A 57,671-nucleotide genomic window follows, 5' to 3' on the forward strand; every position below is an offset into this window, starting at 1 on the left:
TCTTCCTTTATGCAGTCCCAGGTAACCGCAGTGATCGCGTTATCCTTCACTGTCATGCTCACCTGGTCTTTGAAGCCATTCTCATCAAATTCCGGTGATTCATAGGTATAAGTTCCTTCTTTTAAGGCGGAAGGAGTTTCAGCTGTTTCTTCCGTTGTCTCCGGTACCGTTACCGGTTCCTCACCCCTTGCCTGTAAAAGAGCCTGATCCACCGCCTGCTTAATGGCATCGCTGCTGAGAGTTGCTCCCGATACAGCATCTACCTGCGTAGATTGCTTTGCAAGAATGGAATCCGTCAATCCTGGTAACACCAGATTAAGAAGTGTTTCCTTTTCTCCATTTACAGTAATTGAATCAATGGTTTTTCCTGATACTGTTACATCTGCGGTGACAATCCCGCCGTAGCCTTTCGCAGTACCTGTATAGGTACCCGGAACATAGATCTCCGGTCTGATACTATTGTCAATCGCCTTATAAAGCGGGTCTGTACCAAAAACAGTAGCGCAAGCCAGTATAATCATAGCTCCCAGCCCAATATATCCATTTCTTTTAGCATTCGCGTTACTTTTATTCATATATCCTCCTGTCTTATAAAGTTTGATTATATTTTAACATACCTCACAGGACTACGGCAATCACTTTATAAAATTTTAATTATATTTGGATAGATTCAAGATTATATGTTATAATGAAACAGAATTTTTGCCATTCTGTTTCTTCATAGATAGAAAAATAAGTAAAGGAACTTTCGATATGGAAATGAAAAAACATAAGAAAGAAGTCATACTGATTGTTACAATTTTGGCGATATCATTTCTACTGCTCATCGTGAACCGGTTTATTTTTTCAAAGCCTGCCAGATATCTGGAAATCACGGTAGACGGGAACCATTATGAAACGCTGGATTTAAATCAGGATACTGAGATTTTAGTAAAGGGTTACCAGGGAGGAACTAACCGCATTGTGATTCAGAACGGTAAAGTACACGTTTCTGATGCTTCCTGTCCCGACAAAATCTGTATTCACCAGGGCACGATTGAACAGACGGGCGAAAGCATTGTTTGTCTGCCCAATCGTATGATTGCACAAATTATGGGAAAATAATCGCTTATTCGGTTCTTTTTTCACCAAAAAAGAATAACGCCACCGTTCCGGGTCCTGTATGGGAACCAATTACACAACCAATGCTGTTAATTGTTACCGGTTCTTTCAGCATGGGAAACCGTTCCTTTATAAGAGCAGCCACTTCTTTTGCATCTGCTTCACAGGCAGAATGAGCAATCAGGCATTTTCCGTTATAACGGGAACCATTCAGGGCATGTAATTCCATCGTTTTTACCATTTCCTGAATGGCTCTTTTTTTTGTACGTATTTTCTGCCTTGGAATTAAATGTCCTGTATCATCAATATTCATAAGGGGGCAGATATTTAAAACAGTTCCCAGCATGGCGGAGGTGGCAGATATTCTTCCTCCCCGTTTAAAACTGGTTAAATCGGTTGAAAAGAACCAATGATGGACGGAAAGCCTGTGATTCATCACCCATTCTGCTGCTGCCTCCAGCGTGACTCCCTGATCCCGCAGATCTGCAGCCGCATCCGTTAAAAGTCCATAACCGGAAGAGGCTCCAAGAGTGTCCAGTATAAGAATGGTTCTGTCCGGGTATCTCAGCCGCATCTCAGTTCCCGCAACGCAGGCGGAATTATAAGTACCAGAAATTCCTGATGACAAGGTCAGATGCAGGATATCCTTTCCTTCCTTTAATATCGGCTCAAAGAAATTACAGTATTCCTCTACATTTACCTGCGAGGTATAAGGTGCTGCCCCTTTTGCAATCCGGTCATAAAATTCATCAAATGGAATACTCTCTCCTAAATCGTCGGGATAAGTAACTCCGTCGATTGTGTAATGAAAACAAACGTATGGAATTTTCCGGGTAACAAAAAATTCTTTTTTCATATCTGCCGTAGAACAACAGGTTAAAACAAATTTATTCATACTGTCCCCTCCTGCCTTAACTGGCGTTTCTATCGTGTTTTTCCCTGGACGGGAATCTTTACCATAAATTCTGTTCCTGCATCAATTGTTGATTCCACCGTAATGGTACCGTGATAAAAGTTAACAATATGTTTTACGATGGAAAGTCCAAGACCTGTCCCGCCCTGTTTTTTACTTCTTCCTTTATCAACCCGGTAGAAACGTTCAAATATACGGCCAAGCGATTCTTTAGGGATTCCCATTCCATTATCCTTTACTCTGATAATCACATTGCGGTCCTCTTCTTTGACTGTAATCCATACCTCTCCACCCGGTTTATTATATTTTACAGCATTACTTACCAGATTACCAATTAATTCCTTCATCTGCTGACCGTTGGCGTAGATGCAGACGGGCCTGCAGTCCATATGCATCAGAACTTCATGAGAGGCCGCAAGAGGCTCCAGGGATTCAATAATGTCTTCCACCAGTATGGAGAGCCGTACATCGCTTTTTAAAACCTCAGCTTCTTTTGTTTCAAGACGGGATATCATAAGAATATCATTGATCAGATTATTCATATTTCCTGCCTCTTTTTTGATTCGTTTTATGAAATCCGCCTTCTGGTCTTCATCCTGTATGATTCCGCTTTCCAGAAGCTCCGCGTAGCCCTGTACCGAAGTAATGGGAGTTTTTAACTCATGAGAGGCATTGCTGAAAAATTCCTGACGGATCTGCTTTTCCCGCTCAATCTGATTCAAATACTCCTTTACATTCCTGGACATCCGCGTTGTGGTTTCCGCTATGATATTAATCTCCGGATATTGATACGTTTCAAAAGAAAGATCGGTGTAATCCCCGTTTACCTTCAGCATTTCCTGGGAAATCTCCTTAAGCGGCCGGGTAATCGACTCAGCAAAACTGTCTGCGGAAAACGCGGAATACATAATTGCTGCAAGAAAGCTCAGCCACACAGCAGGAAGCAGAAGCAGAAGGTTTTCTTTCATTCCGGTATACGGAACCGCCATCCGGAGAATGTAATCTGCTTTGGAGGACCGGATTGCTACATAAAGCATACTTTCCTTCAGCGTATTGGAATAACGTCTGGAAGTTCCTTCTCCTTCCTCCATTGCCTCCTTTACCTCTTCCCTGCCGGCATGATTATCCAAAGAAGTAACCGGTACTTCTCCAGTATCGGCCACTACAGTTCCATCTAAACAGATGACAGTGAAACGGCTATGGTTTTCACTTAACGTGGGTTTTAAGTCCCCAATCTCCTTTTCTAAATTTCCGGAATAATCAAGAACCTCATCCATAGCCTTTAACGTGTATTTCATATCTTTTTTTGAATTTTTAAGAAGTGCGCTGCTGGAGGCAATATAAAATATGGAACTGCTGAGCACCAGCACCACCAGGATAATCTGAATAAATTTTACAAAAATAGCCTGTTTCATAGTACCTCCAAATTATACAGCAAGTATTTGTATTATATTTCCGTTTTAATTAAACGATACCCCACTCCCCGGACCGTCTTAATACAGGAACCGCCATTCTCTCCCAGCTTCTGACGTAATGTCCGGATATGCATATCCAGGGTTCTGGTCTCTCCGTCATAATCATATCCCCAGATATGATTAAGCAGTTCATCTCTGGTAACAACCTTATTATGATTCTCCATCAGATACTGCAGTAAGTCAAACTCTTTTAATGTAAGCTCAATTTTAACCCCGTCACAGGTAACTTCTCTGGTCTTCTTGTTTAAATGCAGACAATACTGCTCCAGTTCATCATCCGGAGACTGATTTTTGCTGCTGCGGCGTAAAAGACTGCGGATTCGTGCTGCCAGCTCCATAACCCCAAATGGCTTTGTCATGTAGTCATCTGCACCGCCATCCAGACCGGCCACCTTATCAAACTCCCGGTCTTTCGCAGTCAGGACAAGAATTGGAATGTCTTTTAATAAATCATTTTTTCGGATTCTGCGAATAGCCGACATTCCATCCATGCCGGGAAGCATCAGGTCAAAGACAGCCAGTGCCGGTTTATCTGTTTCCATATGTTTTAAGGCATCCTCTGCCATCTCATAAGAAGAAACCTCATATCCGAAGCCTTCCAGGGCAATTTTTATTAAATCCCTGATATTATCATCATCTTCCACTACATAGATTCTTTCCATACTTCTCCTTCCTGTCTCTTAAAAATGTAATTTTTACATTTCTTCTTTTACATAACCTGCAATGTTATGGGCATGATCAGAAATTCTCTCCAGGTTGCTTAATGCATCTAAAAAGACAACTCCATTTTCCGGTTTACATGACTGAGCAGACAGACGCTCAATATGGCGTTCTCTTAACTCTTCCTCCAGAATATCTACGTTCTCCTCACATTGAACAACTGCACGCACTTCTGACATATCAGAGGTTTCTCTGGCTTTAATGGCATGTTCCAAAGATGCCCGGACAGCCTTAAGCATCTCTTTCATTTCGCTTTCCGCTTCTTTGGAAAAGATGATATTGCGGTTTGCTTTCTCCGCTGCCAGTTCCGACAAGTTTTCACAATGGTCACTGACCCGTTCGAAATCGCTGACTGTATAAAAAAGATTTTTAACCAGAATATGCTGTTCTTCATTTAAGGATTGATTGTTAATTTTAATTAAGTAATCAGTCAGTAATTTCTCATATTGATCGATTTTCTGCTCCAGTTTTTCCACCTGTTTAATTTCTGATAAATCACTGCTTAGAAGAGCATCTGCCGCCACATCAAAATTCTCGAGCGCAGCGTAACCCATATTAACAACTTCATGGTTTACATTTTCAATGGCAAATGAAGGTGTTTCCAAAATTCGTTCATCTAAGTGACGCTTCATCTCATTTTCAGAATCAGGCACTTCTTCTTTATCCTGAGTCCTTACTAAAAAACCGGAGGCCTTTACCAGCAATCCTGCAAATGGGAACAGTAAAACGGTATTGGTAACATTAAATATGGTATGAAAAATGGATATTTCCACGCTGGTGATTCTGGATGAGGCCAGAATCGGATTCAATTTAAAATAAACAAACATAATAACGCCAAATATAAGAGCCCCCGCCGTATTAAACATCATATGAATAGCCGCCGCACGCTTTGCTGTCCGGTTGGCTCCCAGGCTGGAAAGAAGTGCAGTTACACAAGTTCCGATATTCTGGCCAAGTGTAATAAATATGGCAGACTGCCAGTTTACAATTCCGTTCAATGCAAGCGTCTGTAAGATTCCCACTGAAGCAGAGGAACTCTGTATAATGCCGGTTACAACAAGTCCGGCAAGAATTCCAAGGAACGGATTCTTACCAAGAACCGAAAAAGCCTGTCCAAAAACCGGAGCAGACCGGTAAGGAGAAATCGAAGCAGACATAAAAGACAGTCCGATAAATAAGACACCAAATCCAACCAGGATCTCACCAATCTGTTTTTTCTTTTCATTTTTTGAGAACAGGCTGAATAATGCGCCCACACCCACTAACGCAGGAGCAAAGAATTCGGGCTTTAGCATCTCACCCCATTCACTCATGGAAACGATCCAGCTGGTAACAGTTGTACCGATGTTGGCACCCATAATAATACCGACTGCCTGTTGAAGATTCATAATTCCCGCATTAACAAATCCAACCACCATAACCGTAGTGGCCGAACTGCTCTGTATAATAGCCGTAATTCCTGTCCCTAACAGAACTCCCATCAGCCGATTGCTTGTTAATGCTCCAAGTAACTGCTGCATCTTATGTCCAGCAGATTTTTGCAGTCCATCAGCCATGGCATCCATTCCATAAAGGAACATTCCCAACCCTCCGATAAACTTAAATAACATTTGTATATCTGTTATTGACATATCATCCTCCCGTATTTCATGATAAATCATGTTATGTAAGCATCATATCAAATCTATGTAAAGTATTATACATAGGATTGTAAAATTTATGTAAATTTTTATCTCAATGTAAAATTTCCTTATAAACGCGGAGAACATTGCCGTAAAAAACAGCTTCAATTTCATCCTCGCGAAAGCCCTCTTTTTTCATGCATGCTTCTAACAGCGGAAGATCCTCCGGGGATTTCATCTCCAGTTCTCCACCAATTCCGTCAAAATCCGAACCGAGACCGATACAGCCGATGCCTCCAATCTGCTTTAAATGCTTTATATGCGAAACCATATCCTCAATCCTGCTTAAGGACTGCTCTCCTTTCTTCCAGTCATGAAGAAAATCAGCGCAGAAATTGATTCCAGTGACTCCTCCCCGCTCAGCAAGCAGCCGGATCATCTCATCTGTTAAATTTCTTGGGTTTGAAGCAATGGTTCTGGCATTAGAATGGCTGGCTACAAAAGGCTTTTTCGTGTAACGGAATATATCATAAATTCCTGCATCGGATAAATGGGACACATCAATGATCATACCCAGACGTTCCATCTCCTCTGCAAAAACAATCCCTGTTTCCGTCAGCCCGTGCTCTGTTTCCGGTTCAAAAAAAGCCTCTTCCTTCTCAATTCTGATTCTGTTGGGATAAGCGAGTTCATTGATATGATTCCAGGTAAGAGTCATCATACGGACCCCCAGGCGGTAAAAATTACGCAGAAAAGCAATTTCCCCCTGACAAACACCACCCTCTTCAATCGTTAACATGGCAGACATTCTTCCTTCTATGCGATTCTTTTCAATGTCTTCATATGTCTTTACTATTCCGATTAAATCCCCATATTCCTCCAGTTCCGTGTAAAACAAATCAAGCAGCTTCATACAGTATTCAAATGGTCTTTCATGCTTTGTAAGTTCTGTAAACAGGGCAAAATTCTGCAGACAGTAATTACCTTTTTTCATTCTCTCCAGGTCGATATGACAGTCATTTTTTAAAATAGAATAGTCTTTACCCTCCTGTCTTCTGTAGTAAAGCTCCGCTATTGTATCACAATGCATATCTGCAACATTCATTTTCCTGTCCTTTCCTATTACAAAGATTCTCAGACGCCCGAAAAGGAGCAGCCCGAACACAGCTGCTCCTTTGGTACTTATGAAAATAGTATCACTCCTATGACAGATTTGCAAGAAAATATTCTGTTGCTATTCGCTGCGAAGTGCATCAATAGGGCTTAAGTTCGCTGCACGGCTGGCGGGCATGTATCCGAATATAAGCCCGATGCCCACTGATACACTAAAGGAAACAATAACCGCTGCAGGCGTAGGGGTTGCCGGTATCCCTATGGCAGCTCCAACTATTGTTGTAGCCACAGAGCCTAATGCCATTCCCACCAATCCGCCAAGAGAACTGGTAACCGCTGCTTCAATAACAAATTGCTGCATGATGTGTATTTTCTTTGCTCCCAAAGCCTTTCTGATTCCAATTTCCCTTGTCCGCTCGGTTACTGACACCAGCATAATATTCATGACTCCCACACCTGCCACCAATAAAGAGATTCCGGCAATTCCGCCCAGGACCATGGACATCATGGCGATCATGGAATCCAAAGATTCCAGCATCTCACTCATGGCAGTGACGCGAAATAAACTGTCATCTTTATAAATGCTCATCAAAAACGTTTCCAGAGTCTCCTTGGCTTTCGCCGTGTAATCCGTATCGGCTGTGGCAAACACATAGTTGCTGATGCGGGCTGTATTGTTCATTTTCGCAGCACTGCTGTAAGGAAGATACAAAATATCATCCGTTCCTCCCCCTTCCAGCTCATCCTCATCCTGCCTGGAAATCACACCCACAATCCGGTAGGAATTCCCATTCATTTTAATTGTTTTGTCTATGGCATTATCCACGCTTCCATATAATTTCCAGGCAACGTAATACCCTGCCACACATACTTTTTGTCTGGAAGCAATATCGGAATAGGAAATAAAACGTCCTGCATCAAGATTCTGATCTTTCATGTCTAAATATTCTTCACTGACTCCTGTTATTGTTGTATCCTCCAGTGATTCTGTCCCATATTTCAAAGTGGCACTGACAGACACACTTGGCGTCATATGAGAAAATAAATCTCTGTTATCATTATAAAACTGGTACATATCATCTACATCTGCATATCTGGTTGCCAAATTGGTTAAACGGACCGTCATCTGATTGGTACCCATACTGGTAAAGCTGTCCTTCATATATGACATCTGACCATTTACAAGACTGACCAGAATAATCACCGATGCAACACCTATAATAATACCCAGCATAGTAAGGAAGGATCGCATTTTATTACCCCAGATACTCTTAAGGGCCATTTTAAAGGATTGCAGAATATTCATTTACGTCTCCATCGAAATTTATCTTACCATCATGCACCCTGATCACACGCCGTGCTTCTAACGCAATGGTGCTGTCATGAGTAATCATCACAATGGTATTGCCTTCGTCATTTAGTTCCTTTAAGAAATCAAGTACATCCCGGCTGGTTTTGGAATCCAGGGCACCTGTTGGTTCATCTGCCAGAATCAGAGACGGATTTCCGGTCAGAGCTCTGGCTATGGACACTCTTTGCTGCTGACCGCCGGACAGCTGGTTGGGGAGATTTTTCCACTTCTCTGCCAGACCCACCCGTTCTAAGGAGGCCATGGCACGCTCTTTTCGCTCCTCTGTACCAGCTCCTGCATAAAGAAGCGGCAGTTCCACATTCTCCAGAAGATTTAATCTTGGGAGCAGATTATACTGCTGAAAAATAAATCCAATCATTTTATTTCTGATCTGTGCCAGCTGATTGTCCGTCATCCCTCCCACATCTTCTCCGCCCAAGAGATATTGACCATCGCTTGGAACATCCAGTGCGCCGATAATGTTCATCAGAGTTGACTTTCCGCTTCCTGATTTTCCCACAATGGCAACGAATTCTCCACGAAATATTGTCATGGTTACTCCGTCGTTTGCTCGCACCTCTTCCTCCCCCATCTGGTAAACCTTGTAGATCTCTTTTAATTCAATCAAGGGTTCTGCCACATTTCATTCCTCCTTATTTTTACCGGGACTGGCCCCCCTGGCCGGTGCTTCTGTTATTGCTGCTACCGTTACTGTATCCGCTGCCACTTCGTCCCGCACGTTCTGCAGAACCGTCCATTCCACCAGGAGGACCTCCAAACCCACCTTTCACATCGGCAGTTTTACTGGTACTTACCGTACTCTGCGCAACATAAACCTCCTGATTTTCTTCAAGACCTGAAGTAATCTCTACATAATCATCATTGATTAATCCTGTTTCTACTTCCGCCTCTTTAAATCCGGCCGGAATATTCCCTTTTGCTTCCTTTACCGTATCATCCTTTACATATACATAATTCCCCCGCAACAGTGCATCTGCCGGAATTGTCAGTACACCAGAAGCCTCATTAAGGACAATGACTCCGTCTACATTCATGCCAGGCAGAAGTTCATCCATACCATCATTTAGTGTAATGGTAACCGGGTAATTTGTCACTCCATCGGTTGTCGTGCTCTTCAGACTTACATTCGTGACTGTACCGGAAAAACTCTTGCCGCTTACTGCGTCCGCAGTAATTGTTACCTTCTGCCCTACTGCCACTGATTTAACATCCAATTCATCCACACTCATTTCAAAAGTATAATTTGACATATCATAAATCGTTGCAAGCGTGGTACTTCCGCTGGTACTTTTTGTGATCTTATCTCCCACCTTTATGCTTTTTGTAATCACTTTACCTGATATGGGAGCCGTAATCGTATAGTTATCATAGGTTTCCTGAGTGTTCTCCAGGGAGCTCTTTGCGGATTCCAGAGAGGATTGGGCTTTATCCAGGGCGTCCTTATAAGTACGAATAAGCGCAGCAGCACTTTTATTTTCCATAGTAAAAACAGGTGTTCCCTTCGTCACATAGTCTCCCTCGTGAACAAGAACTGTACCTACTTGAACTCCTGATGAAAGGTCCGCTTTCATAGTTGTTTCAAGCTTTGGTTCAAAGATGGCCTCCATGCTGCATGCAAATTCACCAACGGAGCCGGTTGCCGAAGTTTCCTTCGTCAGTCCTCCCGGATTTGGAACCTCAATGGTTACATAACGGACAATCCGGCCTCCTGTCAGTGTCACATCCATATTTCCCACAGAAATCACAGAACCATTCACCTGTTCCCCCGAATCCACCAGTGTCAGAACGGCAGTACTGCCTGCTGCTATCTGGGCTGCCTCTCCAGAGAGAAACGGAAGCTTGATTTTCATAATGCTGTCATCCGTTATAGAGGCTAGTTCCGATTTATCATTGACCTTATCGCCCTCTTTTATAGAAAGGGTGCTGATGTACCCGGTTTCTGTAGACTTATATGTATTCCCACTATAATCCTTTAAAGCATCATTATAATTATCCAATGCAACCTGATAACTTTCCTGCGATCTTTCTAAAGAATTATTGGCAGAGGTCAGCTGGCTCTCTGCAGAAGAGCTGTCGATCCGGTATAAGACCTGGTCTTTTTCCACCTCGTCACCCTCTTCAAAATTCGCCTCAACGACTTCACCCTCTGCTAATGAGGTAATATCATACGTATCCTTTGGAGAAATGGTTCCGGAAGAAGACAGTTTAGAAGAGATGTCTCTTTTCGTGACTACAGCTGTTTTTATCTTTTGAGCTTTTGCATTTGCTTCCTTACTTTTTTTAAACGAAAAAGCAAAGAAAATACATGCAAATACAATGAGAATCAGAAGCAAAATAATTAAAATCTTCTTTTTAAATAATTTCTGGATAATCTTTTTCATTCCGGCCTCTCCCGTTAATCTTCTATATAGTCAATGACAGTTCTTGTTTCATCTCCGCTATTGTCGGTGGAAAGCGTATAAACAAGATTGACGGTATCTCCGACTCTCAAATCCCCATAAGAAGAAAATGCGAACTGCATCTCGGTGCTGGTCAGTGTATACGTATTCCCATCATCAAGAATAATTGCACTGGGATTCATTAAATCAGTGGAATTGTAAATGATATTTGTGATTTCCCCAAATGCCGCAGATCGTCCGCTTTCATTTTCAGTTCCAACAGTATAAAGCCATACAGTTTTGGATAAAGAATGGTAATAAACGAGAACACCATCGGAACTTTCTAACGCAACAGTAATGGCATCACTGGAATTGCTCACTGCATCACCGTCCAGATAAACATTGGCTGCACTGAGTTTAAAGGGCAGATATGAATTTAAACGGCTCTTGCTTCTTACTACTTTTGGTCCTTTTAAGCTGTTATCAACCATGGTAAAAGGATTGATTTCTCCGTCTTCGGTCAATTCACAATCTAAAATCTTTCCATACATGGTACCGGATGTATTATCTGCTTTCAGCAGATTATAAAACAGGTTGACACAGTCTTCTTTTTTCAATACTTCCTGAGCATCTCTGTTAATATTTTCATCTAACTCAAGAAAATGATATTTGGAAAGTCTGGAGCCCGACTGATCACCAGTAAAATCAGAATTCTTATATCCAAGTAATGCAAGAACCCCTTTCACCGCATCCTGAAGCGTTATATATTCATCCGGTTTAAACATACCTCCCAGATAACCACTCATCCAGCCCTGTTCTGCGGCAATCCTGATCTGAGCCGAATATTCAAAATCCCTTGATACATCTGCAAATACGGAAGTATTGCTTAAGTTGCTCACTGTACTACGGTAGGAAGAAGCATTTACCAGCATGGAGGCAAATTCTCCCCGGGTGACAGTCATATCAGTATTGGTTATATTCATAATGCCCGATATACCGATGACTTTTTTTCTTAAATCAAAATTGGCTGATGCCTCCGCATTCATCGGTGCAACTGCCGTTGCAGCCAGAATAACTGCAAGCGATGCCGCTGTTCTTCGTGCATTCATTAAGGTTTTCCTCTCCTTCATAAGATTTTTTAATATCTTAACAAATCGTTGTGATGGCTTTGTGATGGCAGGCTGAAATTAAACTGAAAATAAACTGCATTGCTTAAAATACTTTAAAAGGCTATAATAAAAACAAAGGAGAACTTACCTATGAAGTTGTTAATTGTGGAAGACGAACTCAGACTGGCAGAGGCTATAGGACAGATTATGAAAGAGCAGCATTATCAGACTGATCTTGTTTATGACGGAAAAGACGGCTTACGTTTCGCACTGTCAGGAGATTATGATGTGATTATTCTGGATGTCATGCTCCCAGGTGAGAATGGGTTTCAGATTGTTGAGAAGCTTCGGGAAGCCAGAATACAAACTCCCATTCTCATGCTTACTGCGCGTGACAGTGTAAGTGATAAAGTAACCGGACTGGATAAAGGTGCCGATGATTATATGACAAAACCATTTGTTCCAGAGGAACTTCTGGCGCGTATCCGTGCACTCTCCCGCAGACAGGGGGAAGTGATTGTGGAAGAAATGACATTTGCAGATCTTAAATTAAATCTGTCAGCCAACGATTTATCCTGCGGTACCAAATCCATTCATTTAAGTTATAAAGAATTTGAAGTATTAAGAATCCTTATGAGCAGCCTTGGAAAAATCACTTCAAAAGATACGCTTATTAACCGTGTATGGGGATCCGGCTCTGATGCAGAGGATAATAATGTAGAAGCATATATTTCTTTTTTACGTAAAAAATTCCATTACCTGGGATCAAAAGCAGAAATCACGACAGTGCGAAAAGTAGGCTACCGTCTGGAGGAAGGAAGATGATTAAAAAGTTAAGAACCCGGTTCATACTTATTAATATGGGCTTTGTTATCAGCATACTGGCTGCAGTTTTAGGGGTCTTTTACATGGCAAACAGGCAGCGGATTGTACGGAATACCTCCATAGCTCTCTTCCAGTCCATGAATCATGAACGTTTTAAAATACCACCGGACAAAGTAGAATTTGGAAGAAGACCAAAACAGAATCCAATCCCCCTTACACCTGTATTTGTTATAACACTAAATGAAGATCAAACCATTGAGAACATAGATGAAAATAATATTACGGTTACCAATGAGCTGGCCTCATCCTTGATCAGACTGGTCAATGCCTCTGGTTCCAGAGAAGGTATTTTAAAGGATTATTCCCTCCGTTATCTGAAAATCTCATCAAGGAACGGTACTAAAATCGGTTTTGCGGATCAAAGCTATGAACGGAATTCTTTAGAGACTTTACTGTTCAACTGTCTCCTGATTTTTTTATGTACCGTCATTTTATTTTTCCTCTTAAGCCTGTTTCTTTCCCGCCTCGCTCTGAAACCTGCAGAGCAGGCATGGGATCAGCAGAACCAGTTTATTACAGATGCTTCACACGAATTAAAGACTCCCATCACTGTTATTCTTGCAAATCTGCAGATTCTTTTGTCCCATAAGGAACGCACTATAAAAGAGCAGGAAAAATGGATCATCAATACAAAAGAAGAGGCAGATCGGATGAAACAGCTTGTGGAAGAACTGCTTTTCCTCGCACGATCGGATGCACAAACCATGGAATCCGTTACATCTTTAAGACAGACACTGAATTTTAGTGAACTGGTCTTAAACTGTGTACTGCTCTTTGAATCCGTTGCTTATGAAAATAAGGTTGCTCTTGAGAATGAATTAGAATCTGATATTGTTTTAGAAGGCATTGAAGTTCAGTTAAAGCAGTTAATCACCATTCTTCTGGACAATGCCTGTAAATATGCCGGAAAGAGTGGTACTGTTTCAGTTGTATTAAAAAAAACAGCCGGACACGCTGTTTTTATCATCACAAACTCGGGAAACCCCATTTTACCAGAAGAACAAAAGCATGTATTTAAACGCTTTTACCGGACCGATCAGTCCAGAGCCAGAAAAGAAGGCGGATACGGACTGGGCCTTTCTATTGCACAAACCATCGTTGACCGTCATAGGGGCAGTATCAGCGTTACCAGCAGCGCAGAAAACGGAACCACATTTACCATCACTTTACCTGCTCTGCTTCATTCTTCATAAATAAAAAGAATAAGGGATAAACCGTTATGATTCATCCCTTATTCCTTTTATTTTGTAACAGTAATTCCCTGTTCCTCAATCCGTTTTCTGATATTGAGCATCTTCTGGTCGGTTAATGCAATCACATCTGCACATTCCCGCAGTTCCTCACTGATCTCCTGGGAATATACCTGCATCTCTTTCTTGTATTTCAGCTGATGATCCAGACTTGCCCAGAAATCCATCGCCATCGTCCGTATCTGAACCTCCACCCGTATCCATTTTTTCTGATCAGAGAAAAATACCGGAATCTCAACGATCATATGATAACTGCGGTATCCATTGCTTTTCGGTTGGCGGATATAGTCCTTTATGGCAATGATATGAACATCATCCTGACGGGCAAGCATATCTGCCACTGCATAGATATCATCAAGAAACGAACAGATCACCCGGATTCCTGCCACATCATCCAGATTCTCCATCATGGATTCTAAGGAAACCGGAAGGCCTCTGCGCGTTAACTTCTCCACAATACTGACCGGTTTCTTCACTCTGGACTTTACCAGTTCAATGGGATTTCTGGAGTTTCTCACTGATAATTCATCATTTAAAACTTCCAGCTTTGTCTTGACCTCCCGAATGGCACAGGTATACATCATCATTGATTCCTGAAACTGATAAGCCTGATTGATCAGGGGGTCCGGAACTGAAACAAGATTGGGAACTTTCACAATCGACTGGTTCAGTTCACTGTTGGGGTTCATATTTATATTCATTCTTATACCTCAAAAAACAGCTAAGACTATACTGCCTCCACTGCATCAACTGCATCTTTCAGCCAGGGGGCTTCTACATATTCCACTGTACCCGCATCAACAGCTCCCGCAATCTTCGAATCAATGGGGATCTTAGCCAATACACCTACTCCGTATTTTTTTGCTACTTCATCAATATGACTTTCTCCAAATACAGAAATCTGCTTTCCGCAGTCCGGACATGTAAAATAGCTCATATTCTCCACAAGTCCCAGAATCGGAATATTCATCTTCTTCGCCATATTCACTGCCTTTCCAACAATCATGGAAACCAGCTCCTGAGGAGAGGTTACAATGATAATGCCGTCAAGAGGCAGAGACTGAAATACGGTTAACGGCACATCTCCTGTTCCCGGAGGCATGTCCACAAACATATAATCAATATTCTCCCAGAGAGTTTCCTGCCAGAACTGCTTTACAGCACCTGCAATGACGGGGCCTCTCCAGATAACCGGATCTGTCTCATGATCCAGAATTAAATTGGCAGACATTACTTCGATCCCTGTCGCACTGACAGCCGGAATCATCAGTCCGTTCGGCGTCATTCCAACGCCATTATCCGATAAACCAAATGCCTTCGGAATGGAAGGTCCTGTAATATCCGCATCCAGAATAGCTGTCTTATATCCCTTTCCATTCATACCTGCTGCCATAAGGGAAGTGACCAGGGACTTACCTACACCGCCCTTCCCGCTTACTACTCCAATTACTTTTTTCACAATACTGGAAGGATTTAACGGCTCCAGAAAACTCGTCTGTTCTTCCTCCCTGCTCCCGCAACTTTCTCCGCAAGTATTGCAATTATGTGTACAGCTGCTATCGCTCATCATTCATTCCTCCTGTAAAAACTGATATTATAGCATATACCTTAGATTATATTACGAAATCCGACTTATGTCTATGTATTTTACGAAACCGTATTTAATGAAAAACCCCGGAGTACGAATGAACACTCCGGGGTTTTGCTTATTATTTTGTTCGAATCAGATTCGCACTCCGTATCGTCCGAAAAACACCTATGGAATCCATGGTCTTAATCAGTGTAAAGAAAATCATGGAATCAATGGGCCACATCACCAGATTTTTAAGTGCTCTTGCCGGGAGCAATACCATAAATCCTTTCCCGTAAAGTAGGGAAAGACAAAGGGTATTTAAAAAAACATTGCAGATCAGCATGACCACCAGCTTGGATATAAGAATTCTTTTTAAGGTAACAGGCTTCCTGTAATACATAATACCATATAGAATTCCTGCCAGGGCAGTGACCAGGGTGAAACCAGGAAAAAAGGCGCCGGTGGGTTTTAATAAATACTTCAGCACATCGAGGCTTCCGGAAAACAGTCCGCCCACTACCGGACCGAATAAGTAGGAAATGATTCCATTGGGAACAGATGAAAATGTGATCTTAATGTAACTTCCCAGCTGAATGGAAAACACATCCAGGATGATGGCAACTGCGGCAAACATGGCTGCGGCAGTGATTGTCCTTACAGATCTCATTTCTCTGTAAGAATCGGTGAACAAAGTAACGAATTTTTTCATAAAAAAATACCTCCTTTGCAGACCTCAGACTACGACCGGAGATAAGATACCTATCTTCTGGTGCAGCGGGATGCGACTCGTGTACCGCAAGAAAATCTTTTCGTCCTGCTGACAACTCCCTGTTCAGCGGGCACTTAACGCACACAAGTCTACTCTGCGACTTTTATTTAGTTTTGTATCGCCATCAGTATAACACAGATTTTACAGAAAGCAAATGTTTTTTTCAGCGCATACCTTGTGGTTTTATTATCCGGTGTACGGATAACGCTATGAGACTTCCAAGCACTGCTCCTGCCAGAACATCGGTAGGAAAATGAACAAAAAGATACAATCTAGATAAAGCGATCAAACCAGCCAGGAACAGGAATGGTACCCCCAGCCTTCTGTTGTATAGCCAGATACTGAGTGCTCCTTCCAAAGAAGCCAGTGTGTGACCGGAAGGAAAGGAATAGTCTTTCGGATTCTGGATCAAAAGTACGACGTGGGTATCAATCCAGCATGGTCTGGGTCTTTGAATCAGATTTTTTAATATCATATTACCCAGAAGTCCCCCTGCTGCCAGACTAAGTAAAACACAGATCCCTATTTTTCTGGTTTTGGGCATGCATGTTAAGACCACTCCTGTTAGAATCCAGATAAACCCATGATCACCCAGGCTTGTGATGTGCGTCATCACCTGATCAAGCCACGGATTATGAAGAGACTGCAGTGCATATAGGATTACAAATTCTATTTGATAAAGCATTGTTATAAACTCCTTTTTTATTTTATTAAAAATCATTTGACAATGACGACATTTGCGTATAGGATTAACCATAGTTGAATTTTCGACAGGAAATACAGGAGGCTTTGTCATGAAACACATCAGACAATTCGGCATTATACTATTAATTTCACTTACTGGGGAAGTCATACATTTGTTAGTACCTCTTCCCGTACCAGCAAGTATCTATGGACTTATTCTAATGTTAATTGGTTTAAATACCAGGCTCATTCCCTTAGAAGCAGTTGAGGATGTCAGTAATTTCTTACTGGAGATCATGCCCATGCTGTTTATCCCGCCAGCCGTCGGACTTTTAGATTCGTGGGGTGCCCTTCGGCCTATTCTTTTACCATTTCTCTTAATCACTTTTATATCCACGTTTATAGTTATGGTAATGACGGGAAAAGTAACCCAGTTTTTTATAGAATCTGACAAAAAGAAGGAAGGCAATGATCATGAATCATATAATCAGTGATTTTTTATTCTTCGGGTCTGTGATAAGCCTTGTGAGCTATGAATTGGGAATCCAGATTAAAAAACGCCTGAAACTGGCTATTTTTAATCCGCTTCTAATCTCTATCATTCTTGTTATGGCTTTTCTATCCGTTTTTAAGATACATTACACAGTTTATAATGAGAGCGCAAAATACATCAGTTATCTTTTAACTCCTGCAACCATATGCCTGGCTGTCCCGCTCTACCGTCAGCTGAACCTGTTAAAAAAACACAGGAAGGCAATTATTGCAGGAACACTTACCGGTGTACTAACAACCATGAGTACCGTTTTTCTTCTGGCGCTGGTTTTTGGCTTAAATCATCAGGAATATGTGACTTTTTTACCCAAATCCATCACGACTGCCATTGCTATGGGGATCTCTGAAGAAATGAAAGGGATTGTGACTATCACGGTTGCCAGTATAATTATAACCGGTATCTTAGGCAGTATTATTGCAGAAACCGTCTGCCATGTATTTAAAATAACCAATCCGGTTGCAGTAGGCATTGCCATCGGTTCCGCCGCACATGCAGTAGGCACTACAAAAGCAATGGAGATAGGAGAAATTGAAGGTGCCATGAGCAGTCTGGCAATTGCCACTTCCGGGCTCTGCACCGTTATATTTGCATCTGTTTTTGCAAACTTTATATAAACATACATCAAAACAGATGTGAAAAAATAACCGCAGATTTTGGTCTGCGGTTATCCTGCTTTTTATGATATTAATTAATATCCCATTGCTGCAATAAAACTGGCGGCAAATACCACATAACATATAACAGCAAGAATTGTCTGGATTGCAGTCATGATTAAATTAGCTCTGCAGAAATTCTTACGGTTTTCATTACCACTTCCAAATCCCCACACAAACATCATGATCAGATTCACACATGGGATAATCATGACAATGAGAGTGATGAGCCATTCTCCCAAACTCATAACACTTTTGTTAGGATCAGAGACAGAATATGCATTCTGAACTCCCTGGTTGCTTTCATTGTTGTAGTTTTCCATACTTTTTCTCCTTAGTAAATTCATACTATTTTTGTTACAATCAGCATTATAACATAAAATATTCAATATTGGTAGAATTTTCCGTTATGTAATTGAAAAATACTATGAATCTCAAAGTAGGCGGAAGAATGTGTAAATGATGCTTACTTAGGTACATGGAACAATATACCACCTGAAAAACCAGAGCCACTGCTTGCCTATGTTTGTCGTATTGTGCGTAATCTTTCTATAAAGAAATATTACAGTAATACTGCATTGAAACGAAACAGCTATTATGATATTGCATTTGAGGAATTAGCAGACTGTATCCCTTCACAAAATAGTGTCTACAGCGATTATGACTCAAAAGAACTTGCTATAGTCATCAATGATTTTCTTGACACATTAAATAAGGATAATCGTGTCATGTTTGTGCGCAGATACTGGTTTTCTGATTCCTTAATCGAACTTGCAAACATGTACGGCATTACTGAACACAATGTTTCTGTCCGCCTCTCACGAATACGTGGGAGAATGAAAAAATATCTAATAAAGAGAGGTGTTATATTATGAATAAAGAAATATTCTCTAAAGCAATTGGGGAGATAGATACAAAATATATCAATGAAGCTCTTAGGTATACGAAATCTAAGCAGAAAATACTTTTCTATAATAAACCTATAGGTAAAACTATAATTGCTGCAGTATTCTTCATCTGCTTATTATTAGGACTGAATATAATATACCCATTTAACAAAACATCCGTTATGGCTTATGCCTATGAAACAAACAAAAAAATAAACAGTACCGGAACAGTTTTATCAACAGGAAAAGTAAATGCTGATGGCTCTATGACCGGTACTCCTTTAAGTTTCTATATACAAGGGAATGATATAAAAACAATACGTTATTCTGTTAAAAACCAATGGATTGATTTTATTGACTGGACCCAAAAAAGAGAAGAATTCGGAGTTGCAAAAAACTTCACCGTAAATTATGGTTCTGATCAGCACGATTATTATTATTTGGTAGTAAATTGGGAACCTAATGAACTTTGGGAAGCTTTAAGTAATAAAAATATATCGATTAAGGATCTGCCGCAAGAATTACTTGAGGACACAATTGTGCTGGAGATTTCATATCGTAATGATAAAACAGAAACAAAAGCAATCAAAATCAAACTACAGGATAATGGTGATTTTGTAGCTTCTTTTGATAATTATAGAATTACAGAACAGGATGATTTTGTAAATCGACCAGATAGTGAACCCATTGACAGAAGTATACTCTATAAGCAGGGAACAAAAGAATCCAAATCTTATAAAGAGGCTCTAACAACAGAAGAATTGGAAGCAGCAAGAACTACTGCACTAAATTATTACGAAAATACTGCATGGACTGTTAAAGAAATTAACGTAGCCGAAAATACAAATAGACAATATTCTAATGAAAACATCGAAGCAGAATATGATGTTGGGGATATTATTATATTTGATGTAACTGCAATTAAGAATAACGAAAATGAAAATAGGATGATTAGCGTGGCAAGGAAAAATAAAAATAATTGGACCGTTATAAATGAAGGCTTTTAATAACAGCCTGATAGAATAGAATCACATAAGTAGTCCGACTTCGCTAAGCTGGACTACTTATGATTACCATGACCATATAACCACAGACACTGAACTTTACTTTTTCAAGTCAGATATAAATGAAGAATACGAAAAAGCAGGGACCTGCGTTCTATGATGTACGGTTCCATATGGGGAAAATACAATCTCATACGTACCAGATATACTGTCAGCGATACGGTCACAGTTATCACCAATAGGAGCATGGCTGCCTTTTTATTTCCTCTCCTGAAATAGCTTATCCGTATCTCATTGATCAGGAGAAGAAAAAGAAGCGGTGCAGAAGGATTCATTCTCATTCCGCCGATAAAATCTCCTTTAGCGAACCGAAGCATCGCCCGGGTACTTCCGCATGCAGGACAGGGAATTCCAAATAATCCCCTCAACGGACAGATCCCTCCGGTTATGGAATACATCAGGATACAGTAAATGATAAACAGCCCAAGCGTGCACCAGGCTGCAAGGTGGAAAAACTTTTGTTTTTTTTTCATATCGTCCCCTTATAATACACTGATTATTTTTTTCAGACCATATGCTTCTTCTGTTCGAAATGCATTCTCCAACGCAATTAAATTTGCATCGGAATGTTCTAATTCTCTGGAAAACCAATGAACCAGACGGACAAACTCATCAAAAGTAAGACTGCCTGCATGTTTGATATAAATTGCCTGTGCCAGTTCTTCTATTAATATGGTACAGATAACAGCCATTTTCAATTTTACATATGGATTTCCATCATAAACAGCCCCGCAAAAATAAGTATAAACAAAATAAATAAGAAGCTGTTCCAGCCACTGATTCCACTCACTCTTTCTTTCCGGTATTTTATCTAAGTATCCGCGAAAGTTTTCTCTTGCATATCCGTAGTGATCCGGTCCCTGTTCAAAAAGCAGAGTCTTTAACTCTCCAATGTAAGAAGGCCAATTCTGATTTATTACTTCCATCTTATCCAGAAGAGAGAACCAGCTTTTCATTATTTCAAAACGCTCCCGGTCAGTTGCAGCATACTCCCGCCGTTTTAAGGAGACAAATTCTTCACAGCCGGTCTGCCTGTATCGGTTGATTAAAGCTTCGGTCTGGCACAGCTTCCCTTCCCGAATCCTTCTTTGCAGATCATGTCCCAGTCCCAGAATCATGGCAGCCCGAAGGGAAATCTCCCTGCTGCGGTTCTGCAAAAGCGCAAATATCTCCTTTCTCACTTCCACCAGTTTAAAGAAAAGCTGGGAATCAAACTCCGGATATGTCTCCTCCTGTCCGTCTTCCTTTGTGAGAAAATGAACCGGTTCTTCTAAACTAAGAATCAGCTTTGCCGCTTCTTCACAAGACATTGACAGGGACAGTTCCCGGACGCCTTCGTATTCTTCCGTATGTCTTGGATATTCCCTGCAGGTTCTGCAGAGCATGGAAGGTCCTGCCTCTGTGTAAATATCGCAGAGATTGTTTCCATTTAAAAAAGCGCATCTGCCCCTCTTTTGTTTAAAACAGCTTTTCTTCCAGTCAACTCCATATAAAAGCTTTTTACCCAGTCCATCTGTCTGTGCTCTATACTTTTGCATGGAAGCACTGTCTATCATAATTTTCCAGCCTGCACAGCAGGTATCACTGCACCGATTAGCACTGCATAGAAATCTGCGGTAATAGTGAGGTATTGTAAACTGCATGTTCTTACTCCAATCCTTAAGTATCTTTTGTGGATAATTCCTGTTGAATCCGCTGTGCGCCCCATTCAGACATCAAATCAAGGATGGGGGCAAGTGTCTGCCCGTCTTCTGTAAGAGAATATTCCACTCTGGGTGGTACTTCATTGTACTGTTCCCGATGTACTAACCCATCTGCTTCTAACTCCTTTAATTGTTTGCTTAACGTGCGATGGGCGATCGGTTGTAATTCTTCCCATAACCGGCTGTACCGCATTACTTTTAATTTATAAAGCTTATACAAGATGACCCACTTCCATTTCCCCTCTATCTTTGATATTGTATAATAGATTGGACACTTACCAAATTTATTATTAAAATCCACTTCCTCACCTCAATACTTACAATTAATATAGTATATAACAATAATGTTCATACTTGAAGTATGTACCATAATCATATATACTATCTTCATAAATGTCAAATATTTGTCTATGGAGGTTTGAAATGAAATTTTTAGAATTGTCTAAAGAACGCTTTTCCGTTCGAAAATTCAGCGATAAGAAAGTAGAAAAAGAGAAATTGGATCTCATCCTTGAGGCAGGACGTACTGCACCTACTGCCTGCAATTACCAGCCCCAGAGAATCCTTGTACTGAATGATGAAAAAGATTTATCAAAAATCAGTCTTTGCACCCCTTTTCAGTTTCATCAGCAGCTGGCATTGCTTGTATGCTACGATAAAACGGTGAGCTGGAAAAGAAAATACGATGAAAAAGATGAGGGCGAAATCGATGCAAGCATTGTCGCAACTCATATGATGCTGCAAGCTTCTGAATTAGGAATCGGTTCGACCTGGGTAGGACATTTTGATCCGGAAAAAATCAAAAAGGCTTACTGCATTCCTGAACATATAATACCTGCAGCAATACTGCTTATGGGATATCCCGCTGAAGATGCTGTTCCGAACAAATTACATTATGAACGCCTGGACATTGAACAGACTGTTTTTTACGGATCTTTCGATGATACAGAAAAAGAACAGGAATTATAATTTGCTTCTATGACATGAAAGGCAGGTTCTTCGAAATCTGCTTTTTGTTTTTAAGATAAAAAGCGGGATGCTACAAAACCAACTTACGTTAATTTTGCAACACCCCTCAGCTTATTTGGGTTCAAATCATTTACAAAGCTTTTTAAATTCATCTGCAACGTGCTGAACCTGAGTTCCTACCACTACCTGAACGCTGTTCTTCCCAGGGCGGATGACTCCAGCCACACCGGCAGATTTAATCTTTTTCTCATTTACCTTAGTATAGTCAGCAATTTCCAGTCTTAATCTGGTGATGCAAGTATCAATACTGGTGATATTGTCCTTACCTCCAAGTCCTTCCAGAATGATGGAAGCAACGGCTGTATAGTCATTATTGGCAAGAGTCACTTTACTCTCATTAATTTCATCATCATCATCATCTTCCCGGCCAGGTGTCTTAAAGTTAAACACCCGAATCGCCACACGGAATATGATGTAGTAAACAGCACCGTAAGCAACACCAATTGGTATAAGCAGCCATGAGTTCTCTGCAAATGGTGCTCTGAAGCTCAGGAACCAGTCAACAAAACCTGCACTGAAGAAAAAGCCTGCACGTACAGGAAGTAACGCAATGATTGTCATCGAAATGGCTGTTAAAGCTGCATGGATTACATAAAGCCCGGGAGCAAGGAACATGAATGCAAATTCAATAGGCTCTGTAATGCCCGTAAAGAAAGAACATAATGCGGCTGAGAAAAATAAACCATAAACCATTTTCTTTTTCCCAGGCTTTGCACTATGGTACATAGCAAGAGTCGCTGCCGGAAGACCGAACATCATGACAGGGAAAAATCCTGACATATACTGACCAGTCTGACCTAATATTCCGCCTTCTGCCGTACCCCAGAATTTACCGATATCATTAACTCCTGCAAGGTCAAACCAGAATACAGCATTCAGTGCATGATGAAGACCAAGCGGAATGAGCAGACGGTTAAAGAATCCATAAAGACCGGCTCCTACAGGTCCAAGACTTAGAATCACTTCACCAAATGCAACTATTACAGAATAAACAGCCGGCCATACGAAGAACAATACAATACTGACCACCAAAGACGTTAAGGCAGTAACAATTGCAACAGATCGTTTGCCACTGAAAAACGCCAACGCATCAGGAAGCCTGGTACTCTTAAACTTATTATAACAGTTTGCTCCGATAAGACCTGATATAATACCAATACACGGGTTCGCAATCTTACCGAATGCCGGATTTACCTGTGATGCATCAATTTTCATTAATAATGCAACTGTTCCTGTTGAAAGAATCGTGGTGATCATCAGCCAGGAAACAAGAGCTGCAAGTGCAGAAGTGCCCTCCTGATCGTCGGACATACCTATCCCTACCCCAACGGCAAAGAGAATTGGCATATTGTCAATGATTGCTGCCCCAGCTTTAATTAAAAAAGCAGCAATAATTGACCAGATTCCGGTAGCCTCCCCTTGCCCGGAAATTATGCTCGGGGCAATCCAGTAACCGATCCCCATGAGGATTCCTGCTGCCGGCAGACATGCTACCGGAAGCATCAAAGATTTACCTAGTTTTTGCAAATACCTCATCATAAAAAGAAACCCCTTTCTTTTTTTGTCCTTAAGGACATATTTATCCATACCTGCATTTGCAGGTTACGATCACTTTTTATCTAAAACAGACCGTATCGCAAAATATGCAGCCTCCTCATCCTCTCCCTCAAACCGGAAGACAATGACATCCCCTTTTCTGGCTCCAAGCCCCATAATAGCCAGGAGGCTTTTGCAGTCAGCCTTTTGTAATTCCCAGCACGCCTCTATGGAACAACTGTATTTTCCTGCCTCCATAAAAATTATGGAAGCCGGTCTGGCATGCAGCCCCATGGGATCTTCTATCTCATATCGATACTCTTTCATTTATTCACCTACAATTCAATGATTGGTTCCAGCTCCTTTACTTTTTTTCCGACATGACATTCCATGTTGGGATATTCCGCAGTATTTAATATGATGACAGGCGTAATCAGGTCATATCCTTTCTGCCGGATCTCATCTAAATCAAATTCCAGAAGAAGCTCTCCTGCTCTCACTGCCTCTCCCTGCTTTTTAAAGGAGCGGTAACCTTCTCCATTTAATTTCACCGTATCAAGACCTACATGGATCATGACTTCTGCACCATTATCTGCAGTAATACTGACAGCATGCTTTGTCTCAAACATAATAGTCAGCACTCCGCTTACCGGAGCAACAATTCTTCCTCTGGTGGGTATGACAGCGATTCCTTTTCCCAAAAGCTCCTGATTAAACGCAGGATCATTTACTTCGCTTAAAGGAATTGCCATTCCTTCCACCGGCGCCAGAATTTCCTCTCTTTTACCGCCCCCTCTTTTAAAATGCTTTTTCCACGTTTCAAACATGTCAACTTGTTCCCCTTTCTTCTAAAGCCGCATTCTTTTGATATGAACTGCCAGATATGCAGTTTCCTCCTCTGTTACATCATGATGATAGGATTCAAAAATATATTCCTTAATTTTTAAGCTGCATGCATATTCCTCTGGATACATGCCAGCTATAATATTGCTGAATTCCGTATTCGCGCTGTTTAACAGCTCTCCTGTGAGAATCCGCTGGGCGAGAAATCGTAAGTGAGTAATAAATCTCTGATAATTCAAGGATCCCTCATCCAGTTCCATGGAGAAAAATTCACTGACTATTTTTACTCCATTCTGGATAAGACTGGTCATATCCATCATCTTATTCATAGCGGTATTAAGTTCTGCATTTACAATATGCATTGCGATAAAACCAGCCTCATCAACAGGAAGTCTGACTCCTGCTTTTCTTTCAATGAGTGCAACCGCATATTCACCGATTAAATACTCCTCTTTATAAAATGCCTTAATTTCGCTGAGAATCGGATTTAAAAAAAACATATTCTGTTTAAACCGGTGAATCGCAAAACTAATGTGATCCGTCAATGTGATATAGATGTTTTGATTTAAAGTCCTGTTTAAAACGCTTTTTGCATACGTGATAATTTCCGCCGAAGCATTAATATGCTCAAGAGGAAGCCTTACCAGCAGTTCCTTAAACTGGTCCATACTGTTTTGACTGTCTAACCGGAATGTTTTTTCAATTTTGTTTTCTGCAATCGGCCGGCCCGGCTTAGTGCCGAAACCAAGACCTCTCCCCATGATGATGACTTCCTTCCCATCTGGCTCTAATGCAGTAACAATATTGTTATTAATTATTTTATCAATATTCATAAATTACCTCTTAATAATAAAAAATAAAAAACCAACTCTGATTATGAAAATAGAAATTATTTTCTTAATCAAAATTGGTTTTGCCTGCTTTCCAGTAACAATCCGATCATTATTCACTTATTCACATTATAACAACATTTCGGCAATATGTCAATCTTTTTAGAGCTTACTAAATGCAAGAAATAAAAATAAGACTCCGCTGAGCCAGGATAGATCCCAGCCCTTTAGTGCAGCAAGCCGTTTTCCCAGGAAAATTCCGGCATACATCACGGCACTTCCTACTAAAAGAGCTGCCAGCGCTGCGTAACCTGGGTTAATCATTAAAAAACCAGACAGTGCACCGGCCACAAGACTGTCAATTGACATGGCAAAAGAAAACATAACCGTCTCTTTCCATGACAGCGTTTTCGAATCATCCCAGTCAGCCGCCATTGGATTTCCGTATATATTAATTATAATACTAAGCCCTGACACAGAAATAGTCAAATCTTTGTGTACATGGACATGATTGTTAATATATTTCTTTATGGCATAGTCTAACAGCTTCATTATTCCCAAGAAGAACAGGCAGGAAAAGCCCACTCCCTTAGCGAATATCTCCGGCACAAAATTATCCACGACATTGCCAAATAACAAAGCTGCTCCCAGGCAGCTGCTGCAGATTACATTCGCCGCTATTACCTTTATCCATGAAATACCTACTCTGTTTGCACCATAAGCAACGCTGGCAACAAACGTATCCGTACTCAGCGCCAGAACCAGAATGATAATATTACGCATTTTTCACCGAACGACCCTTTTTACTTTAATATATTCAAGGGTTTTTGGTTTGGCACCTGAAAATAGCTAACTGTTTTTTATATCCCATTTCTTTTTAATTCAGCTCTAAGCCTTTCCAGCGCTTTTTTTTCAAGCCTTGATACATATTCGGCTGTGCGGTTAGGGACAAAAAATATCCTGAAAGTCCCATACAATGGTTTTTCTTTTTCCGGTCTGTGCATCGATTTTACGGACGAATTCATTCACCCCTTCATCAGTCAGATGGGATAAAGGATTGTAGGAAAGTTCCACTTCCATTTCAGCAACTTTCTTTATATAGGTGTTTTCCGGTATTTTTCCTGCTTTAAGTCTTTCGTACAATGTAAAAGCATTCCGTTGGTTCTTCTTTGTGCTGTCTTTTTGAACAATGAGTGACAGCAGCTGTAAGTATACAACGATTGCAGTCTCCATCTGTACATCGGTTTCTATTGTTTTCTTTCCACGGCTGTACTTCTTTTTTTTCGACTGCACCTTCATAAAATTTTTCCGCTCAATAATTCCCGGGTGTGCGTCTGGCACGATAATCCAGTTCTCTTGCGGAATCCGGACACCTTTTCTGCTTCCTGCCTCTTCTGGCACAATCTTTCCATATACAGCGTCACCTGCGTATCTCTGGTCAGACAATATTCTGGAAACAGTACCTGCAGTCCAATGAGCCGGTTCTTTACAGCCTTTGCACTGAAACTTTTCGTTTCGCTTTGTGCGTACCATCAGCGGGGATGGAACTCCTTCTTTATTCAGGAAACGGGCAATCGCTGTTGTCCCCATTCCATTAAGGGATAACGCAAAAATACGTCTTACAACTGCTGCACATTCCTCATCAATGACCAGCTGGTTCTTACTGCTTTCCGCCTTTCTATATCCATATGGAGCAAATGCAGTTACAAACTTTCCCTGGTTCACCTTCAGGCTCCGGACACTTTTTATCTTTTCTGAAAGGTCCTTACTGTATGCCTCGTGAATAATATTCTTAAAGCCAACTTCAATCGCTCCTGCAGCTCCCATATTTTCAAAACTGTCAAAATGGTCATTTACCGACAAAAAGCGGATACCCAGAAACGGGAAAATCTGTTCTAAATAATTCCCCACTTCCAGATAATTCCTCCCAAATCTGGAAAAATCCTTTACAATAATACAATTTACCTGATGCGCTTTTGCCAACTCCAGTAATTTTTTTATCCCCGGACGGTCAAAATTAGTACCGCTGAAGCCATCATCAACCAATTCAATAATACTGCCACACGAAAGCTCCCTGTGTCTGCTGACAAAATCCTGAAGTAAAAGGCGCTGACCGGAAATGCTTTCACTCTCACAGGATTCACTTAAGTTTTCATCCTCATCCGATACGCGCAGATAAAGCGCAGTTATGTACTGCCCTCTCATCGTATCAACTCATCCTGAAAGGCGTAATTCACCGTAATCCAGCCGTTATACACCTCAATTTTATGAAAGAACGCCAGGTAATGTTCTCGGGATAAAAGCAACTTTCCCTTATCATCCCTGATTTTGCCCCTCAAGTCTGAATCCGTAACCGTGACATCTGGAATAACCGGCCGTTCCAGCTGCCGCTTCCGGCTTTCCAGTTCTCTTTGAGCCGTTACATAGGCAGTTTCAGACAAATGCCGCCGTTTATAGTCACAATAGAGTTCTCGCTCCTTTTTGTTTATGAGAAACATTTGTAATTCCGGATTTTCTTCCTGGAACTCTTCCCGTTCCCGCATTTTATGGTTCCCTCTTATAAACGTACCTGCAAGCAGCTCACTTTGCGCTTTTATGAGATAAAACACGCTGATAAGCAGATCCTCCTCCACTTTACTGGCAGATTTGCAGCTTTCATTTTTGCGGTACTTTCCGGAGCAGTAAAATCTATGCCGTATCAGTTTCCCATCTCTGCCATAATAACCGCTGTCACGTATCATATTATTTTTACAGTAACCGCACACCAGCAATCCTTTTAATACATTCTCTGTTCGTTCCCGGTCATTAGTCTGTTTTTGCCTACCGACTGCAGCTAGTCTCGAATTCTCAATAAGCTGCTGGACTTTCTTAAAAGTGATCTGATCAATAATTGCTTCCTGTGTATCTTCTATATAATTCCATTCGTCCCTTGGAATTTCAATCATCTGACCGCCCTTATAATAGGCTGATTCACTTTTTCGTTCCACCATACAGCCGCAATAAACAGGGTTTCTTAAAATTCCCATTACCGAACCGCCTGACCACACAGACTTTGCTTCTCCTCTGGTTCCCTTTATAAGACCTCTTTCATACAGCAGTCTGTGATACGAAGCAGCTCCCTGATCATTCAGGAACCGGGCGATTGCGGCAGCACTGGTTCCTTTCAGGCGCATCTGAAAGATTCTGCGTACAACGCCGGCTGTCTCTTCCTCAATTTCCAGTCTGTGTATGTCTTTTTCAGACTTTTTATATCCATAAGGCGCAAACCGTCCAAGAAACTGGCCCTGTTTCTTTTTCGCCTCAAATACTGTACAAATTTTACGGGAAATATCTTTTGCATAGATATGATGGTAAACATTTTTCAGGGAAACAGCAAGCGCTTCATTAGATGTAACAGAAATACTGTCATAATGATCATTGACGGATATGAATCTCACCCCGAGAAACGGGAAAATCTTTTCCAGATAAGTTCCGGCCTCCATATAATTTCTTCCAAAACGGGACAGATCTTTGACTACGATACAATTGACATTGCCTTTTTTAATTTCCTCAAGCATGGCAGTAAATGCAGGCCTGCAGAAATTGGTGCCTGTCATACCGTTATCATAAAATACAGCGGACAGTTTAAGCTCTTCCTGCTCGTTTATATACCTTTTTAGCAATTCAATCTGGTTTTCAATGGAATCATTGCCATGCCCGTTATCTTCAATGGAGAGCCTGGCATAAACAGCAGCGTTATAGATTGGTCCCTGATCCGCACCCCCAGCAGCAGCTGCCATGATATCACGATTATTTCTATTTGGTCTTGCCAGTGAAACCACCTCCTGCATGATAATCCTGAAATGAAAAATGAATCTGAAGTCTGTTTTTATCAATAACTTCAATTTTTTCTATCAGTGAGACTAAAACCGTGCGTGTCACCTTTCGGATATTCTTATATTTTCTGAATTCATCAATCCATTTATTTTGCAAATCATGGTTCTTTAAGAGACAGGACCGTTCCTCTTCTAATGCTTTCACAGCCCTTTCAATCTGTTCGCAGCTGTCTTCATAAATTGATTTCCATGCAACGTAATTATCTCTGCTTACAATTCCCTTTTTATAGTCTCCATAAAGCTCAAAAACAAGTGTCTTATAATGATCACATTCGTTTCGTTTTCTCTGAATGCGTAAATCCACCTGTTGTACAACGGCCTGTTTTAAGGGCAGCGTATCCAGATAATCCGTAATCTCATTAAGCTCACAGGCGGTACTGATTAATTTTTGAATAATTTCCTTTACACAGGCATCTAATTTCGGCTCTGCAATCCGGCATTTCGCGCTGCATTTTTTCCGGTCTGCCTTTTGTGTTCTGCAAACATAATAAATATAGGTTTTTTTTTCCGATTTTACAGGTCTTCTTATCATACTGTGATGACAGGTCCCACACTGAAGCAGACCTGAATACAGATGGAGGTCCCGGTTATCTGGTGCAGTTCTCGTATCGGCAGCCAGCAGCCGGCCCACCAGCGCAAAATCTTCCTTTGAGATGATTGCATCATGTGTACCGTCTACTCTGATCCATTCTGAGGGAGACTTCTGGAATCGCTTCTTTATTTTATAGTTGGGACTGCTTTCCCTTCCCTGTATCATGGTTCCAGTGTAAATTTCATTTTTCAAAACACGGCTGACAGAGGCAGCTGACCATTTTGCTGCTGGATTCAGCTGGAAAGAGGTGGAAAATGCCCACCCCAGCATCCGTTTGTATTCCAGCGGCGATAAAATGCCCATGGAGTTAAGACGATCAGCAATCCCCTGATTGCTCATCCCCTGAATTTTCCATTGAAAGATGTCGCGGATGGTCATTGCTGCATAATCATCTATCTCCAGCTTATATTTATTTTCTTCAGACCTGAAATAACCATACAGAGGAAATGCTCCTATATAATCGCCTTGTTTGCGGCGTATATTCTGTCCGCTGCGGACCTTGACAGAAATATCCCTGCTATATGCATCGTTAATCAGATTCTTAAAAGGAATGATCATATCATCTGCCTGACTCTGTTTTGCGGCGCTGTCAAAACCATCGTTTATGGCAATGAAACGTACTCCCAGGAATGGAAATACCTGTTCAATATACCGACCGGTTTCTATATAATTTCTGCCGAAACGTGATAAATCCTTTACTACAACACAGGTAACGGTTCCCTCTCTTATCTCATGAAGCAAGGCTCTGACCCCAGGCCTGTCAAAAGATACTCCGCTGTATCCGTCATCCACCCATTCTGAGCAAATCTCTATTTCAGGCTTATCCTGTAAAAACGATCGGATTAAAGTCCTTTGATTGGAAATACTGTTGCTCTCCAATTTATCACCGTCATCTTTTGAAACCCTGATATAAATGGCTGCCTTATACATTTTTCAAATACTGCTTTAAGCGGTCAGTGAGCGTAATCTCAGTATCAGGAAATACGGACTGGATTATCAGATCACCGCACTTAAACAGATAAGGATTTTTAATCTGTTTTATAAAATCAGCAATCCGTTCTTCTTTAGGCAATGCAGTGTTTATTTTCACTGACCTGATATCCACTAATGAATCTATATCAATACTGGAGGGATCCATTGCACGCAGCTGTTGTAATTCATCTGCATTCAACATTCAGGCACCTCTTAAGCGGTCTTTAATAGTACTTTATGAATTGCTCTGATTGTCCTATTACTTTATTCCCCTTTTAAAGACTCCTCTGCCGCTTGTCCCAGCCAGGACCTGTGTATCGCCAATCAGGACAGAATAGACATCCATAGATTCCAGACCGGAATTGTATTCTATCCAGGTCTTTCCTTTATCCGGGGAGTTAAAAACACCGCTTCCATAGGTACCGGCAAATATGGTGGAGTCTTTGAGAGCCAGTACGTTAATATTTTTGCTGTTCAAACCTGAACTTACTGGTTTCCAGCTGCTGCCCCTGTCTGTGGACATAAAAACTCCGTCTCCAGGCGTTGCTGCCAATAGTAAGGAATCATTGCCCGTTAATGAAAAAATCTGACCATTGGTGAATCCATTGTTTACATCTTCCCAATGTTCCCCATGATTGGAAAAACGATAAACGCCGCCTCCAAAGGACCCTGCATAAATATCCGTACCGCTTACAGCCAGGGAACTTATATAGGTATTCAATAGACCCTGACTGACACACTTCCAGCTTCTGCCATTATCTGTGGAGCAAAACACACCGCCTCCAAAGGTTCCTGCATAAACATCTGTTCCATTCACAGCCAGAGAATAAACATACGGATTGGTCAAACCGGTATTGGAGGCATTCCATGTGCTGCCATTGTCTGTGGAAATATAGATTCCTCCGCCATTGGTTCCTGCAAAAATACCAGTTTCATTAACTGCCAGCGAAAATACAAAGGGATTGGTCAATCCAGTACCTGCTTCCATCCAGTTTCTGCCTTTATCATGTGAAATAAATACCCCAGCTCCGCTGGTTCCCGCAAATATATCAGTACCACTGACTGCAAACGAACTGATATAAGTATTAATTAATCCCTGATTGATTTTATTCCAGCTTGCGCCATTGTCTGAAGACAGAAAAATACCGCCTCCGTCAGTCCCTGCATAGATGCAGCTGTCATCTGCAGTCAGAGAATAAACATACGGATTAGTCAGGCCATTATTTACTTTCCTCCAGTCTGTCCCGTCCGAAACAAATACCCCCTCCTCTGTACCTGCAAATACACTGGTTTTACTTATGGCAAGAGTAATGATATTATTACTGTCCAGGCCCTGGTTGAATGACTTCCAATTTTCACCGTGATCGGTTGAAACAAAGACCCCTCCGCCGGTTGTACCGGCATAAATGGCTGATTCATTGGCTGCAAGTGCATTGATCTGGAGTTTGGGCAGTCCGGTATTAACCGTATGCCAGTCTGCACCATGACTGGAAGAACGAAAGATACCGCCTTCCTCCGTGCCTGCAAATACAAAACCCCCGGTTACTACAATTGTTTTAACATCACCTGAAGTTAATCCCTTACCGCCTGCCTTCCAGTTGAGACCCTTATCGTCAGAATAAACGACCCCTCTGCTGGTGCCTGCATACAGATACGATCCCTCCGAAGCCAAAGAGTATACCATCCTGTCATCCTCTTTAAAATCAATGGGTCTCCAGCTGATTTTCTCTGTGGGTGAAACGAAAATACCGTCATTTGTCCCTGCATACAGATTTGTACCGCTGACTGCCAGGGAATAGATATTGCTGGAGGTCAGGCCCGAATTAACAGCCTGCCAGCTTTTTCCCTGGTCCGAAGAAAAAAAAACACCGTTTCCCTGAGTGCCTGCATACATAGTCTGACCGTTCACTGCCATACAATGAATATATCCCCCATAAGGCCCATTGACCGGTTCCCAGATCATTTTAGTCTCTGCCCTGGAACAGACAAAAAAAACAATAAGAGATACCAGTAAAATGGGCAGCCAAAGCTTTTTCACCATAATCTTCCCCTTTTTCACCCAGTGATTAAAAACGCTGCCTGATAATCAAGGCAGCGCAGATTCGTTATGTACGGTTTCCCATTAATACTGTGCGAAACCAAAGCCACGATTTTTTAAATTATTTACAATGGCAGGTACTGCCCTTAATGTATTCTGATAAGAATCGTGCATGAGAGGATTTCCTCCAGCCTGTAAATTGTTGCAGGAACTGATAATCCTGTCTGTGCTGGCCCCCTCCCAGTCACTGGTGTAGACAGTTGGGGTAACAATGGATAACCCCAATGCGGAGCATGCCTGTGTAATCGTATTGTTGCTGTAAAGATATGGCAGTCTCACCTTAGTAGGTCTGGGTTTTCCGGCATTTTGTATTACCTGGTTGCATTTCTGGAAATCGTTATAGACCTGCTGATAACTCCAATTGGACATATAAGAATGGGTCCAGCTGTGATTCTGAAGACTGAAGCCTGAGTTTAAATAGGCGTTCCAGGCAGACTGGTTGCCAGATATCCTGCTTCCCCATACAAACATCGTTGCACGGTAACAGCCGGCATTTTTAAGATTGGAGATCAGTGTCTGTGAAGTTGCATTATTGGGACCGTCATCGAAAGTAAGGTACACATTTCCTGCGTAAGCCGCCGCTGCCCTGTCAGCAGGTTCTGCTGCTTTGTCCTTAGCATAGGCATTGGTGAATGTTAATGCACCAATTGCCAGAGCTAATATGGATGTCCGTAAAAATCTTGCTTTTTGCTTCATACAAATTCCCCCTTTGATTTGTTGATATTTACAGGATAATATTAACATGTACAAAGTCAATATGCAAGTTTTTTCTATATTTACATTACAATGCGCCGTATAGTTTATAATATTACAAATATATGCAAAATATATCCCAATATTCGACACATTTCTTGATGCAATTATCCAAAATCCAGTGCTTATTTTTTATCCCTATTATGACAGCAGAGTAGGATCGCGAAATTCCCATAAGATCTGCGATTTCCCTCTGCGTGTATTCCCTTCCGCCATGAAGTCCATAACGCATTCCGATAATCGTCTTCTCATTGTCTTTTAAGCAGGAGTCAAACACTTCATAAAGTTCCTTGATGTCCTGTTTCAATATGATTGTCTCCAATGTCTCCTTATTTTCCATTTCGATCACATCAAGAAGGCTTACCGTTTCACCATCCTTGTCTACACCGATGGGTTCATATAAAGAGACTTCTTTCGAATACTTTTTATTTGCACGAAGGAGCATTAGGATCTCATTTGCTATAGTCACAAGACGGCTCCTTTGATCCAAACAGGTACAGATGAACAGTATCTCCATCCCAGACAACCTGCTGAACCAGAATACGAATGGCAGAGCGCTTTTGTTCTACATCCATACAATCAACCGTCTTTTCAAACGTGGAAAGCGTCTCTTTTAACAGTTCAAAATCCAGAACGGTCAATTCCTTTCCCAGAGCAGTGTCTTTACATGCCTGTACCTGTATTAAAATCTGTTCTTTCCTCTTATGAAGTTCATCGATCTGCCGGACAATATAATCTTGTGCTGCTGTGCCTCCTGCAGTCTTCAGTGAGGAAACAAGTCCGTCAATCTCTTTTTCAGTCTGTCCAAGCTCTTCACTTAAACGGCTGATATCCAGTTCATAATCCTGTCTTTCTTCCTGAAGCAGCTTTTTACCTTCCTCCAGCTGTCTGATAAATTCACTTTTATCTTCAGCAATTTTTTTCAATTCCTCGATTACCAGCCTGTCTAACTCATTCCCATTTGCATTCTTCACCGCACAGCATTTCATACGGCTTTTTTCCTTCATGGAACAAAGGTAAGAATAGATCTGTTCCCCCCGGTCATTGTATCTGCCGGAGAGCTTCGGTCTCATATAATTATGGCAGTTCTGGCAGATAAGAATGCCAGAAAGAAGTGCCACATTACTCCGGGGTTTGCGGTAGTTTTTTGATTTATTCCGTTCCAGAATGCGCTGGACCCGGACCCACACTGTTCCTGGAATCAGACCCTCGTGCTTACCGACTGCCACAATCCATTCTTCCATATCCCTGACCTCATGAGCTCTGCCCTGCTTTTGCATAGTCCGGTTATATGCCATAACACCATGTACTCCATCAAAATCAGATCGGGGAGCAAAAAGCTCCACTTTCTTTTCCATCAGATAGTCATATGCTTCCTGATCTGCAATCATATAGACCGGATTCGTAAGAATTCCCTTGATTGCAAAGCGGCTGAATAACCGTCCCTGTTTTGTTTTATAACCATTTTGTATGAGATACGTCTCAGTACCGGTAAGGGAGCCGGTTTCCAGAAACTTCTCATATATCCGTTTTACCATCTTTGTCTCTTGCGGAATCCGTTTCAGCTTATAAGCTCTCTTTTGCTTCCCGTCTATGGTTACAGAAGTTACCCGCTCAGACTGGTATCCGGTGGGAGTATTCCCCCCCAGCCACCTGCCGCTTTTTGAAAGCTCATGCATATTATCCCGGATTCGTTCCGCAATGGTCTCCCTCTCCAGCTGGGAAAATACGGAAGCTATGTACATCATCGCCCTCCCCATGGGTGATGATGTATCAAACTGCTCCTTAATTGAAATAAAGGAAATCTCCAGATGATTTAATTCACCAATCAGATTTGCAAAATCACCTATATTACGGCTGATCCGGTCCAGGCGATAGCAGACAATTGCTGAAATATTCTTTTTCTTCGCCTCTTTCATCATGTTTTGGAACTGCGGACGTTCTAAATTACCGCCAGAGAACCCCTCATCTTCAAAAACCAGAGCATTGTCTGCAAAGCTTTCCCCGTAATGGGCAGTGATGTATTGTCTGCAAAGCTCAATCTGATTGCCAATGCTTTCCCCTTTCCCCGTGAATTTGGATTTTCTGGAGTAGATGGCAAACGGCTGATTTCTGTTTTCCATCACACATATCCCCCTTGTTTTCTCATGGAAAGCGCGTCCCCAAACATACCGGACACGCAGAACAACATACAAATATATAAACCCTAAAATTCAAGGCATTCTTTATGAACATGATCGTATATACTCCCCAGACAGAAAAAGATAAAAAAGAACTGGGAAGAAGAGCTGCCGTACTTCACAATGAGGTGCTTATGCAGTCCATCCGCCAGCTTCCCTGTCCGAATGATCAAAAAAAAGCACTTTTAGACGAAATAAAATCAGAAAGCAGTTACTGACTTAAACAACCTGAAAGGTTTTATCCCATGATCCAGGGGCAAACACATGGGTCGCACATGAGACACATGGATCAAACGATCTTATAATTCTTCCTATTTCCACCGGCATACGCTCTTCCATCACCGGAGCACCTATGATTGCCTGTTCTGCTGTACCCTTTCTTTCACCCGTCTGAGGGGATAAGTTCCAGGCAGAAGGGGTGATGATCTGGTAGAACAGGATTTTTTTATCCTCAATTGTCAACCAGTGTCCAAGCGCCCCGCGTGTTGTATCGATCAGGCCTGTTCCATATGCCTGAACCGGTATCTCATACTCCTTCTGCATTGGCACATTGGGAATCAGATTCTCCAAAAGGATATTCATAATCCGGGTGATTTTTCTGGCCTCCAAAACTCTTGCAATAGTTCTGTCCATGACAGAGATTCCATTGCGGTACTCCCCTGACAGCCATTGTCTTGCTAATGGTCCGACCTCAAAAGGAATTCCGTTATATCTTGGTGCTCTGATCCAGGAATACGCATCCGGTTTATTCCTGTCTGGTTCATTGGCCTCATTAAACCATGCATACTGGTCCGACTGGGTGATAAGGTCCGGCTCAAAACGGGAAAACGTTTTATTCTCATAAACAGAAGGATTTAAATACAGTGTCCCCAGTTCTTTATAGCCATAAAAGCAGCCATAAGATAAGAGGTTCTGATAGCCTCCTCCAAAATGATAATATTCGGGATAGTAAGTGCCTATTTCATACACGTCCGGCAGCATTTTTTCCGTAATAAACTGTTCAATATCAAATAGAATGGATTTGATAGCAATAATCATATCCACTGTTACAGGGGATGTGATACCGCCGACAAATACCCCATGATTGTGAGGCGCTTTTCCTCCCAGAATGGCTAACATTTTATGAGCATTCCTGCTGAACTCCAGGGATTCGAAGTAATCATTAACCAGGCGTTCGTTCACTTCTTTTGGCAGTCTGTAATCGTTGTGATCCGTTTTAAAAAGGGGATATCCCTCCGGCAGCTTCACATAATCCGGAAGTGTATACTGGTATAGATGTCTCAAATGATTCTGGAGAAATTCACAAGAATGAATCAGATCTCTTAAATACCTTCCCTGTTCTGAAGGGATAACTCCCAGAGCCTCTTCAAGTGCCAGGGCCGATGCCACAGAGTGGGCAGTAGAGCAGATCCCGCAGATTCGCTGTGTAAAATACACTGCATCCAACGGACTTCTGCCCGTCAGCATTTTTTCAAATCCCCGAAACATCAGTCCTTTCGTCTTTGCATCGACTACAGTATTAGTTCCGATCTCAGCTTCTATTTCCATAAACCCGTTAATTCTGGTAACTGGATTAATGATCACTTTCTCTGCCATCCTATTCCTCCCTCATGGTGTCATATGTGATAAAAGGCTCCATGGCATCGGGAAAACCGAACTGGGCACAGCCGATGCAGGGAGTATCATCTCCTATGGGCCAGTTTACGTGACCGTTCCATTTACGGATGGGACAATCAATCTGCGTTATAGGACCACGGCAACCCAGCATAAACATACAAGTCTCCTCACCCAGCTTTGTTGCAAAAATACCGGCATCATAATAAGATCTTCTTGGACACCGGTCGTGAATTGTGATTCCATAAAACATCAAAGGACGGTCCATGTCATCCATGGGCGGCTCTCCGTATAGAATCAAATATGCCACAGTTCCCATGAGCCAGTCCGGATGGCAGGGACACCCTGTAAGCTTTATCACCTTGCGGTCAAGAACGCCAGATATTCCTATACAGTCTGCCGGATTGGGTCTTGCAGCTGACACTCCGCCGTAAGAAGCACAGTCACCAACTGCTATGACATGTTTGGCACGCTTTCCCAATCTGACCGCTGCTTCAAGACCTGTAATTTCTTTTCCCTCATAACGCCCGATAATATGGTACAGTCCATTGTCTTTTCTGGAAACAGCTCCTTCCACAGCAAGTATATATTCTTCTCCCAGCATATCAAACAGCTGATCCATTGCCTCAGCTCCCTCCGATGCAATAAGGCTGTTGCTGTAGATAAAGTTTGTCATTTGTGTCATAAGATACTGAAAATCCGGATTCTGTCCATCCAGCAAAGATATGGTATTCCCAGTACATCCATCAAGCTCCAGCCACACCAGATTTGGTTTCTTAAGCTTCTGGTTTCCAATTTCATCCATTGCTCTGGATACCAGCTGCGTAGTCTCTTTTAATTTAAGTTCCTGGAAAGGACATATTGCATGTTTTTCCTTTAACAACACTTATTCCCCCTGTCCCTGAACCAGATAACCTACGACCGGCAGCACACTAAGAACCATTGCTCCCGGGTGGCAGGATAGAAACTCTGTACTTAGATCCCTTCCTGCAGTGAGTCCCCAAAAATGGTTTCCTCCTGCCCATAACCGGTTATTGGTAACATTATAGACCACTCCGTCGACTGCAACATAAGCTGGTGCACCGTTTTTTCCATTATATTGTGACAATTGTTCCAGCGTAAAATAGGTCAGCGGCTCAGGCTCGGGTATCTCTTCCGGCTGGGGTATTTCTTCCGGCTGTGGAATCACGCCATCTTGTTCCCGCCCTATTGGACCTCCTGTCGGGCTGATCACAGTTACGGAACCAGTCGCTCCCCCTTCCTGATCCGGCATCTGACTGGCTGATAAATCATTTTCCTGCATCTGGTTCATCTGTCCAAAATAATAAACATGATTCTGCAGCATAATTAATTCACTGCTCAGATGATCCAGTACATCGTTGTTGTTGTATTGATTGGAGCGAAGTTTCTCTACATCAGCATTCAATCGTTTCAAACTGCTGGAAAGATATGTCATAAGCAAATTCAAATCCATGATAAAACCTCCTTACCCATGGTTGATATATTCTGAGTGGCCATAGTCGCTTATCTGTTAGAATATATGTATAAGCCTGGCTTTTCAGCCCTATTTCCACAGTATTTGTACAAGAAGCAACCGGTACCATGCGGTTCGCTCCTTCAGACCATCTGAATCGATGTTTCTTCCTGCAAAATATTCTGGATAATAGTTTCTACTTTTCTGCAAATATCGGGAAGTTGTCTTTGCAGCGTTAAACTTAACTCTATACCTGGAACAATTTCAGCTGCCTCAATTCCGATTAAGTAACCTTCTATTGCAAGTCTGTATATTCTCACCAGATCCAGAAAACTCATGTCATGCTGCATAAACAGACCGGATTCCTGTTCCATAAGCTCTTTTAATGGAAACACTTGAATGGTACCTGGATTCCCGTCGGAGCACATGGCATCTAAAATCAGTACAAAATCACCCGGATTTAGAGTGTAAAAACAGCTCTCACTGTCCGTTTCTCCATAAATTATTTCCACATCAGAGTAAAGGAACCTATTTTGAAGCATCTTAGCAATCACAAGCCCGACCCCGTCATCCTTCATGAAACGGCTGCCTACAGCGATCAGTTTCGTTATAATTCCTCCTGTCTTATTTTTTTTATATATATGAAAAAGACATGGGAATATTACACTCCCATGTCTTTCCTTACAGTTTCAATTAAAAACGATAAAGCGAAGCTCCATGACCCGGAACTCTTATGTTTAAGTTTTTTGTACTGCAGGTAAACGTCTCACCTGTCCAAAGTTCTTTCAGACAGATCATCTTAAAGTCCTCCTGGTTTAAGAGGCAGGGGGGTACAGCAATCTCCCGTTCATTCCCGGACAGATTGAATACTGCCAGATAGTTGAATCCGTTTATCCTGTGATAGCTATGCCAGATGCAGGTCTGCGCATTCCGGAAAAGCTGGGTTGCTTTGCAGTCATCACTGAGCAGCGCGAGAACGTCCGGATTAGTAAGAAGGTTCCTGGTCCATTCATCCATCAAAGTCAGTTCTCCCCCGATCATGAGCGGAGACCGGAACATACACCAGAGTGTAAGCATGGTAATCTGCTCTTCTTTTGTAAACCGGGTCTGCCTTTCATTCCCAAAACCTTTTCCCAGCATACCCACAGGAAGCATATCACAATCCGGATAGTTTCCTGCACTCACATGGTTCTGCCAATGCTCACAGCGTTCAAACATCTGCTTCAGCAGATGCCAGTCATCCCAGAAATCATCGGTAATCCGCCACATATTTGCATAAGTTTCATAATGCCATGCTTCCTCAAGCCTTGCAGGTCCCGGAGAAAGACTGAGCACCATCTGCCTGCCGCTGTTGATAATTGCCTCATGAAGCATACGAATTTCGTCTTTTGCTGACGGTGCATCCATGCGGCAGATATCATCGCATTTGATGAAGTCCACTCCCCACTGCGCATACAGCTGGAATACAGAATTATAATAAGCCTGTGCCCCCTCTGCCTGAGGAATTACACCATACATATCCGGATTCCAGGAACAGATAGAGTACGGATCTGATATCATATCTGCTGTAATATCTGTATTTAGTATATTGCTGCAGCTATGTGCTGCTATACGGGGAATCCCCCTCATAATATGGATACCAAATTTTAAGCCCAGTTCGTGGATATAATCAGCCAGAGGTTTAAAACCATGTCCTCCCACAGAAGATGGAAAACGGTCCGGGCATGGTAAAAGTCTGGAGTATTCGTCCATCTCAATCTTTCCAAAAGGTATGTATTGGTATTGATCCCGCCTTGTTCCTGCATCAGTGGCATACCACTGTATATCGACTACAATATATTCCCAGCCAAATTCTTTTAGATGCTTAGCCATATACTCCGCATTGGCCCTGATATCACGTTCTGTTACTGCCGTATCATAATAGTCATAGCTGTTCCACCCCATGGGAGGTGTATCTGATAATGATTTTACGCTCATGTGCATATCCTTTCCTGGCAAATAATTGATAGACCTGATATCATTATAACAGGCGGGTTATTAATTACAAGAGTAAAAACATGATAGGTAAAAGCCGTTATGATAGGATTTCATTCTCCACACATTTCGCCGCATAAGTGGCAAGTCTTGAGCCTCTGTCCGAATGAAAGGTATTGACAGCCTTAATTAACCCTATGGTTCCCACGGACAGGAGATCTTCCATATCATAATCTGTATTCTGATACTTTTTTGCCACATGGGCTACAAGACGCATATTCCGCTCGATGAGTGTGGCTCTCGCCTCCTGATCCCCTTCCTGGTATCGTTCCAGACACTCTCGTTCCTCTCGCGCAGTTAAAGGTTTGGGAAAAGTTTTCAAAGAAAGCCACCTTAAAACTTACTTACTCCTATTTTATGCCGCCCCTGCCCTTAAAGTGCTTTTACAAAAAATATAGGCTGGTACTTATTTTTCTATTCACCTTTTCCTGCAGCTTTACATAATGTTATTATGTAAAGTAACTTGTTAAAAAAGGATCGGACATCTGTCCGATCCCTTCTGTCCCTATATTGGATTAATGATGGAACAGGCGGATTCCATTAAACGCCATTACCATGTCATATTTGTCGCAGGTTTCAATCACCTGATCATCCCTGACTGAACCACCTGGCTGAACCACATATTTTACACCGCTTTTAAATGCCCGGTCAATGTTGTCTCCAAATGGGAAAAATGCATCTGATCCCAGGGATACATCCGATAACCCGTCAAGCCACTGTCTTTTTTCCTCTCCGGTAAATACCGATGGTTTTTCCCTGAATACCTGTTCCCATCTGCCGTCCGTCAGTACATCCATAGAATCCTCTCCAATATAAACATCAATGGCATTATCCCTGTCTGCACGGCGGATATTCTCAAGAAATGGAAGCTCAAGCACCTTTGGTGACTGTCTTAAATACCAGTTATCCGCTTTGCTGCCTGCAAGTCTGGTACAATGCACACGGGACTGCTGTCCTGCTCCAATTCCAATTGCCTGTCCGTCTTTTGCATAGCAGACGGAATTGGACTGGGTGTATTTTAATGTAATGAGAGAAATAATTAAATCAATCTCAGCTGCCTTTGGTATCTCCTTATTCTTAGTTACTCTGTTATCCAGCAGCTCACGGCCGATAGAAATCTCGTTTCTGCCCTGTTCAAACGTAACTCCGTAAACCTGCTTTTTCTCTATGGACTCCGGAGAATATTCCGGATCTATGAGAATAACGTTGTAATTCCCATTTTTCTTGGACTTTAAGATCTCCAGGGCTTCCGGTGAATAACCAGGGGCAATTACGCCGTCTGACACCTCTCTCTTTATGATCTTTGCCGTATCTTCATCACAGGGATCTGATAAGGAAATATAATCTCCAAAGGAAGACATACGGTCTGCGCCCCTGGCTCTTGCGTAAGCACATGCAAGGGGGGAAAGCTCTCCCATATCCTCAACCCAGTAAATCTTCTTTAAAACAGGGCTTAAAGGAAGCCCTACCGCCGCACCAGCAGGAGAAACATGTTTAAATGAGGCTGCTGCAGGAAGACCTGTGGCCTGTTTTAATTCTCTTACCAGCTGCCAGCCATTGAATGCATCCAGAAAATTAATATATCCAGGTTTTCCGCTCAGTACTTTAATCGGCAGATTTAATCCGTCTGCCATATAGATCCTTGATGGCTTCTGATTGGGATTACAGCCATATTTTAATTCTAATTCATTCATCTTTTGTACTCCTGCTATTTATTCTTATTTATGATCCGGGTCTCAAATGCTCCTGTTTCAAGGTCTATATAACGCACAAACAAAGAAATCTTATTCTCTTCATTCAGGCTCTCCCAGATCATGGAGGTATACTCGTCCTGGTCATCTAAGACATCAACCAGTTTCGGTTCTCCTTCAAAGCTGGGCAGAGGATTGCCGTCATGCAAATAGGTATGAATAAAATGAGCTTCTCCTGGCACAGGATTCTCATAAGCAAAGGTAAAGCGGCTGCAGGAAGACGGATCACCATTGTTGCTCTTTAATATAGACATGGCATAATTAAATCTTCCATTCTCCACATGCATGATTCCTGATATACGAGGAGTATAATTCGGGCTATCCGGTTCAAATTCCCTGCTGCGAAGCGTCTGCTCAAATGTCAGCTGAAAATCCATTCCCTCATAGATGGTGTCTGTCTGATCTCCGTTTGTCACAATTGTTTTGTTGCCCATAACGCGGACCGGTGAATAGATAATCAGACTTGGGTCCGACAGTTTTGAAGGATCAAAAGCCTGGGTACGGATTCCATCTCCATCTTCCACAAATACGCGGTTACGGCTGTTTATGCTTCTTCCCATTATAAAATAAGCAGTCACTGCATTCCTGCCATCGGCGGATTTCCCAATAATGATTCCTCTTCCAGGATAAGAATTCTTGGACAAATCCTCTTTTAAAGAAACTAAATTCATGCGTCTTAACCCTCCTTCTTCAATAAAAATGCAAAAAACCGCCTGGACATCCCATAGCGGTGCCCAGGCGGTCGGCTTTAAATTGTAACGTGCTCCCCGTGGTTTTCTCCACTTATCCGCCAGTTGCACGTACCATGTCTAACATAATATAATATTCCTTCCAAAATTGCAAGGTCTTTTTTGATTTATTATTCATTGCGGATTGCAGCAAGAGGACTTAGTCTCATGGCTCTGAGAGAAGGGAAAAAGCCTGCAGCCATACCTACAAAAACAGAAAAACCGACAGCAGCGACAGAAAGCCATATAGGGATTCTGGATAAGTCTCCGGGCATATCCGGCATAAACCGGCTGGCCAGAAACCGGTTAATGAGAAACGAAATCCCATAACTGAATACAATCCCTGTCATACCTCCAAGAAAACCAATAAATCCGGATTCCATCAGAAACATATCCCTGATGTGATTCATATCAAAGCCCAGCACCTTTAAAATCCCGATCTCCTTTGTTCTTTCATAGATGGACATCATCATAGTATTGGCAATTCCAATTGCTGCAACAAAAAGGGATACTGTTCCGATTCCGCCTAACAGCGCCTGAACCATCTTCGCCTGCTTCTGGGATTGCTCCAGCCACTCCATATTGCTGTTCGCCTGATATCCCAAATCCGTAATCGCCTTTTGAACTGCAGTAACATTGGCCATATCATCCACCTCTACAACTGCCTCATTATAGATAAAATAGTTGTATGGCTTTCCTTTTTTATTGGTGGGCTGATTAGGAATGGGTTTTTTCTTAAAAATCTGCTTTAATTGAGATTTCAATGTATTTATATCAACATATACATTGTAACTGTAATTATTCCAGTCCTCCAAACCGCCTGATACCAGACCGACTGTCTGAAGCAGATATTTTTTAGGTGGTTTTACAGGTGTTCCGCTGTCAGTTGTGCCTCCGCTTTGAGCCTGATAATAGGCATCAGTATCAAAAACCACGAACAGCGGTTTGTTCATAAAATCAATATCAGGGATCTTGGATGGATCATCATAATAATCCTGATTTCTGCTCTTGGGGTTACGAAACTGCCTTGCCACCATATTGCCAACTACCATCTGAAGTTCTTTCTTATCCGGATTCGGAAGATGCCCCTCTTTTAGAGAAATATTCTCCATATATTCGGGCGTGACCCCTACCAGGGAGATATTGGCCTGATATGCTCCCTGACTCATAATCGTGTCCGCCTGCAAAAGCGGGGAAGCCACCTTCACATGATCAATTCTGCTAAACTGGGCAATGACATCATCTGTCATATACTGGGGATCACTCTTTCCGTCTCCTTCATGCGACTGATTAGAATACACATTGATCTCAGTCAGACTTCCATAAGAGGCATACTGTTCCATGGTAAGCTCATTAAAACCGATTCCCAGAGATACCATAACAACGATGGAAGCCGTACCAATCACAACTCCCAGAACAGTTAAAAATGTTCTCATCTTTCTCCGTCTTAAATTGTTCACACTCATGGAAAGCAAATCACTAAATCTCATCGTTTAATTCCTCTTCTGCTGCCAGCATTTTCTTTTTTCTCCTTTTCCAGAAGAAAAAGGCTGCACCTGCTAAAACAACAAGAAATACGGCGGCGGCGGGTATAAGAACCTTACTGTATTTTGCAAAACCAGTGGGCTGTACGTCTGTCGGCACCTCACCGATATCACCCATGTCAACCCCGGTTTCCTCGGGTTCTGTTACCATCAATGTAATCTCTTTTTCTATGGGATCTGAGACCACTCCATTTTCATCCTCATAGGTTATTAAAACTTTGATTTTACCATCATCCTGAGTAGGGGCGGCGCCAGTGATCATGGCATCCACATTCCCGGTTTCCCCAGGCTTAATGTTTCCAACATAAGTATTGGTCTGCTGTATGGAATCTCCGGCAAATGCCACCATGACATTATACAGAAGGACCTTGCCGGTATTATTAATGGGGAACATAATATTTGTTTCAGATCCTGTTGTTATGGAATCCGGCATCACATCGATTGTTCCTGTATTCAGCCTTGCCACCTGTTTTACCGGTATATTAACCGTTATTTTTTCTTCCGCATTTTTAAATTCCGGGCTGTCATATTTTTCATTAATGGTCAGACCGTACGTTCTCTGGTCTACCCATGCCCCAGCTCTGAGCTTCACCTTGATATCTGCAGTCTGGCCTGCTCCAAGGGTATTGACCACGATGGAGGAACTTCCTTCATCAGTAGTAAACACAGCACTTTCCGTTACCTTTTCTGACTCCAGATTAAACAGAATATTGCTTGCTGTTACGCTCTCTGATGCATTCTTCATATGCAGGGTAAGTTCAAATTCCTCACCCGCGTAAACCTTCTCCGGATTGGTTTCAAATCCATCAACCACAATTCTGGCCTTGGTTCTGTCATTGGCATTAAACTCTTTCGTATCTTCTTCCTTTTCCTTATTCTGTACCTTTACATAGAACGCTCTTTCCACCTTCTGGATATCTCCATCTGTGCTGTCCCGGTATTCAATGGTATAGGTAATCGGATAATATCCGCTGTAGACATCTTTTCTGATCATCATGCTGTAAGGCACAGAGATCGTCTCCCCGCCTCCAACCCGGTCGTAGTGCCTGGTATAGTTCCCGTCATTGATATCAAAAGGAAATTTTGTATTGTCCTGATTCACGCCCATGCGTATGTTCACATCAAACGCGGTGACAGAAGAAGAATTCCTCACATTCATATTATAATTCATCACTTCCGGATAGGTACCAAACGGAGTGCTCTGGTCCTCGCCCAGTTCAAAACCTATAGTTCCTTCACTGGCACCGGAAGAGGTTGTATCTGAAGACTTTGTAATCCAGATGTTTACCTTCTCATAGGAGGCATGAGCTCCGTCATCTTTCTTCTTTGCATCGGTAACAACCTCCAGCGGCACTAAGTAATAACCCTCAGAAACATCCCTGCGCACTCTCGCAGTAAGGCTGAAGGTTTTTGAACTGCCGCTTTTTACTTTGCCAAGCTTTTTGTTATCAAATGTATTGGATGAGATCTCAAATGGAAATACAGATCCGGTATACTTTGTATCTTCGTCTGCATCCTCAGTGGCCTGGTATTCCTGCTCCGGTATATCTCTGTCAAAGCGGACTGCAACATCATCCAAATCACTGCCTGTATTATTGGTAAAGACCATGCTAATGGTAATATTCTGTCCCATCTTACCAGTCGGAGTCTTTTTTACGTCTATATATGTATTTTTACTTAAATCATATTGAGCAAATACTGCACCTGGTACTGATGATGCCACCATAAGCACAGCAAGCAGCCATACAATTTTCCTCTTAACTCTGTACATCTTCCATATCCCCCTTTGTCTCCTCGTGACACTGCTCTACTATCTTGAATATCTTTCCATCCACTATATGGAACTGTCTGTCTGCAAATTTTGCGATATTATTATCATGAGTAACCATAACCAGGGTCTGATTCTGCTCTTTTACAATCTTCTGCATCAGACTTAAAACTTCCTTTGTAGTCTTGGAATCCAGATTACCGGTAGGCTCATCGGCAAAAATGATCTTAGGGTCAACGGCAAGCGCTCTGGCAATTCCCACACGCTGCTGCTGTCCTCCTGACATCTCGTTTGCCATATGGTTCATCTGTTTCTCCAGACCTACCAGCTTTATATACTTTTTCGCCTTTTCATTCCGGATCTTCCTCGGGATACCCCGAAATGACAGAGGGAGCGCCACATTCTCCACTGCATTTAATGTCTTTATTAAATTATAAGACTGGAAAATAAAGCCGACATGCTTTCTTCTGAATGCAACCAGCTGATTCTCGGAAAGTTTTTCGATGTGATTTCCTGCAATTACAATTTCCCCTTTTGATGGCTTTTCCAAACCCGCCATCATATTTAACAATGTGGACTTCCCCGAACCGGAGGGTCCCACTATCGCACAAAATTCGCCTTTATATATTGTAAAATCAACTCCATTCAGTGCATAAACTTTTGTATCTCCCACCTTATACACCTTATAGAGATTCTTAACCTGAATCATTGGTGTCATGTTTTCCACCACTGCAGTCTCCTCCTTGTTTTATTCACGCAATGACATTATACAACAGGATTGGCAAATCTTACATTCTTTATTTTCTTAATCTTCCTTACATATTCCTTACACCAAAGAAAAACTTTAAAAAACCCGGGAAAACTTTTTTTAAAAAAGAGTGGAAATATTTTAAAGTATGCTTTATAATGGGATAGAATTTTAAACCATAACTCAGTGGATAAAGGAGATTCTTATGAGACATTTACTTAACCCGTTAGACTTCAGTTTGGAAGAAACCGGACAACTGCTGGATCTGGCAAAAGATATTGAAGATAATCTTCCGATATATTCTCATGTATGCAATGGGAAAAAACTAGCTACACTTTTTTATGAGCCAAGTACAAGAACTCGATTGAGTTTCGAAGCTGCCATGCTGAATTTAGGGGGCAGCGTACTTGGCTTTTCTTCTGCCGATTCCAGTTCCGCTTCCAAGGGAGAAAGTGTTGCAGATACCATTCGGGTCATCTCCTGTTACGCAGATATCTGTGCAATGAGACACCCCAAAGAAGGCGCACCGCTGGTCGCAGCCAGCCATTCCGGCATTCCAGTCATTAATGCAGGGGACGGCGGACATCAGCATCCCACACAGACACTGACTGATTTACTTTCTATTCGTTCTTTAAAAGGCCGTTTAAACGATTTGACCATTGGCCTTTGCGGTGATTTAAAATTCGGTCGTACCGTTCACTCTCTCATTAACGCTCTGGTAAGATATGAAAACATCAAATTCATCTTAATTTCCCCCCCTGAACTGCGAGTGCCTGAATACATCCGGGAAGATGTGCTAAGGGCCAACAACATTGAATTTATGGAAATGGACAGTCTCGACGCCGCCATGCCGGATCTTGATATCCTGTATATGACACGAGTACAGAAAGAACGTTTTTTTAATGAGGAAGATTACATCCGTTTAAAAGACTGCTACATTCTGGATAAGAAAAAAATGAAGCTGGCAAAGGAAGATATGTATGTTCTCCACCCCCTTCCCAGAGTTAATGAAATTGCTGTAGAAGTTGATGATGATAAACGGGCAGCCTACTTTAAACAGGCACAGTATGGAGTTTATGTACGTATGGCTCTTATCATGACATTACTGGAGGTAAACAAACCATGTTAAATATCGGCGGATTAAAAGAAGGTATCGTATTAGACCATATTGAAGCAGGAAAAAGCCTGGAAATTTACTATAATCTGGGACTGGACAAGCTAGACTGCCAGGTGGCGATTATTAAGAATGCCAAAAGCAACAAGATGGGGAAAAAGGATATTATTAAAATTGAAGGCGGCATGGATCATATTAATCTGGAAATCCTCGGATATATTGATCACAACATCACGGTAAATATTATCTGCAATAATGAAATTGTTGAAAAGAAAACCTTAAGCCTGCCAAAGAAAATCACCAATGTTATCCAGTGTAAAAATCCCCGCTGTATTACTTCCATTGAACAGGGACTTCCCCATGTTTTTTATCTTTCTGATGCAGAAAAGGAAACATACCGCTGCATGTACTGTGAAGAAAAATACAGCAGATAAAATAACGATTACAGAAAACCGCTGGCTGCAGAAGCAGATGATTTAAATCAGATGATCTGCCAGTTCCAGCTGGACCGCCTTTCCTAATAGAAAAGAGGGTAATGCTATAATCACCAGAAATGTGATATAGCAATACCCTCTTTTAAATATTATTTGTTATGTGATTTGAGTAAGACGATAAGCCGGGTTATGTCGTTGAATGGCCATCTATCTAGGCCTGCCGTCGCCAGCAGGCTCAAGCGACCTACCCGGAAGCAGACGGGCCGCCTTATGCTTCCTGTTCGGTCTTGCTTCGAATGGGGTTTACATGGACCCCTCCTGTTACCAGGAGAGCGGTGGTCTCTTACACCACCTTTCCACCCTTACCGCAGATGCGGCGGTTTATTTCTGTTGCACTTTCCCTGGAGTCGCCTCCGCCAGACGTTATCTGGCATCCTGCCCTTTGAAGCCCGGACTTTCCTCACCTGCAGCCTTTCGGCTTTGCAGCTGCGGCCATTTGTCTTACTCAAAACCACATAATTTTATCATAGTTCCAGGCATTTGTAAAGCTACCTTTTCTTTTACCTGTTTTTTACACCTTAAAACAGCTTCCCCCGATAAATTCTCTTACAATGGAGTTGCGGGGAATATCTTCACTGTTAAGACCCAGAAAATAATCCAGGAATTTCAAAAGCCGTTTTGCTTCCATATATTCCGGTGATTCTCTTGGTATGCCGAATAAAAGCGGTTCCGCATACTGCTTTAAGACGGCTAATTCATATACGGTAGCCGAGTTAAACATCATATCTGCAGATTCCTGAAATGGGAAAATATAAGCTTCCTCTCCTGCTCTTACAGTCGGCCACATGCGGATCGTATCCTGGGCTGATGCCCCTCTCGTTCTGGCATCCCGCACCATGCGCCTGATCAGACGGCAGTCTGTGGTGGGAATCCGGTTATGTTCATCAATATTCAGCTGAGTCAGTGCGCTGACATAAACGCGGAATTTGCTATCTTCTGGAAGAGAATAGGACAGCTTATCATTTAAACAGTGAATCCCTTCAATCACCAGAATATCATCTTTTCCAAGTTTTAAATAATCCCCCCGATACTCCCGTTCTCCTGTTTTAAACTGATACCTGGGCATTTCTACCGTCTCGCCGGCCAGAAGAGCTGTCATGTCCTTGTTAAACTGTTCAATATCCAGACATTCCAGAACTTCATAATTATAGCTTCCATCAGGATTCTTCGGACTGTTTACCCGGTTAACAAAATAATCATCCACTGCGATCGGATGAGGTATCATACCCTGTGCTTTCAGCTGTACGGATAATCTGTGGGAAAATGTTGTTTTACCAGATGAGGAAGGACCTGCAATCATAACGATTTTTTTGCTTCGGTCAGAACCGATTCTTGCTGCCATTTCAGCAACCTTTTTCTCCTGCAGTGCTTCCTGTATCAGTATCAATTCGTTAATATCGCCAGCTGATATGACTTCATTTAATGCCCCTACATGTGAAACATTAAGACGTTCTCCCCATTCTACGCTTTCTTTTAAGACCTTATAGAGCTTCTGCTTTTTTTCTGCTTCAAAAACAGGCACCTCCTGGGGATTTTCCTTCTGAGGCAGCATAAGCATAAATCCATCATCATATGGAATGATATCAAAATATCTGATATATCCGGTATTCTGCACCATATACCCATAGAAGTAATCTTCAAAACCGCCGATGCTGTATAAGTTTACACGGGAAACCCTGCGGTAACGGAAAAGCCTTTCTTTGTCATACATCCGGTGCTTATGGAATAATTCAATGGCATCATCCGTATTCACACTACGTTTCATAATGGGGATTTTCTGATCCACATATTCCTTCATTCGGATCTTTACCCTGTTTAACAGTTCCTCTGTAAGTTCAACGGTTCCGTAGGGATGAATGTAATAGCCTTTTCCCAGGGAAAAATCCACCCTTACTTTCTCTATATTTTCAATACCTGCCACATCATAAAAAGCTTTCATCATAAGAAATATTGCACTTCTGTGATAAGTCTGAATTCCAGGCTGATCCTTCCCAGTAAAAAACTGAAGGCTGCAGTCAAACTGAACCGTCTTATGAAGTTCTCTTAATTTCCCGTTGATGCCAACCAGCAGAATCTCAGCCTCATATAGGGGCTGGTATTCCTTTGCAATCTCCTGGTACGTCGTGCCTATGGAGTATTCTTTCTTTGTTCCATCTATCGTTACAATCGCCATTCTTTTCCTCCTTATAAAAATGTCTCAGGAAATCTCACGTCTGCCTTGTAAACTTCCAGTTCCTCTCCTGTTTTTTTCTTCAGAAAGTCTTCCATAAATTCAAGGAACAGATACTCCAGACCATAATGACCTGCATCAATGACAGCCATATGGTTTGCAGCTGCATCCGTGCCGCTATGATATCCGATATCTCCGGTTATCAGTACCTGTACACCCGCTTTCAATGCTGGTTTTATCATGCCAGATCCCGCTCCGGGACTAATTCCAACAAAAGATACCGGTTCTTTTATATCCTGCTCTCCATATATCGTAACAAACGGCAGCCCGAACCGTTCCTTTACAAGTCCTGCCAATTCTCTCACAGTCAAGGGCTGCTTTAAATAACCAGTCTTTCCGATTCCAAAGGGAAGCTCTGTAAAACCTTGGGATCTTTCTATCGTAACAGACCCTTCTTTCTCCAATATGTCTGTATTTTGCAATTCCATTTTCCCTGCTGCCGCATCTGCCATACAGCCGGGAGCCGCATCAAAATTCGTATGCATGGCATAACAGCAGATATCATTTCTGATCAGCTTCATCAGCCTCTCAGCGATAAAATCACTGTCATTAATCCTTTTTAAAGGCTTAAAAATCAAGGGGTGGTGGGTCAGAAGGAGATCAGCTCCAAGCCGCACCGCCTCTTCTATGGCACTTTCATCCCCGTCAAGGGCAATCAAAACCTTTTTTATCTCTTTCTTGCTGCTTCCTGCAAGAAGGCCTACATTATCCCAGTCACAGGCACAGGCTTCAGGTGCCAGCTGTTCCAGGATTTCAATCAATTTGCTGCATTGCATCTTGCGCCTCCTTATTCCACTTCAGTTCCAGTTCCAGTTCTTCAATTCTGCTTTCTGCATTTTTAGTGCCACTTGATTTTAACCCCTTTAAAATCTGCCCAAGCTGCATCTGCTCTTTTTTTAAGTATTCCTTTAACACCGGATCTTTTGAATCCAGTAAATGTCTGCCGTATCTGAAACCGGATTCACAATCCAATTCCTCCAGATCCCCGTTCTCTCTGGTAATGCCCATGACGGAATAATATTTGCCGTCCTCTTTTATCATAGTCTCTTTTTGAATAGAAAATTCATGTTCTTTCAGGAACTTACGTACTTTATAAAGTTCCGAATGAGGAGACAGGACCCAGTATGCTATACTGTCCCATAAATGACGGGCCTCTCCCAATATATGTATAATCAGTTCTCCGCCCATACCTGCAATCACGACACAGTCTGCCTGATTTTTCTCTAACTTTAAAAGTCCGTCGCTTAAACGGACTTCAATCAGATCTTCCAGACCTGCCTCTTTTATGTGAGTCTGGGCCCTTAAAAGAGGCCCTTCTCTCACATCCATAGCAATGGCAGATTTTGCAATCCCTTCCTGCACTAAGTGTATCGGGATATAGCCATGATCCGTTCCCACATCAGCCACCAGGCTGCCTTCCGGCACAAATGAGGCGATCACGCCCAAACGTTTTGATAATTTCATCGTTAACTCCGTCTTATTTCTTAATCGTCCAGATAGTCCTTCAGCTTTTTGCTTCTGCTGGGATGGCGCAGTTTTCGCAATGCTTTTGCTTCAATCTGTCTGATCCGTTCTCTTGTAACATTAAATTCTTTTCCTACTTCCTCCAGGGTCCTGGGGCGGCCGTCACTCAGACCAAACCGCAGCTTAAGCACTTTCTGTTCCCGTTCCGTTAAGGTATCAAGAACTTCCATCAGCTGTTCATGAAGCATGGTAAATGTCGCAGCATCTGCCGGAACCGCCACCTGGTCATCCTGAATAAAATCCCCTAAATGGCTGTCCTCTTCCTCACCAATGGGCGTTTCCAGAGAAACCGGTTCCTGGGAAACTTTCATGATTTCCCGAACCCGCTCTACCTGCATATCAGCTCTTGCCGCAATCTCTTCAGGCACCGGTTCTCTTCCCAGTTCCTGTAGAAGCTGTCTGGACACCCGGACCAGGCGGTTAATGGTTTCCACCATATGGACAGGAATCCGGATTGTCCGTGCCTGATCTGCAATAGCACGGGTAATCGCCTGTCTGATCCACCAGGTTGCATAGGTGCTGAATTTATAACCTTTGCGGTAATCAAACTTTTCTACCGCTTTAATAAGTCCTAAATTTCCTTCCTGGATCAAATCCAGAAACTGCATTCCCCGTCCGACATAACGTTTGGCTATGCTGACTACAAGCCGGAGATTTGCTTCTGTTAACCTCTGCTTAGAGTCATCATCCCCAAGCTCTATCTTTTTCGCAAGCTCAATTTCATCTTCGCTGGAGAGCAGAGGAACTTTCCCAATCTCTTTTAAATACATGCGGACCGGATCTTCAACGCTGACACCTTCCGGAACGGACAAATCGATACTTTCCATATCGATTTCTTCCTCTTCCTCAATATCCTCTTCCAGAAAAAGATCTTCATCAAGATCCAGTTCTTCTCCGTTAATGGATAGCACATCTACCTTATTGTTCTCCAGGAAATCATAAATATGATCCAGGCGGTCGGAATCCAAATTCTCTCCTATAAAGAAATCCAGTACTTCCTGATTCTCCAAAACATTTTTTTTCTTTTTTGCCAATAATAAAAGCTGGTTTAACTTCTCTCCAAATACCGGTGATGTCTCTTCCTGCCTGCTGCCAATAACCTGCTCCTCTTCTGTCTTTCCTGAATCCACCGTCTTATCTGCTGTCTTCTTAACATTCTCGTCCATGTTCTTCCATCCTTCCACAGCCTGCCTATAGTGTACACCCTAATCCAGCGAAATATTCAGATCTCTTAACGCAGCCTGTTCCTTTATAATTCTTTGCAGTTCTTCTATCCCTGCAGCATGGCGGCTGGAATAGTCCAGACTGTTTTTTTTCACTTTTAATATTGTCTCCGAAAATGCTTTTTTCTGTTCTTCATTATCAAGAGACTCTTTTAAGCTCGCATGGAAAAGACCTGCGACAGTACGATATTGATCCTCATCATCAATGAAATGATTTAAAATCTCAGCCGGATTCAGAGTTCCGGCAGTGTGCCCGTCAAAAACCATCTGTGCCACCTTATGATACAGTTCTTCTATAAAATCATCAGGAGTAACAACCCCTTCAATCTTATCAAACAGTACAGGATTTTCAATCAGCCAGGTAAGGAGCAGTCTTTGAGACTGCATAACGCCGTCCTCTTTGTCTTTTTTACGCTGATTTTTCCCATCTTCTTCAACCGCTTCTCTTGAGCCCATACGAACCGGTCCCAGCGCTGCTCCCAGCCGGTTAACCAGATTCTTTAAATCCTGGTAAGGAATGAAAAATTCTCTGGATACTGCCTCTAAATAGTTCTCCCGTTCCAGAGCCTCAGGAAACTCCAGAAGCTTTCTGGCGGTCTGGTTGTAAAATACCGTTTTCTGCTCCGGATCATCCATTTTAAAATTCTTTCTTAAAACATCAATTTCAAACAGAAAGCTGTTGCGAGCCTGTTCTATCCTCAGTTTGAATTCATCCGGTCCAAGATTCTTTATAAATTCATCTGGGTCCTTGTGAGGCTCCATATTTAGAACACGAATGGAAATTCCAACTTCCCTTAATATAGGAATTGCCCTTAATGCCGCTTTCTGTCCGGCACCGTCACTGTCATAGGTAAGAATCACTTTATCCGTATACCGTTTTAAAAGCTGGGCTTGCTGGGTGGTAAAAGCCGTTCCTAACGAGGCCACTGCATTGGTAAACCCAGCCTGGTGCATGGCAATCACATCCATATAACCTTCACAAATCAATATGTATTTTTCTCTTGAAAGTCTGGCATAGTTAAGTCCGTATAAATTTCTGCTTTTATCAAAAAGCTTTGTCTCTGGTGAATTTAGATACTTCGGCTCCCCGGCCCCCATAACTCTTCCGCCAAAACCGATCACCCGGTTATTCACATCCATAATAGGAAACATCACGCGGTTCCAAAACTTATCATGACTTCCCTTTTCCTCAACAGTCACAAGACCTGACTGTTTTAGTACCGAATCGTCATAACCTTTGCCTCTTAGGTAGCGGTATAAATCGTCACTGGTTTTATTGGAATACCCCAGCCCGAAGTGTACTATGGTTTCATCACTCAGCTGCCTGTCCCTTAAATACCGGTAACCGCTCTCCCCTTGTGGTTTCTTAAGCTGATAGTAAAAATAACTGGCTGCCTGCTTATTGATCTCCAGCAGAGCCGCCTTTAGATCCTCCTGCGCCCTTGCCTCTTTGCTGTATTCCTCAACCGGAAGTTTTACTCCTGCCCGGTCTGCCAGCATCTTAAAGGCTTCAGAAAAAGAATAATTTTCATATTCCATAACAAAGGTTATGACATTGCCGCCTGCACCACACCCAAAACAGTAATACATCTGTTTGGCCGGTGAAACGGAGAAGGAAGGAGACTTTTCGTTGTGAAACGGACATAATCCAAAATAATTACTGCCCTTTTTCTGCAGCTTCACGTATCCCGATACGATGTCCACAATGTCATTCCTTACCCGGACTTCTTCAATTATATCCTCCGAATACCGCATAAAGCCTTCTACCTCCTTTCATAAAGATTCATCACAGAAAACTTATTTGTCAAATTGCTTTCCATGCTTTTGGTACAAACAATTGTTCAAACCGTACAATCGCATAGCTGTCACTCATTCCTGCAATATAATCACAGACTGCCCGTTCCTGGTTTGCCTCCCCTTTTTCCATGAGAAAACGGTACTCCTGCGGCAGCTTGTCCGGATGCTCCATATAATACTCAAAAAGCATGGCAATCATATTCTGTGCCTTTCCTTCTTCTGCCTTTGGAATCTCATTCTTATAAACATGCTGAAACATCCAGGTTCGCAGCCCCTGCATGGCTGTCTCCATATCCGGGGACATGATAATTTCATTTTTCCCATAGCTATTGTTAATGATATCGTGAATCAGATTATTCAGTCTTTCCCTGACACTGTGTCCTAGTATATCGGTATAGCACTCAGGAAGATCCTCCTCTACAAACATCTTTGCACGAATCGCATCATCAATGTCATGGTTGATATAGGCGATTTTGTCAGACAGCCTGACAATCGCGCCCTCCAAAGTCGCCGGATGTCCGCTGGTCCGATGATTTAAGATACCATCTCTCACTTCCCATGTGAGATTTAATCCCAATCCGTCTTTTTCCAGAATTTCAACAACCCGCACGCTCTGTCTGTAATGGGCAAACCCCTGGGAGCAGATCTTATTGAGCACGGCTTCTCCGGAGTGGCCAAACGGAGTATGCCCCAGATCATGTCCCAAAGCAATGGCCTCCGTTAAATCTTCGTTCATACGAAGTGATTTCGCAATGGTTCTTGCAATCTGGGATACTTCCAGCGTGTGAGTAAGTCTTGTTCGGTAATGATCCCCTTCCGGTGCGAGAAATACCTGAGTTTTATGCTTCAGCCTTCGAAATGCTTTACAGTGAATGATTCTGTCACGATCCCGCTGATAAGCAGTGCGGATATCACAGGGTTCTTCTTCCCGTTCTCTGCCTTTGGTATTCTTGCTCAGGGCAGCATAGGGACTTAAATAAGCTTCCTCCCACTGTTCTGTAGATTCTCTGATATTCATTCGATCACATCCTTCGCAAAGTTATGGTACATTATATCATATTTTCAGTAATTTTAACACCCTATAATAAATAATTTG

Annotated in this window: 58 protein-coding genes, 1 other RNA gene, 1 pseudogene and 2 riboswitches; of the genes and pseudogenes, 11 read left to right on the forward strand and 49 right to left on the reverse strand. The window is 42.1% G+C overall.

Annotation, left to right across the window (positions count from 1 at the left end):
• A partial coding sequence (locus RZO55_RS14735; RefSeq protein WP_318065024.1) for an FMN-binding protein occupies window positions 1-575 on the reverse strand: 575 nt, incomplete at its 3' end.
• A 178-nt stretch (window positions 576-753) separates the two neighbouring features.
• Here RZO55_RS14735 and RZO55_RS14740 point away from each other — a divergent pair.
• A complete protein-coding gene (locus RZO55_RS14740; protein WP_318065025.1) occupies window positions 754-1,104 on the forward strand; it encodes a NusG domain II-containing protein in 351 nt (116 codons plus the stop codon).
• Between the two features lie 4 nt (window positions 1,105-1,108).
• Here RZO55_RS14740 and RZO55_RS14745 read toward each other — a convergent pair whose 3' ends face one another.
• The 9 genes from RZO55_RS14745 to RZO55_RS14785 form a co-directional block, all read right to left on the reverse strand.
• Window positions 1,109-1,996, reverse strand: a complete 888-nt coding sequence (locus RZO55_RS14745; protein ID WP_318065026.1) for a DegV family protein — start codon at window positions 1,994-1,996, stop codon at window positions 1,109-1,111.
• A gap of 29 nt (window positions 1,997-2,025) precedes the next feature.
• Window positions 2,026-3,429 carry a sensor histidine kinase gene (locus RZO55_RS14750; RefSeq protein ID WP_318065027.1) on the reverse strand — a complete coding sequence of 468 codons (1,404 nt, stop codon included), beginning with the start codon at window positions 3,427-3,429 and terminating at the stop codon, window positions 2,026-2,028.
• Between the two features lie 32 nt (window positions 3,430-3,461).
• Complete coding sequence (locus RZO55_RS14755; protein WP_318065028.1) at window positions 3,462-4,151, reverse strand: response regulator transcription factor; 690 nt, start codon at window positions 4,149-4,151, stop codon at window positions 3,462-3,464.
• 33 nt (window positions 4,152-4,184) lie between these two features.
• Window positions 4,185-5,840 carry a Na/Pi cotransporter family protein gene (locus RZO55_RS14760; RefSeq protein WP_318065029.1) on the reverse strand — a complete coding sequence of 552 codons (1,656 nt, stop codon included), beginning with the start codon at window positions 5,838-5,840 and terminating at the stop codon, window positions 4,185-4,187.
• Between the two features lie 103 nt (window positions 5,841-5,943).
• Window positions 5,944-6,936 carry a dipeptidase gene (locus RZO55_RS14765; RefSeq protein WP_318065030.1) on the reverse strand — a complete coding sequence of 331 codons (993 nt, stop codon included), beginning with the start codon at window positions 6,934-6,936 and terminating at the stop codon, window positions 5,944-5,946.
• Window positions 6,937-7,065: 129 nt separating this feature from the next.
• Entirely contained in the window at window positions 7,066-8,250 is a 1,185-nt protein-coding gene (locus RZO55_RS14770) for an ABC transporter permease (RefSeq protein WP_336624307.1), read from the reverse strand.
• Complete coding sequence (locus tag RZO55_RS14775; RefSeq protein WP_318065371.1) at window positions 8,228-8,887, reverse strand: ABC transporter ATP-binding protein; 660 nt, start codon at window positions 8,885-8,887, stop codon at window positions 8,228-8,230. Before RZO55_RS14775 ends, RZO55_RS14770 begins: the two co-directional genes overlap by 23 nt.
• A 67-nt stretch (window positions 8,888-8,954) precedes the next feature.
• On the reverse strand, window positions 8,955-10,697 hold the full coding sequence (locus RZO55_RS14780) for an efflux RND transporter periplasmic adaptor subunit (RefSeq protein ID WP_318065031.1): 1,743 nt from the start codon (window positions 10,695-10,697) through the stop codon (window positions 8,955-8,957).
• Between the two features lie 14 nt (window positions 10,698-10,711).
• A complete protein-coding gene (locus tag RZO55_RS14785; protein WP_318065032.1) occupies window positions 10,712-11,803 on the reverse strand; it encodes an S-layer homology domain-containing protein in 1,092 nt (363 codons plus the stop codon).
• Window positions 11,804-11,953: 150 nt separating this feature from the next.
• Between RZO55_RS14785 and RZO55_RS14790 the strand changes: the two genes are divergently transcribed.
• A complete protein-coding gene (locus RZO55_RS14790) occupies window positions 11,954-12,628 on the forward strand; it encodes a response regulator transcription factor (RefSeq protein ID WP_318065033.1) in 675 nt (224 codons plus the stop codon).
• Entirely contained in the window at window positions 12,625-13,881 is a 1,257-nt protein-coding gene (locus tag RZO55_RS14795) for a sensor histidine kinase (RefSeq protein WP_318065034.1), read from the forward strand. The genes RZO55_RS14790 and RZO55_RS14795 overlap by 4 nt, the downstream gene beginning before the upstream one ends.
• 47 nt (window positions 13,882-13,928) lie before the next feature.
• Here RZO55_RS14795 and RZO55_RS14800 read toward each other — a convergent pair whose 3' ends face one another.
• The 4 genes from RZO55_RS14800 to RZO55_RS14815 all read right to left on the reverse strand — a co-directional run bounded on the left by RZO55_RS14800 (window position 13,929) and on the right by RZO55_RS14815 (window position 16,965).
• Window positions 13,929-14,639, reverse strand: coding sequence for a GTP pyrophosphokinase (locus tag RZO55_RS14800; RefSeq protein WP_318065035.1), 711 nt, complete (start codon window positions 14,637-14,639; stop codon window positions 13,929-13,931).
• 26 nt (window positions 14,640-14,665) lie between these two features.
• Window positions 14,666-15,505, reverse strand: a complete 840-nt coding sequence (locus RZO55_RS14805; RefSeq protein WP_318065372.1) for a P-loop NTPase — start codon at window positions 15,503-15,505, stop codon at window positions 14,666-14,668.
• A gap of 142 nt (window positions 15,506-15,647) precedes the next feature.
• On the reverse strand, window positions 15,648-16,220 hold the full coding sequence (locus RZO55_RS14810; RefSeq protein ID WP_318065036.1) for a folate family ECF transporter S component: 573 nt from the start codon (window positions 16,218-16,220) through the stop codon (window positions 15,648-15,650).
• A 61-nt stretch (window positions 16,221-16,281) separates the two neighbouring features.
• Window positions 16,282-16,379, reverse strand: a riboswitch (THF riboswitch).
• Between the two features lie 64 nt (window positions 16,380-16,443).
• The gene (locus RZO55_RS14815; RefSeq protein WP_318065037.1) at window positions 16,444-16,965 is read right to left on the reverse strand and encodes a phosphatase PAP2 family protein; all 522 of its coding nucleotides are present in this window, start codon (window positions 16,963-16,965) and stop codon (window positions 16,444-16,446) included.
• A gap of 109 nt (window positions 16,966-17,074) precedes the next feature.
• Between RZO55_RS14815 and RZO55_RS14820 the strand changes: the two genes are divergently transcribed.
• Together RZO55_RS14820 and RZO55_RS14825 are read left to right on the forward strand one after the other, a co-directional pair.
• Window positions 17,075-17,458: a CidA/LrgA family protein gene (locus RZO55_RS14820; protein WP_318065038.1), complete on the forward strand. Its 384-nt coding sequence runs from the start codon at window positions 17,075-17,077 to the stop codon at window positions 17,456-17,458.
• Window positions 17,439-18,131 (forward strand): LrgB family protein, encoded by a 693-nt coding sequence (locus tag RZO55_RS14825; RefSeq protein ID WP_318065039.1) that lies wholly within the window; start codon window positions 17,439-17,441, stop codon window positions 18,129-18,131. Before RZO55_RS14820 ends, RZO55_RS14825 begins: the two co-directional genes overlap by 20 nt.
• A 74-nt stretch (window positions 18,132-18,205) precedes the next feature.
• Here RZO55_RS14825 and RZO55_RS14830 read toward each other — a convergent pair whose 3' ends face one another.
• Window positions 18,206-18,493, reverse strand: coding sequence for a hypothetical protein (locus RZO55_RS14830; RefSeq protein ID WP_318065040.1), 288 nt, complete (start codon window positions 18,491-18,493; stop codon window positions 18,206-18,208).
• A 132-nt stretch (window positions 18,494-18,625) separates the two neighbouring features.
• Here RZO55_RS14830 and RZO55_RS14835 point away from each other — a divergent pair.
• Together RZO55_RS14835 and RZO55_RS14840 are read left to right on the forward strand one after the other, a co-directional pair.
• Window positions 18,626-19,045, forward strand: a pseudogene (locus tag RZO55_RS14835) (RNA polymerase sigma factor); the annotation flags it as partial.
• The gene (locus RZO55_RS14840; RefSeq protein ID WP_318065041.1) at window positions 19,042-20,064 is read left to right on the forward strand and encodes a hypothetical protein; all 1,023 of its coding nucleotides are present in this window, start codon (window positions 19,042-19,044) and stop codon (window positions 20,062-20,064) included. The pseudogene RZO55_RS14835 and the gene RZO55_RS14840, both read left to right, overlap by 4 nt.
• Before the next feature lie 104 nt (window positions 20,065-20,168).
• On the opposite strand, the gene RZO55_RS14845 is transcribed toward RZO55_RS14840, so the two are convergent.
• The 3 genes from RZO55_RS14845 to RZO55_RS14855 are packed head-to-tail and all read right to left on the reverse strand — an operon-like array spanning window position 20,169 to window position 22,125.
• Window positions 20,169-20,594, reverse strand: coding sequence for a DUF2752 domain-containing protein (locus RZO55_RS14845; protein ID WP_318065042.1), 426 nt, complete (start codon window positions 20,592-20,594; stop codon window positions 20,169-20,171).
• Between the two features lie 9 nt (window positions 20,595-20,603).
• Entirely contained in the window at window positions 20,604-21,764 is a 1,161-nt protein-coding gene (gene fliB, locus RZO55_RS14850) for a flagellin lysine-N-methylase (protein WP_318065043.1), read from the reverse strand.
• A 16-nt stretch (window positions 21,765-21,780) separates the two neighbouring features.
• Window positions 21,781-22,125, reverse strand: coding sequence for a winged helix-turn-helix transcriptional regulator (locus RZO55_RS14855; RefSeq protein WP_318065044.1), 345 nt, complete (start codon window positions 22,123-22,125; stop codon window positions 21,781-21,783).
• Window positions 22,126-22,247: 122 nt separating this feature from the next.
• Here RZO55_RS14855 and RZO55_RS14860 point away from each other — a divergent pair, with 122 nt between their 5' ends.
• The gene (locus RZO55_RS14860; RefSeq protein WP_318065045.1) at window positions 22,248-22,793 is read left to right on the forward strand and encodes a nitroreductase family protein; all 546 of its coding nucleotides are present in this window, start codon (window positions 22,248-22,250) and stop codon (window positions 22,791-22,793) included.
• Between the two features lie 126 nt (window positions 22,794-22,919).
• Here RZO55_RS14860 and nagE read toward each other — a convergent pair whose 3' ends face one another.
• The 13 genes from nagE to RZO55_RS14925 form a co-directional block, all read right to left on the reverse strand.
• A complete protein-coding gene (gene nagE, locus RZO55_RS14865; protein WP_336624309.1) occupies window positions 22,920-24,392 on the reverse strand; it encodes an N-acetylglucosamine-specific PTS transporter subunit IIBC in 1,473 nt (490 codons plus the stop codon).
• A gap of 69 nt (window positions 24,393-24,461) precedes the next feature.
• Complete coding sequence (locus RZO55_RS14870) at window positions 24,462-24,716, reverse strand: HPr family phosphocarrier protein (RefSeq protein ID WP_318065046.1); 255 nt, start codon at window positions 24,714-24,716, stop codon at window positions 24,462-24,464.
• Between the two features lie 8 nt (window positions 24,717-24,724).
• The gene (locus RZO55_RS14875) at window positions 24,725-25,216 is read right to left on the reverse strand and encodes a PTS sugar transporter subunit IIA (protein WP_318065047.1); all 492 of its coding nucleotides are present in this window, start codon (window positions 25,214-25,216) and stop codon (window positions 24,725-24,727) included.
• A gap of 21 nt (window positions 25,217-25,237) precedes the next feature.
• Window positions 25,238-26,065 (reverse strand): BglG family transcription antiterminator LicT, encoded by an 828-nt coding sequence (gene licT / locus RZO55_RS14880; protein WP_318065048.1) that lies wholly within the window; start codon window positions 26,063-26,065, stop codon window positions 25,238-25,240.
• A 159-nt stretch (window positions 26,066-26,224) separates the two neighbouring features.
• Window positions 26,225-26,845 carry a manganese efflux pump gene (locus RZO55_RS14885; protein WP_318065049.1) on the reverse strand — a complete coding sequence of 207 codons (621 nt, stop codon included), beginning with the start codon at window positions 26,843-26,845 and terminating at the stop codon, window positions 26,225-26,227.
• Window positions 26,846-27,004: 159 nt separating this feature from the next.
• The gene (locus tag RZO55_RS14890) at window positions 27,005-28,267 is read right to left on the reverse strand and encodes a recombinase family protein (protein ID WP_318065050.1); all 1,263 of its coding nucleotides are present in this window, start codon (window positions 28,265-28,267) and stop codon (window positions 27,005-27,007) included.
• On the reverse strand, window positions 28,264-29,892 hold the full coding sequence (locus RZO55_RS14895) for a recombinase family protein (protein WP_318065051.1): 1,629 nt from the start codon (window positions 29,890-29,892) through the stop codon (window positions 28,264-28,266). The genes RZO55_RS14890 and RZO55_RS14895 overlap by 4 nt, the downstream gene beginning before the upstream one ends.
• A complete protein-coding gene (locus RZO55_RS14900) occupies window positions 29,858-31,459 on the reverse strand; it encodes a recombinase family protein (RefSeq protein WP_318065052.1) in 1,602 nt (533 codons plus the stop codon). The genes RZO55_RS14895 and RZO55_RS14900 overlap by 35 nt, the downstream gene beginning before the upstream one ends.
• Window positions 31,452-31,703: a DUF6870 family protein gene (locus RZO55_RS14905; RefSeq protein WP_318065053.1), complete on the reverse strand. Its 252-nt coding sequence runs from the start codon at window positions 31,701-31,703 to the stop codon at window positions 31,452-31,454. Before RZO55_RS14905 ends, RZO55_RS14900 begins: the two co-directional genes overlap by 8 nt.
• A 57-nt stretch (window positions 31,704-31,760) precedes the next feature.
• Complete coding sequence (locus RZO55_RS14910) at window positions 31,761-33,542, reverse strand: WD40/YVTN/BNR-like repeat-containing protein (RefSeq protein ID WP_318065054.1); 1,782 nt, start codon at window positions 33,540-33,542, stop codon at window positions 31,761-31,763.
• A gap of 81 nt (window positions 33,543-33,623) precedes the next feature.
• Entirely contained in the window at window positions 33,624-34,295 is a 672-nt protein-coding gene (locus RZO55_RS14915) for a polysaccharide deacetylase family protein (protein WP_318065055.1), read from the reverse strand.
• A gap of 112 nt (window positions 34,296-34,407) precedes the next feature.
• Complete coding sequence (locus tag RZO55_RS14920) at window positions 34,408-34,821, reverse strand: sigma factor-like helix-turn-helix DNA-binding protein (protein ID WP_369293214.1); 414 nt, start codon at window positions 34,819-34,821, stop codon at window positions 34,408-34,410.
• Entirely contained in the window at window positions 34,805-36,475 is a 1,671-nt protein-coding gene (locus RZO55_RS14925) for a recombinase family protein (protein ID WP_318065056.1), read from the reverse strand. Before RZO55_RS14925 ends, RZO55_RS14920 begins: the two co-directional genes overlap by 17 nt.
• A 104-nt stretch (window positions 36,476-36,579) precedes the next feature.
• On the opposite strand from RZO55_RS14925, the gene RZO55_RS14930 reads away from it, so the two are divergent.
• Complete coding sequence (locus RZO55_RS14930; protein ID WP_318065057.1) at window positions 36,580-36,750, forward strand: hypothetical protein; 171 nt, start codon at window positions 36,580-36,582, stop codon at window positions 36,748-36,750.
• A gap of 1 nt (window position 36,751) precedes the next feature.
• Here RZO55_RS14930 and RZO55_RS14935 read toward each other — a convergent pair whose 3' ends face one another.
• From RZO55_RS14935 to RZO55_RS14985, 11 genes are all read right to left on the reverse strand, one after another.
• Window positions 36,752-38,128: a nickel-dependent hydrogenase large subunit gene (locus RZO55_RS14935; protein ID WP_318065058.1), complete on the reverse strand. Its 1,377-nt coding sequence runs from the start codon at window positions 38,126-38,128 to the stop codon at window positions 36,752-36,754.
• 1 nt (window position 38,129) lies between these two features.
• Window positions 38,130-39,029, reverse strand: a complete 900-nt coding sequence (locus RZO55_RS14940) for a hydrogenase small subunit (protein WP_318065059.1) — start codon at window positions 39,027-39,029, stop codon at window positions 38,130-38,132.
• Between the two features lie 3 nt (window positions 39,030-39,032).
• On the reverse strand, window positions 39,033-39,620 hold the full coding sequence (locus tag RZO55_RS14945) for a cytochrome b5 domain-containing protein (protein WP_318065060.1): 588 nt from the start codon (window positions 39,618-39,620) through the stop codon (window positions 39,033-39,035).
• 143 nt (window positions 39,621-39,763) lie between these two features.
• On the reverse strand, window positions 39,764-40,282 hold the full coding sequence (locus RZO55_RS14950) for a hydrogenase maturation protease (RefSeq protein WP_318065374.1): 519 nt from the start codon (window positions 40,280-40,282) through the stop codon (window positions 39,764-39,766).
• A gap of 31 nt (window positions 40,283-40,313) precedes the next feature.
• The gene (locus RZO55_RS14955; RefSeq protein WP_318065061.1) at window positions 40,314-41,597 is read right to left on the reverse strand and encodes an alpha-galactosidase; all 1,284 of its coding nucleotides are present in this window, start codon (window positions 41,595-41,597) and stop codon (window positions 40,314-40,316) included.
• A 97-nt stretch (window positions 41,598-41,694) separates the two neighbouring features.
• Complete coding sequence (locus RZO55_RS14960; protein WP_439100054.1) at window positions 41,695-41,976, reverse strand: sigma-70 family RNA polymerase sigma factor; 282 nt, start codon at window positions 41,974-41,976, stop codon at window positions 41,695-41,697.
• Between the two features lie 193 nt (window positions 41,977-42,169).
• The gene (locus tag RZO55_RS14965) at window positions 42,170-43,348 is read right to left on the reverse strand and encodes a phosphoribosylaminoimidazolecarboxamide formyltransferase (protein WP_318065062.1); all 1,179 of its coding nucleotides are present in this window, start codon (window positions 43,346-43,348) and stop codon (window positions 42,170-42,172) included.
• A 14-nt stretch (window positions 43,349-43,362) separates the two neighbouring features.
• A complete protein-coding gene (locus RZO55_RS14970) occupies window positions 43,363-44,076 on the reverse strand; it encodes an IMP cyclohydrolase (protein ID WP_318065063.1) in 714 nt (237 codons plus the stop codon).
• Window positions 44,077-44,130: 54 nt separating this feature from the next.
• Window positions 44,131-44,213, reverse strand: a riboswitch (ZMP/ZTP riboswitch).
• A 51-nt stretch (window positions 44,214-44,264) separates the two neighbouring features.
• Window positions 44,265-45,623: an ABC transporter permease gene (locus RZO55_RS14975; RefSeq protein WP_318065064.1), complete on the reverse strand. Its 1,359-nt coding sequence runs from the start codon at window positions 45,621-45,623 to the stop codon at window positions 44,265-44,267.
• The gene (locus RZO55_RS14980) at window positions 45,613-47,448 is read right to left on the reverse strand and encodes a COG1361 S-layer family protein (protein WP_318065065.1); all 1,836 of its coding nucleotides are present in this window, start codon (window positions 47,446-47,448) and stop codon (window positions 45,613-45,615) included. The genes RZO55_RS14975 and RZO55_RS14980 overlap by 11 nt, the downstream gene beginning before the upstream one ends.
• Window positions 47,435-48,175: an ABC transporter ATP-binding protein gene (locus RZO55_RS14985; protein ID WP_439100055.1), complete on the reverse strand. Its 741-nt coding sequence runs from the start codon at window positions 48,173-48,175 to the stop codon at window positions 47,435-47,437. The genes RZO55_RS14980 and RZO55_RS14985 overlap by 14 nt, the downstream gene beginning before the upstream one ends.
• A 223-nt stretch (window positions 48,176-48,398) precedes the next feature.
• Here RZO55_RS14985 and pyrB point away from each other — a divergent pair, with 223 nt between their 5' ends.
• Both pyrB and RZO55_RS14995 read left to right on the forward strand, forming a co-directional pair.
• Window positions 48,399-49,322 carry an aspartate carbamoyltransferase gene (pyrB, locus tag RZO55_RS14990; RefSeq protein WP_318065066.1) on the forward strand — a complete coding sequence of 308 codons (924 nt, stop codon included), beginning with the start codon at window positions 48,399-48,401 and terminating at the stop codon, window positions 49,320-49,322.
• Complete coding sequence (locus RZO55_RS14995) at window positions 49,316-49,741, forward strand: aspartate carbamoyltransferase regulatory subunit (protein WP_318065067.1); 426 nt, start codon at window positions 49,316-49,318, stop codon at window positions 49,739-49,741. Before pyrB ends, RZO55_RS14995 begins: the two co-directional genes overlap by 7 nt.
• Before the next feature lie 162 nt (window positions 49,742-49,903).
• Here RZO55_RS14995 and rnpB read toward each other — a convergent pair.
• From rnpB to RZO55_RS15030, 7 genes are all read right to left on the reverse strand, one after another.
• Window positions 49,904-50,249: RNase P RNA component class A (rnpB, locus tag RZO55_RS15000), an RNA gene on the reverse strand.
• A 63-nt stretch (window positions 50,250-50,312) separates the two neighbouring features.
• Complete coding sequence (locus RZO55_RS15005; RefSeq protein ID WP_318065068.1) at window positions 50,313-51,974, reverse strand: nucleoside kinase; 1,662 nt, start codon at window positions 51,972-51,974, stop codon at window positions 50,313-50,315.
• Window positions 51,975-51,985: 11 nt separating this feature from the next.
• Window positions 51,986-52,807: a Nif3-like dinuclear metal center hexameric protein gene (locus tag RZO55_RS15010; protein ID WP_318065069.1), complete on the reverse strand. Its 822-nt coding sequence runs from the start codon at window positions 52,805-52,807 to the stop codon at window positions 51,986-51,988.
• On the reverse strand, window positions 52,785-53,495 hold the full coding sequence (locus tag RZO55_RS15015) for a tRNA (adenine(22)-N(1))-methyltransferase (RefSeq protein WP_318065070.1): 711 nt from the start codon (window positions 53,493-53,495) through the stop codon (window positions 52,785-52,787). Before RZO55_RS15015 ends, RZO55_RS15010 begins: the two co-directional genes overlap by 23 nt.
• A gap of 20 nt (window positions 53,496-53,515) precedes the next feature.
• The gene (gene rpoD, locus RZO55_RS15020; RefSeq protein WP_318065071.1) at window positions 53,516-54,721 is read right to left on the reverse strand and encodes an RNA polymerase sigma factor RpoD; all 1,206 of its coding nucleotides are present in this window, start codon (window positions 54,719-54,721) and stop codon (window positions 53,516-53,518) included.
• A 39-nt stretch (window positions 54,722-54,760) separates the two neighbouring features.
• Window positions 54,761-56,533, reverse strand: a complete 1,773-nt coding sequence (gene dnaG / locus RZO55_RS15025; RefSeq protein WP_318065072.1) for a DNA primase — start codon at window positions 56,531-56,533, stop codon at window positions 54,761-54,763.
• 49 nt (window positions 56,534-56,582) lie between these two features.
• On the reverse strand, window positions 56,583-57,593 hold the full coding sequence (locus RZO55_RS15030; RefSeq protein WP_318065073.1) for a deoxyguanosinetriphosphate triphosphohydrolase: 1,011 nt from the start codon (window positions 57,591-57,593) through the stop codon (window positions 56,583-56,585).
• Between the last annotated feature and the right edge of the window lie 78 nt (window positions 57,594-57,671).

The sequence above is a fragment of the Clostridium boliviensis genome, from assembly GCF_033342255.1.
Lineage (GTDB): Bacteria > Bacillota > Clostridia > Lachnospirales > Lachnospiraceae > Lacrimispora > Lacrimispora boliviensis.

Excerpts from the sequence above, each read along its gene's own strand:
- RZO55_RS14740 (WP_318065025.1), top strand. The coding sequence starts at position 754 with ATGGAAATGAAAAAACATAAGAAAGAAGTCATACTGATTGTTACAATT.
- RZO55_RS14745 (WP_318065026.1), bottom strand. The coding sequence starts at position 1,996 with ATGAATAAATTTGTTTTAACCTGTTGTTCTACGGCAGATATGAAAAAA.
- RZO55_RS14750 (WP_318065027.1), bottom strand. The coding sequence starts at position 3,429 with ATGAAACAGGCTATTTTTGTAAAATTTATTCAGATTATCCTGGTGGTG.
- RZO55_RS14755 (WP_318065028.1), bottom strand. The coding sequence starts at position 4,151 with ATGGAAAGAATCTATGTAGTGGAAGATGATGATAATATCAGGGATTTA.
- RZO55_RS14760 (WP_318065029.1), bottom strand. The coding sequence starts at position 5,840 with ATGTCAATAACAGATATACAAATGTTATTTAAGTTTATCGGAGGGTTG.
- RZO55_RS14765 (WP_318065030.1), bottom strand. The coding sequence starts at position 6,936 with ATGAATGTTGCAGATATGCATTGTGATACAATAGCGGAGCTTTACTAC.
- RZO55_RS14770 (WP_336624307.1), bottom strand. The coding sequence starts at position 8,250 with ATGAATATTCTGCAATCCTTTAAAATGGCCCTTAAGAGTATCTGGGGT.
- RZO55_RS14775 (WP_318065371.1), bottom strand. The coding sequence starts at position 8,887 with ATGGGGGAGGAAGAGGTGCGAGCAAACGACGGAGTAACCATGACAATA.
- RZO55_RS14780 (WP_318065031.1), bottom strand. The coding sequence starts at position 10,697 with ATGAAAAAGATTATCCAGAAATTATTTAAAAAGAAGATTTTAATTATT.
- RZO55_RS14785 (WP_318065032.1), bottom strand. The coding sequence starts at position 11,803 with ATGAATGCACGAAGAACAGCGGCATCGCTTGCAGTTATTCTGGCTGCA.
- RZO55_RS14790 (WP_318065033.1), top strand. The coding sequence starts at position 11,954 with ATGAAGTTGTTAATTGTGGAAGACGAACTCAGACTGGCAGAGGCTATA.
- RZO55_RS14795 (WP_318065034.1), top strand. The coding sequence starts at position 12,625 with ATGATTAAAAAGTTAAGAACCCGGTTCATACTTATTAATATGGGCTTT.
- RZO55_RS14800 (WP_318065035.1), bottom strand. The coding sequence starts at position 14,639 with ATGAATATAAATATGAACCCCAACAGTGAACTGAACCAGTCGATTGTG.
- RZO55_RS14805 (WP_318065372.1), bottom strand. The coding sequence starts at position 15,505 with ATGAGCGATAGCAGCTGTACACATAATTGCAATACTTGCGGAGAAAGT.
- RZO55_RS14810 (WP_318065036.1), bottom strand. The coding sequence starts at position 16,220 with ATGAAAAAATTCGTTACTTTGTTCACCGATTCTTACAGAGAAATGAGA.
- RZO55_RS14815 (WP_318065037.1), bottom strand. The coding sequence starts at position 16,965 with ATGCTTTATCAAATAGAATTTGTAATCCTATATGCACTGCAGTCTCTT.
- RZO55_RS14820 (WP_318065038.1), top strand. The coding sequence starts at position 17,075 with ATGAAACACATCAGACAATTCGGCATTATACTATTAATTTCACTTACT.
- RZO55_RS14825 (WP_318065039.1), top strand. The coding sequence starts at position 17,439 with ATGAATCATATAATCAGTGATTTTTTATTCTTCGGGTCTGTGATAAGC.
- RZO55_RS14830 (WP_318065040.1), bottom strand. The coding sequence starts at position 18,493 with ATGGAAAACTACAACAATGAAAGCAACCAGGGAGTTCAGAATGCATAT.
- RZO55_RS14840 (WP_318065041.1), top strand. The coding sequence starts at position 19,042 with ATGAATAAAGAAATATTCTCTAAAGCAATTGGGGAGATAGATACAAAA.
- RZO55_RS14845 (WP_318065042.1), bottom strand. The coding sequence starts at position 20,594 with ATGAAAAAAAAACAAAAGTTTTTCCACCTTGCAGCCTGGTGCACGCTT.
- fliB (WP_318065043.1), bottom strand. The coding sequence starts at position 21,764 with ATGCAGTTTACAATACCTCACTATTACCGCAGATTTCTATGCAGTGCT.
- RZO55_RS14860 (WP_318065045.1), top strand. The coding sequence starts at position 22,248 with ATGAAATTTTTAGAATTGTCTAAAGAACGCTTTTCCGTTCGAAAATTC.
- nagE (WP_336624309.1), bottom strand. The coding sequence starts at position 24,392 with ATGATGAGGTATTTGCAAAAACTAGGTAAATCTTTGATGCTTCCGGTA.
- RZO55_RS14870 (WP_318065046.1), bottom strand. The coding sequence starts at position 24,716 with ATGAAAGAGTATCGATATGAGATAGAAGATCCCATGGGGCTGCATGCC.
- RZO55_RS14875 (WP_318065047.1), bottom strand. The coding sequence starts at position 25,216 with ATGTTTGAAACGTGGAAAAAGCATTTTAAAAGAGGGGGCGGTAAAAGA.
- licT (WP_318065048.1), bottom strand. The coding sequence starts at position 26,065 with ATGAATATTGATAAAATAATTAATAACAATATTGTTACTGCATTAGAG.
- RZO55_RS14885 (WP_318065049.1), bottom strand. The coding sequence starts at position 26,845 with ATGCGTAATATTATCATTCTGGTTCTGGCGCTGAGTACGGATACGTTT.
- RZO55_RS14890 (WP_318065050.1), bottom strand. The coding sequence starts at position 28,267 with ATGAGAGGGCAGTACATAACTGCGCTTTATCTGCGCGTATCGGATGAG.
- RZO55_RS14895 (WP_318065051.1), bottom strand. The coding sequence starts at position 29,892 with ATGCAGGAGGTGGTTTCACTGGCAAGACCAAATAGAAATAATCGTGAT.
- RZO55_RS14900 (WP_318065052.1), bottom strand. The coding sequence starts at position 31,459 with ATGTATAAGGCAGCCATTTATATCAGGGTTTCAAAAGATGACGGTGAT.
- RZO55_RS14905 (WP_318065053.1), bottom strand. The coding sequence starts at position 31,703 with ATGTTGAATGCAGATGAATTACAACAGCTGCGTGCAATGGATCCCTCC.
- RZO55_RS14910 (WP_318065054.1), bottom strand. The coding sequence starts at position 33,542 with ATGGTGAAAAAGCTTTGGCTGCCCATTTTACTGGTATCTCTTATTGTT.
- RZO55_RS14915 (WP_318065055.1), bottom strand. The coding sequence starts at position 34,295 with ATGAAGCAAAAAGCAAGATTTTTACGGACATCCATATTAGCTCTGGCA.
- RZO55_RS14925 (WP_318065056.1), bottom strand. The coding sequence starts at position 36,475 with ATGGAAAACAGAAATCAGCCGTTTGCCATCTACTCCAGAAAATCCAAA.
- RZO55_RS14930 (WP_318065057.1), top strand. The coding sequence starts at position 36,580 with ATGAACATGATCGTATATACTCCCCAGACAGAAAAAGATAAAAAAGAA.
- RZO55_RS14935 (WP_318065058.1), bottom strand. The coding sequence starts at position 38,128 with ATGGCAGAGAAAGTGATCATTAATCCAGTTACCAGAATTAACGGGTTT.
- RZO55_RS14945 (WP_318065060.1), bottom strand. The coding sequence starts at position 39,620 with ATGGATTTGAATTTGCTTATGACATATCTTTCCAGCAGTTTGAAACGA.
- RZO55_RS14955 (WP_318065061.1), bottom strand. The coding sequence starts at position 41,597 with ATGAGCGTAAAATCATTATCAGATACACCTCCCATGGGGTGGAACAGC.
- RZO55_RS14965 (WP_318065062.1), bottom strand. The coding sequence starts at position 43,348 with ATGAATGAATTAGAATTAAAATATGGCTGTAATCCCAATCAGAAGCCA.
- RZO55_RS14970 (WP_318065063.1), bottom strand. The coding sequence starts at position 44,076 with ATGAATTTAGTTTCTTTAAAAGAGGATTTGTCCAAGAATTCTTATCCT.
- RZO55_RS14975 (WP_318065064.1), bottom strand. The coding sequence starts at position 45,623 with ATGAGATTTAGTGATTTGCTTTCCATGAGTGTGAACAATTTAAGACGG.
- RZO55_RS14980 (WP_318065065.1), bottom strand. The coding sequence starts at position 47,448 with ATGTACAGAGTTAAGAGGAAAATTGTATGGCTGCTTGCTGTGCTTATG.
- pyrB (WP_318065066.1), top strand. The coding sequence starts at position 48,399 with ATGAGACATTTACTTAACCCGTTAGACTTCAGTTTGGAAGAAACCGGA.
- RZO55_RS14995 (WP_318065067.1), top strand. The coding sequence starts at position 49,316 with ATGTTAAATATCGGCGGATTAAAAGAAGGTATCGTATTAGACCATATT.
- RZO55_RS15005 (WP_318065068.1), bottom strand. The coding sequence starts at position 51,974 with ATGGCGATTGTAACGATAGATGGAACAAAGAAAGAATACTCCATAGGC.
- RZO55_RS15010 (WP_318065069.1), bottom strand. The coding sequence starts at position 52,807 with ATGCAATGCAGCAAATTGATTGAAATCCTGGAACAGCTGGCACCTGAA.
- RZO55_RS15015 (WP_318065070.1), bottom strand. The coding sequence starts at position 53,495 with ATGAAATTATCAAAACGTTTGGGCGTGATCGCCTCATTTGTGCCGGAA.
- rpoD (WP_318065071.1), bottom strand. The coding sequence starts at position 54,721 with ATGGACGAGAATGTTAAGAAGACAGCAGATAAGACGGTGGATTCAGGA.
- dnaG (WP_318065072.1), bottom strand. The coding sequence starts at position 56,533 with ATGCGGTATTCGGAGGATATAATTGAAGAAGTCCGGGTAAGGAATGAC.
- RZO55_RS15030 (WP_318065073.1), bottom strand. The coding sequence starts at position 57,593 with ATGAATATCAGAGAATCTACAGAACAGTGGGAGGAAGCTTATTTAAGT.